The 56,920-nt window shown below is 47.8% G+C and carries 57 protein-coding genes and 7 tRNA genes (1 of these 64 cut by a window edge); 44 read left to right on the top strand and 20 right to left on the bottom strand.

Annotation, left to right across the window (positions count from 1 at the left end; genetic code table 11):
- Window positions 1–1,315: the 5' portion of a chromosomal replication initiator protein DnaA gene (dnaA, locus tag L4D06_RS22160; protein WP_274166385.1), read on the bottom strand. The gene continues 74 nt to the left of window position 1, outside the view; only the first 1,315 of its 1,389 coding nucleotides appear in the window; the start codon lies at window positions 1,313–1,315; the stop codon falls past the left edge of the window.
- A 544-nt stretch (window positions 1,316–1,859) separates the two neighbouring features.
- On the opposite strand from dnaA, the gene rpmH reads away from it, so the two are divergent.
- The 32 genes from rpmH to L4D06_RS22000 all read left to right on the top strand — a co-directional run bounded on the left by rpmH (window position 1,860) and on the right by L4D06_RS22000 (window position 25,784).
- Window positions 1,860–1,994 (top strand): 50S ribosomal protein L34, encoded by a 135-nt coding sequence (rpmH, locus tag L4D06_RS22155; protein WP_002540783.1) that lies wholly within the window; start codon window positions 1,860–1,862, stop codon window positions 1,992–1,994.
- Window positions 1,995–2,010: 16 nt separating this feature from the next.
- The gene (rnpA, locus tag L4D06_RS22150; protein WP_429741405.1) at window positions 2,011–2,370 is read left to right on the top strand and encodes a ribonuclease P protein component; all 360 of its coding nucleotides are present in this window, start codon (window positions 2,011–2,013) and stop codon (window positions 2,368–2,370) included.
- On the top strand, window positions 2,334–2,594 hold the full coding sequence (gene yidD, locus L4D06_RS22145) for a membrane protein insertion efficiency factor YidD (protein WP_274166384.1): 261 nt from the start codon (window positions 2,334–2,336) through the stop codon (window positions 2,592–2,594). Before rnpA ends, yidD begins: the two co-directional genes overlap by 37 nt.
- Before the next feature lie 2 nt (window positions 2,595–2,596).
- Window positions 2,597–4,216 carry a membrane protein insertase YidC gene (gene yidC, locus L4D06_RS22140; protein ID WP_274166383.1) on the top strand — a complete coding sequence of 540 codons (1,620 nt, stop codon included), beginning with the start codon at window positions 2,597–2,599 and terminating at the stop codon, window positions 4,214–4,216.
- Window positions 4,217–4,333: 117 nt separating this feature from the next.
- The gene (gene mnmE / locus L4D06_RS22135) at window positions 4,334–5,698 is read left to right on the top strand and encodes a tRNA uridine-5-carboxymethylaminomethyl(34) synthesis GTPase MnmE (protein ID WP_274166382.1); all 1,365 of its coding nucleotides are present in this window, start codon (window positions 4,334–4,336) and stop codon (window positions 5,696–5,698) included.
- A gap of 100 nt (window positions 5,699–5,798) precedes the next feature.
- On the top strand, window positions 5,799–6,926 hold the full coding sequence (locus tag L4D06_RS22130) for a GGDEF domain-containing protein (protein WP_274166381.1): 1,128 nt from the start codon (window positions 5,799–5,801) through the stop codon (window positions 6,924–6,926).
- 67 nt (window positions 6,927–6,993) lie between these two features.
- Window positions 6,994–7,440 (top strand): FMN-binding protein MioC, encoded by a 447-nt coding sequence (mioC, locus tag L4D06_RS22125; protein WP_274166380.1) that lies wholly within the window; start codon window positions 6,994–6,996, stop codon window positions 7,438–7,440.
- Between the two features lie 416 nt (window positions 7,441–7,856).
- Window positions 7,857–9,746, top strand: a complete 1,890-nt coding sequence (gene mnmG, locus L4D06_RS22120; RefSeq protein ID WP_429741402.1) for a tRNA uridine-5-carboxymethylaminomethyl(34) synthesis enzyme MnmG — start codon at window positions 7,857–7,859, stop codon at window positions 9,744–9,746.
- 6 nt (window positions 9,747–9,752) lie between these two features.
- A complete protein-coding gene (gene rsmG, locus L4D06_RS22115; protein WP_429741400.1) occupies window positions 9,753–10,367 on the top strand; it encodes a 16S rRNA (guanine(527)-N(7))-methyltransferase RsmG in 615 nt (204 codons plus the stop codon).
- Window positions 10,368–10,389: 22 nt separating this feature from the next.
- Window positions 10,390–11,190 (top strand): ParA family protein, encoded by an 801-nt coding sequence (locus tag L4D06_RS22110; RefSeq protein ID WP_274166377.1) that lies wholly within the window; start codon window positions 10,390–10,392, stop codon window positions 11,188–11,190.
- 9 nt (window positions 11,191–11,199) lie between these two features.
- Window positions 11,200–12,093, top strand: a complete 894-nt coding sequence (locus tag L4D06_RS22105; protein WP_274166376.1) for a ParB/RepB/Spo0J family partition protein — start codon at window positions 11,200–11,202, stop codon at window positions 12,091–12,093.
- A 180-nt stretch (window positions 12,094–12,273) separates the two neighbouring features.
- The gene (locus tag L4D06_RS22100) at window positions 12,274–12,663 is read left to right on the top strand and encodes a F0F1 ATP synthase subunit I (RefSeq protein ID WP_017010589.1); all 390 of its coding nucleotides are present in this window, start codon (window positions 12,274–12,276) and stop codon (window positions 12,661–12,663) included.
- Between the two features lie 8 nt (window positions 12,664–12,671).
- Window positions 12,672–13,475 (top strand): F0F1 ATP synthase subunit A, encoded by an 804-nt coding sequence (atpB, locus tag L4D06_RS22095; protein ID WP_028024433.1) that lies wholly within the window; start codon window positions 12,672–12,674, stop codon window positions 13,473–13,475.
- A gap of 69 nt (window positions 13,476–13,544) precedes the next feature.
- Window positions 13,545–13,802, top strand: coding sequence for a F0F1 ATP synthase subunit C (atpE, locus tag L4D06_RS22090; protein ID WP_005372317.1), 258 nt, complete (start codon window positions 13,545–13,547; stop codon window positions 13,800–13,802).
- A 47-nt stretch (window positions 13,803–13,849) separates the two neighbouring features.
- Window positions 13,850–14,320 (top strand): F0F1 ATP synthase subunit B, encoded by a 471-nt coding sequence (gene atpF, locus L4D06_RS22085; RefSeq protein ID WP_028024432.1) that lies wholly within the window; start codon window positions 13,850–13,852, stop codon window positions 14,318–14,320.
- 15 nt (window positions 14,321–14,335) lie between these two features.
- Window positions 14,336–14,869 (top strand): F0F1 ATP synthase subunit delta, encoded by a 534-nt coding sequence (gene atpH, locus L4D06_RS22080; RefSeq protein WP_274166375.1) that lies wholly within the window; start codon window positions 14,336–14,338, stop codon window positions 14,867–14,869.
- Window positions 14,870–14,885: 16 nt separating this feature from the next.
- Window positions 14,886–16,427 carry a F0F1 ATP synthase subunit alpha gene (gene atpA, locus L4D06_RS22075; RefSeq protein ID WP_274166374.1) on the top strand — a complete coding sequence of 514 codons (1,542 nt, stop codon included), beginning with the start codon at window positions 14,886–14,888 and terminating at the stop codon, window positions 16,425–16,427.
- A 46-nt stretch (window positions 16,428–16,473) separates the two neighbouring features.
- On the top strand, window positions 16,474–17,340 hold the full coding sequence (gene atpG, locus L4D06_RS22070; protein ID WP_274166373.1) for a F0F1 ATP synthase subunit gamma: 867 nt from the start codon (window positions 16,474–16,476) through the stop codon (window positions 17,338–17,340).
- Between the two features lie 36 nt (window positions 17,341–17,376).
- Window positions 17,377–18,780, top strand: a complete 1,404-nt coding sequence (gene atpD, locus L4D06_RS22065) for a F0F1 ATP synthase subunit beta (protein WP_274166372.1) — start codon at window positions 17,377–17,379, stop codon at window positions 18,778–18,780.
- 18 nt (window positions 18,781–18,798) lie between these two features.
- On the top strand, window positions 18,799–19,221 hold the full coding sequence (locus tag L4D06_RS22060) for a F0F1 ATP synthase subunit epsilon (protein WP_028024427.1): 423 nt from the start codon (window positions 18,799–18,801) through the stop codon (window positions 19,219–19,221).
- Between the two features lie 203 nt (window positions 19,222–19,424).
- A complete protein-coding gene (gene glmU / locus L4D06_RS22055) occupies window positions 19,425–20,786 on the top strand; it encodes a bifunctional UDP-N-acetylglucosamine diphosphorylase/glucosamine-1-phosphate N-acetyltransferase GlmU (RefSeq protein WP_429741393.1) in 1,362 nt (453 codons plus the stop codon).
- 124 nt (window positions 20,787–20,910) lie between these two features.
- A tRNA-Gln gene (locus tag L4D06_RS22050) sits at window positions 20,911–20,985 on the top strand.
- 3 nt (window positions 20,986–20,988) lie between these two features.
- A tRNA-Arg gene (locus L4D06_RS22045) sits at window positions 20,989–21,065 on the top strand.
- 36 nt (window positions 21,066–21,101) lie between these two features.
- Window positions 21,102–21,186, top strand: a tRNA-Leu gene (locus tag L4D06_RS22040).
- A gap of 36 nt (window positions 21,187–21,222) precedes the next feature.
- Window positions 21,223–21,297, top strand: a tRNA-Gln gene (locus tag L4D06_RS22035).
- Between the two features lie 11 nt (window positions 21,298–21,308).
- Window positions 21,309–21,385, top strand: a tRNA-Met gene (locus L4D06_RS22030).
- Between the two features lie 83 nt (window positions 21,386–21,468).
- Window positions 21,469–21,555, top strand: a tRNA-Leu gene (locus L4D06_RS22025).
- A 43-nt stretch (window positions 21,556–21,598) separates the two neighbouring features.
- Window positions 21,599–21,683, top strand: a tRNA-Leu gene (locus L4D06_RS22020).
- 202 nt (window positions 21,684–21,885) lie between these two features.
- On the top strand, window positions 21,886–22,650 hold the full coding sequence (locus tag L4D06_RS22015) for a DeoR/GlpR family DNA-binding transcription regulator (RefSeq protein WP_429741391.1): 765 nt from the start codon (window positions 21,886–21,888) through the stop codon (window positions 22,648–22,650).
- Window positions 22,651–22,664: 14 nt separating this feature from the next.
- The gene (gene glmS / locus L4D06_RS22010; RefSeq protein ID WP_429741389.1) at window positions 22,665–24,500 is read left to right on the top strand and encodes a glutamine--fructose-6-phosphate transaminase (isomerizing); all 1,836 of its coding nucleotides are present in this window, start codon (window positions 22,665–22,667) and stop codon (window positions 24,498–24,500) included.
- A gap of 313 nt (window positions 24,501–24,813) precedes the next feature.
- The gene (locus L4D06_RS22005; RefSeq protein WP_016960921.1) at window positions 24,814–25,185 is read left to right on the top strand and encodes a helix-turn-helix transcriptional regulator; all 372 of its coding nucleotides are present in this window, start codon (window positions 24,814–24,816) and stop codon (window positions 25,183–25,185) included.
- Window positions 25,186–25,412: 227 nt separating this feature from the next.
- Entirely contained in the window at window positions 25,413–25,784 is a 372-nt protein-coding gene (locus L4D06_RS22000) for a helix-turn-helix domain-containing protein (protein WP_274166368.1), read from the top strand.
- A gap of 54 nt (window positions 25,785–25,838) precedes the next feature.
- Here the strand turns inward: L4D06_RS22000 and ilvA are convergent, their stop codons facing one another.
- The 5 genes from ilvA to ilvG are packed head-to-tail and all read right to left on the bottom strand — an operon-like array spanning window position 25,839 to window position 32,115.
- The gene (ilvA, locus tag L4D06_RS21995) at window positions 25,839–27,398 is read right to left on the bottom strand and encodes a threonine ammonia-lyase, biosynthetic (RefSeq protein ID WP_274166367.1); all 1,560 of its coding nucleotides are present in this window, start codon (window positions 27,396–27,398) and stop codon (window positions 25,839–25,841) included.
- Between the two features lie 2 nt (window positions 27,399–27,400).
- Window positions 27,401–29,242, bottom strand: a complete 1,842-nt coding sequence (ilvD, locus tag L4D06_RS21990) for a dihydroxy-acid dehydratase (RefSeq protein WP_274166366.1) — start codon at window positions 29,240–29,242, stop codon at window positions 27,401–27,403.
- 21 nt (window positions 29,243–29,263) lie between these two features.
- Window positions 29,264–30,199, bottom strand: coding sequence for a branched-chain amino acid transaminase (locus L4D06_RS21985; RefSeq protein ID WP_274166365.1), 936 nt, complete (start codon window positions 30,197–30,199; stop codon window positions 29,264–29,266).
- A gap of 30 nt (window positions 30,200–30,229) precedes the next feature.
- Window positions 30,230–30,472: an acetolactate synthase 2 small subunit gene (gene ilvM / locus L4D06_RS21980; RefSeq protein ID WP_274166364.1), complete on the bottom strand. Its 243-nt coding sequence runs from the start codon at window positions 30,470–30,472 to the stop codon at window positions 30,230–30,232.
- The gene (gene ilvG / locus L4D06_RS21975) at window positions 30,469–32,115 is read right to left on the bottom strand and encodes an acetolactate synthase 2 catalytic subunit (protein WP_429741385.1); all 1,647 of its coding nucleotides are present in this window, start codon (window positions 32,113–32,115) and stop codon (window positions 30,469–30,471) included. The genes ilvM and ilvG overlap by 4 nt, the downstream gene beginning before the upstream one ends.
- A gap of 457 nt (window positions 32,116–32,572) precedes the next feature.
- Here ilvG and L4D06_RS21970 point away from each other — a divergent pair, with 457 nt between their 5' ends.
- Together L4D06_RS21970 and yihG are read left to right on the top strand one after the other, a co-directional pair.
- The gene (locus tag L4D06_RS21970) at window positions 32,573–34,099 is read left to right on the top strand and encodes a YifB family Mg chelatase-like AAA ATPase (RefSeq protein ID WP_429741383.1); all 1,527 of its coding nucleotides are present in this window, start codon (window positions 32,573–32,575) and stop codon (window positions 34,097–34,099) included.
- Window positions 34,100–34,232: 133 nt separating this feature from the next.
- Entirely contained in the window at window positions 34,233–35,147 is a 915-nt protein-coding gene (gene yihG, locus L4D06_RS21965; RefSeq protein WP_429741381.1) for a 1-acylglycerol-3-phosphate O-acyltransferase, YihG family, read from the top strand.
- Window positions 35,148–35,203: 56 nt separating this feature from the next.
- On the opposite strand, the gene L4D06_RS21960 is transcribed toward yihG, so the two are convergent.
- The 6 genes from L4D06_RS21960 to L4D06_RS21935 form a co-directional block, all read right to left on the bottom strand.
- A complete protein-coding gene (locus L4D06_RS21960) occupies window positions 35,204–35,806 on the bottom strand; it encodes a thiol:disulfide interchange protein DsbA/DsbL (RefSeq protein ID WP_274166360.1) in 603 nt (200 codons plus the stop codon).
- A 36-nt stretch (window positions 35,807–35,842) separates the two neighbouring features.
- Window positions 35,843–36,829 (bottom strand): serine/threonine protein kinase, encoded by a 987-nt coding sequence (locus L4D06_RS21955; RefSeq protein WP_429741378.1) that lies wholly within the window; start codon window positions 36,827–36,829, stop codon window positions 35,843–35,845.
- A gap of 127 nt (window positions 36,830–36,956) precedes the next feature.
- Entirely contained in the window at window positions 36,957–38,384 is a 1,428-nt protein-coding gene (ccoG, locus tag L4D06_RS21950) for a cytochrome c oxidase accessory protein CcoG (RefSeq protein ID WP_274166358.1), read from the bottom strand.
- Window positions 38,385–38,634: 250 nt separating this feature from the next.
- The gene (locus L4D06_RS21945) at window positions 38,635–38,901 is read right to left on the bottom strand and encodes a YihD family protein (RefSeq protein ID WP_274166357.1); all 267 of its coding nucleotides are present in this window, start codon (window positions 38,899–38,901) and stop codon (window positions 38,635–38,637) included.
- Between the two features lie 105 nt (window positions 38,902–39,006).
- Window positions 39,007–39,180 (bottom strand): hypothetical protein, encoded by a 174-nt coding sequence (locus L4D06_RS21940; protein WP_429741376.1) that lies wholly within the window; start codon window positions 39,178–39,180, stop codon window positions 39,007–39,009.
- A gap of 204 nt (window positions 39,181–39,384) precedes the next feature.
- Window positions 39,385–40,410 carry a GGDEF domain-containing protein gene (locus L4D06_RS21935; protein WP_429741374.1) on the bottom strand — a complete coding sequence of 342 codons (1,026 nt, stop codon included), beginning with the start codon at window positions 40,408–40,410 and terminating at the stop codon, window positions 39,385–39,387.
- Window positions 40,411–40,579: 169 nt separating this feature from the next.
- On the opposite strand from L4D06_RS21935, the gene L4D06_RS21930 reads away from it, so the two are divergent.
- Window positions 40,580–41,374, top strand: a complete 795-nt coding sequence (locus L4D06_RS21930) for a sporulation protein (protein ID WP_274166354.1) — start codon at window positions 40,580–40,582, stop codon at window positions 41,372–41,374.
- Between the two features lie 97 nt (window positions 41,375–41,471).
- The gene (gene trhA / locus L4D06_RS21925) at window positions 41,472–42,122 is read left to right on the top strand and encodes a PAQR family membrane homeostasis protein TrhA (protein WP_274166353.1); all 651 of its coding nucleotides are present in this window, start codon (window positions 41,472–41,474) and stop codon (window positions 42,120–42,122) included.
- Window positions 42,123–42,212: 90 nt separating this feature from the next.
- Here trhA and L4D06_RS21920 read toward each other — a convergent pair whose 3' ends face one another.
- From L4D06_RS21920 to def, 5 genes are all read right to left on the bottom strand, one after another.
- Window positions 42,213–43,658, bottom strand: coding sequence for a TrkH family potassium uptake protein (locus tag L4D06_RS21920; RefSeq protein ID WP_274166352.1), 1,446 nt, complete (start codon window positions 43,656–43,658; stop codon window positions 42,213–42,215).
- A 15-nt stretch (window positions 43,659–43,673) separates the two neighbouring features.
- Window positions 43,674–45,050, bottom strand: a complete 1,377-nt coding sequence (gene trkA / locus L4D06_RS21915; RefSeq protein ID WP_429741371.1) for a Trk system potassium transporter TrkA — start codon at window positions 45,048–45,050, stop codon at window positions 43,674–43,676.
- Window positions 45,051–45,127: 77 nt separating this feature from the next.
- Window positions 45,128–46,405: a 16S rRNA (cytosine(967)-C(5))-methyltransferase RsmB gene (rsmB, locus tag L4D06_RS21910; RefSeq protein ID WP_429741369.1), complete on the bottom strand. Its 1,278-nt coding sequence runs from the start codon at window positions 46,403–46,405 to the stop codon at window positions 45,128–45,130.
- Between the two features lie 99 nt (window positions 46,406–46,504).
- Entirely contained in the window at window positions 46,505–47,461 is a 957-nt protein-coding gene (gene fmt, locus L4D06_RS21905; protein WP_429741366.1) for a methionyl-tRNA formyltransferase, read from the bottom strand.
- Window positions 47,462–47,468: 7 nt separating this feature from the next.
- Window positions 47,469–47,981 carry a peptide deformylase gene (gene def, locus L4D06_RS21900; RefSeq protein ID WP_274166348.1) on the bottom strand — a complete coding sequence of 171 codons (513 nt, stop codon included), beginning with the start codon at window positions 47,979–47,981 and terminating at the stop codon, window positions 47,469–47,471.
- Between the two features lie 119 nt (window positions 47,982–48,100).
- Between def and L4D06_RS21895 the strand changes: the two genes are divergently transcribed.
- Genes L4D06_RS21895 through L4D06_RS21880 form a run of 4 tightly spaced genes read left to right on the top strand, consistent with a single transcriptional unit; the run spans window position 48,101 to window position 51,310 of the window.
- The gene (locus L4D06_RS21895; RefSeq protein ID WP_429741364.1) at window positions 48,101–49,132 is read left to right on the top strand and encodes a LysM peptidoglycan-binding domain-containing protein; all 1,032 of its coding nucleotides are present in this window, start codon (window positions 48,101–48,103) and stop codon (window positions 49,130–49,132) included.
- A 2-nt stretch (window positions 49,133–49,134) separates the two neighbouring features.
- The gene (dprA, locus tag L4D06_RS21890) at window positions 49,135–50,232 is read left to right on the top strand and encodes a DNA-processing protein DprA (RefSeq protein ID WP_274166403.1); all 1,098 of its coding nucleotides are present in this window, start codon (window positions 49,135–49,137) and stop codon (window positions 50,230–50,232) included.
- Between the two features lie 2 nt (window positions 50,233–50,234).
- Window positions 50,235–50,711: a DUF494 family protein gene (locus L4D06_RS21885; RefSeq protein ID WP_429741362.1), complete on the top strand. Its 477-nt coding sequence runs from the start codon at window positions 50,235–50,237 to the stop codon at window positions 50,709–50,711.
- 35 nt (window positions 50,712–50,746) lie between these two features.
- Window positions 50,747–51,310 (top strand): DNA topoisomerase family protein, encoded by a 564-nt coding sequence (locus L4D06_RS21880; protein WP_429741360.1) that lies wholly within the window; start codon window positions 50,747–50,749, stop codon window positions 51,308–51,310.
- Window positions 51,311–51,382: 72 nt separating this feature from the next.
- Here L4D06_RS21880 and L4D06_RS21875 read toward each other — a convergent pair whose 3' ends face one another.
- Entirely contained in the window at window positions 51,383–52,528 is a 1,146-nt protein-coding gene (locus tag L4D06_RS21875; protein ID WP_429741358.1) for a 5-(carboxyamino)imidazole ribonucleotide synthase, read from the bottom strand.
- 2 nt (window positions 52,529–52,530) lie between these two features.
- On the bottom strand, window positions 52,531–53,016 hold the full coding sequence (gene purE / locus L4D06_RS21870; RefSeq protein ID WP_274166343.1) for a 5-(carboxyamino)imidazole ribonucleotide mutase: 486 nt from the start codon (window positions 53,014–53,016) through the stop codon (window positions 52,531–52,533).
- 242 nt (window positions 53,017–53,258) lie between these two features.
- Here purE and tsaC point away from each other — a divergent pair, with 242 nt between their 5' ends.
- The 4 genes from tsaC to L4D06_RS21850 are packed head-to-tail and all read left to right on the top strand — an operon-like array spanning window position 53,259 to window position 55,866.
- Window positions 53,259–53,816 (top strand): L-threonylcarbamoyladenylate synthase type 1 TsaC, encoded by a 558-nt coding sequence (gene tsaC / locus L4D06_RS21865; RefSeq protein ID WP_429741428.1) that lies wholly within the window; start codon window positions 53,259–53,261, stop codon window positions 53,814–53,816.
- Window positions 53,817–53,846: 30 nt separating this feature from the next.
- The gene (gene hemF / locus L4D06_RS21860; protein WP_274166342.1) at window positions 53,847–54,764 is read left to right on the top strand and encodes an oxygen-dependent coproporphyrinogen oxidase; all 918 of its coding nucleotides are present in this window, start codon (window positions 53,847–53,849) and stop codon (window positions 54,762–54,764) included.
- Window positions 54,765–54,778: 14 nt separating this feature from the next.
- Entirely contained in the window at window positions 54,779–55,600 is an 822-nt protein-coding gene (aroE, locus tag L4D06_RS21855) for a shikimate dehydrogenase (RefSeq protein ID WP_429741356.1), read from the top strand.
- 2 nt (window positions 55,601–55,602) lie between these two features.
- Window positions 55,603–55,866 carry a DUF1488 family protein gene (locus L4D06_RS21850; RefSeq protein WP_429741354.1) on the top strand — a complete coding sequence of 88 codons (264 nt, stop codon included), beginning with the start codon at window positions 55,603–55,605 and terminating at the stop codon, window positions 55,864–55,866.
- Here L4D06_RS21850 and L4D06_RS21845 read toward each other — a convergent pair.
- Window positions 55,863–56,402: a gamma carbonic anhydrase family protein gene (locus L4D06_RS21845; protein ID WP_429741352.1), complete on the bottom strand. Its 540-nt coding sequence runs from the start codon at window positions 56,400–56,402 to the stop codon at window positions 55,863–55,865. The genes L4D06_RS21850 and L4D06_RS21845 overlap by 4 nt on opposite strands.
- Window positions 56,403–56,920 lie beyond the last annotated feature (518 nt).

The following is a 56,920-nucleotide window of genomic DNA, read 5'->3' as shown; positions in this document are numbered from 1 at the left end:
TCTTTCGGCACGCATGAAGTACCGTAGTATGATCTCGACCACCAAATGCGTCGCCAATTTCTGGAAGACTGTGGTTAGTGAGCTCTTTTGACAGGGCCATCGCCACTTGGCGAGGACGCGCTACTGAGCGACTGCGTCGTTTCGACAACAAGTCAGCCATCTTAATTTTATAGTACTCAGCGACAGTCTTCTGAATATTATCGATCGTCACGAGTTTTTCTTGCAATGCGAGCAAGTCACGCAGGGCTTCACGAACGAAATCAATGGTAATCGCTCGGCCAGTGAAGTTAGCATTTGCTATCACTCGGTTAAGCGCACCTTCTAGCTCTCGTACATTCGAACGCAGACGTTTTGCGATGAAAAATGCCACTTCATCAGGCAGGCGAATATTATGTCCTTCCGCCTTTTTCATCAAAATCGCGACGCGAGTTTCAAGCTCTGGTGGCTCAATGGCAACCGTTAGGCCCCAGCCAAAGCGAGATTTCAACCTATCTTCTACACCACTGATCTCTTTTGGATAGCGATCAGAGGTCAAAATGATTTGCTGGTTACCTTCCAACAACGCATTAAAGGTATGAAAAAACTCTTCTTGGGAACGCTCTTTATTTGCGAAGAATTGGATATCATCGATCAGCAATGCATCAACACTTCTATAGTAGCGTTTAAACTCTTCAATCTGGTTATTCTGAAGCGCTTTTACCATGTCTTGAACGAAACGTTCAGAGTGCATATACACCACACGCGCATCGACTTTACGATCGCTAATGGCATTACCCACGGCATGAAGCAAGTGAGTTTTACCTAAACCCGTTCCGCCATAAAGAAATAGCGGGTTGTAAGCAGCGCCTGGGTTATCTGCAACCTGTCGGGCAGCGGCAAGCGCCAATTGGTTCGATTTACCCTCAACAAAGTTAGTGAACTTATGTTTAGGGTTAACATTCGATCGGTGATTAACATCAGATTGAACCGGTGATGGTGCTGGCTCCCAAGTGCGGCCCACATTAGGTCTTGCCACAGGCGCTGCCGGTACGGGCGCAACTGGCTGACTTGGCGGTGCGACAGCAGCAACAGGTTTACTGCCGACCTCAAAGCGCAGCATCGGCAAATCATTACCACAAAATTCGTTCAATAACTGATTAATACTATTCAGGTATTTATCGCGAACCCAATCCAAAACGAAACGGTTAGGCGCGAACAAAGTCAAAGTATTGTCATTTAACTCCGCCTGAAGCGGTCGAACCCACATGCTGAATTCTGTTGCAGGAAGATCTTCCTGAAGGCGCTGAAGGCACTGCAACCAAAGCGAAGATGACACGTCTGACTCCACACTTGATAAAGAAAAGGGAAGCAATTTTATACTTCTACGACAAGGATCGCTAGCGTGAAGATCTCTTTTGCAGTGAATAAGATCGAAGTTATACACACAGATCGCACATTTAACTGGCCGATCAACACAGTATTCCCCCTACTTACTCACAGAATCATGCGAAAAAAATGCAAATCAACGAAGATCCGATCCTTATCTATTGGACGTTCTTCCTTTAGTAGACTGGCTTGATCGCCCCTCATTTTGATCTCAAAAAATAAGTTATGCATGTGTTATACCCTAGCTACCCTTATGTCCCACACAACTAACACACAGAATAAAGTGGATAGATCGGTAAAGGATCCTTGCGATTGCCATTTGACCACGTATAATTGCGCGCCCTGAGGGTGGTATAAAAACCATTCGTGGTTTTAACATTGACTATAAGTCAGTCAGTGATTACAATCCGCCCTCTTTGTTGAGAGGCGTCGGACTTTGTCCCACGTCGGGTTAACAAACCTAAAAACTGATCAGTAATTTTAAGGTAGAAACCATGAAACGCACTTTTCAACCTTCAGTTCTAAAGCGTAAGCGCACTCACGGTTTCCGTGCGCGCATGGCAACTAAGAACGGTCGTAAGGTTATCGCCGCTCGCCGTGCGAAAGGCCGTAGCAAGCTTTCAAAATAATCCCTAGTGATTATTTGTGAATAAGCTAGCTTTTTCTCGGGAGTTACGTCTGTTAACTCCCGAACATTTCAACTCTGTCTTCCAGCAACCTCATCGCGCTGGCTCACCACACTTAACTATACTTGCCCGCAAAAACACTCTTGGCTGTCCACGTTTAGGTCAGGCTGTGCCAAAAAAACAAATCAAACTTGCCGTCGACCGTAATCGCTTTAAGCGACTCGTTCGTGAAAGTTTTCGTCTGCGTCAGCACTCGCTGCCAGCGAAGGATTTTGTTGTGATCGCAAAGAAAAGTGCAAATGAGCTCAGTAACGAAGAACTGAGAGTGCTGCTCGATAAGTTATGGCAACGTTTATCTCAACCACCGCGAAAAAAATAGTCATTGGGCTATTTCGCGGGTACCAACTCCTCATTAGCCCTCTGCTAGGGCCTCGCTGTCGATTCACACCGACATGCTCCCAATATGCCATAGAAGCGGTCACCCATCACGGTGTTGCAAAAGGGTGTTGGTTCGCGAGCAAACGTTTATTAAAATGCCATCCTCTTAATCATGGTGGGTACGATCCTGTGCCCCCGCGTCATCCTAATAATCGAGACAATTAGCAATGGATTCTCAACGTAATATTCTGTTGATTGCCCTTACGTTTGTTTCTTTCATGTTGTACCTCAACTGGAATGAAGCAACCAACCCTCAACCACAGGGTCAAGGCGTAACACAGCAAGCACAACACAGTGGTGATGTACCTGCCGGATCAGATGCGTCTCAGCCTCTGACGCAGGATTCCGTCTCTAATAAGCTGATCACTATCCACAGTGACGTGCTGACTCTGACCGTTGATACACAAGGCGGTGACGTTGTTCATGCCGAATTGAACAAGTACGACGCGGAATTCGACTCGGACAACAAGTTCGTTCTACTGAAAAATCAGCCAAATCATGTTTTCGTTGCACAAAGTGGTTTGATTGGCCCTGATGGTGTCGACACGGTTGATGGTCGTGCAGAGTTTTCGGTAAACGGCACTGAGTTTTCTCTGGCTGACGGTCAAGAAGAACTTCGTGTACCGATGACGCTAGTGAAAGATGGCATCACTTACACTAAGACATTCATCTTAAAACGTGGTGACTACGCGGTTGATGTTGACTACACCGTCGACAACGAAAGCGAAAAAGCTGCCACGGTTCAAATGTATGCACAGCTAAAACAAAACCTGATGGATGACGGTGGCAGCCTAACGATGCCGACATACACAGGTGGCGCTTATTCTGCTGATGACACCAAATACAAAAAATACAGCTTCGATGATATGCAGGATAAGAACCTTAACCTGACTATCGCAAAAGATGGCTGGGCAGCCATGATGCAGCACTACTTCGTTGCAGCGTGGATCCCACACGCTGAAGGCGAAGCGAATCTGTACACGCGTACTAGCAATGGCCAAGGCTTCATTGGTGTTCGTTACCCGACCATGACTGTTGCGGCTGGCACCTCTGCCACTATGGATGCAACTTTGTGGGTAGGTCCGAAACTTCAAGACCAAATGGAAGCCACTGCACCTAACCTAAATCTGACCGTTGACTACGGTTGGTTATGGTTTATTGCAAGCCCACTGCACTGGCTACTCGCTACCATCCATGGCTTCGTTGGTAACTGGGGTGTAGCAATTATCATCCTAACCTTCATCGTTCGTGGTGTGATGTACCCGCTAACTAAAGCGCAGTACACCTCGATGGCGAAAATGCGCATGCTACAGCCAAAACTGGCTGAAATGCGTGAGCGCATTGGTGATGACCGCCAGCGCATGAGCCAAGAAATGATGGAGCTGTATAAGAAAGAGAAAGTGAACCCGCTGGGTGGCTGTCTTCCTCTTATCCTTCAAATGCCAATTTTCATTGCACTTTACTGGGCATTGATGGAATCGGTTGAGCTGCGCCATGCGCCGTTCATGCTTTGGATTCAAGATTTGTCAGCGCCAGATCCATACTATGTGCTGCCACTTCTGATGGGTGCGTCTATGTTCCTTATCCAGAAGATGAGCCCAAGCACAGTGACCGATCCAATGCAGCAGAAGATCATGAACTTCATGCCAGTGATGTTTACCGTGTTCTTCCTATGGTTCCCAGCAGGTCTGGTACTGTACTGGTTGGTATCGAACATCGTGACACTGATTCAACAGACGCTGATTTACCGCGCATTGGAGAAAAAAGGTCTCCATACCCGCAAGTAATCGCTCTAACAGTGACTAAGGCGGCCAATGGCCGCCTTTCTTCTTTATGCATGCGACACTGCCAATTCGTATAATTGGTATACACTAAGCAACATTTTCCGCAGCAGGTTTAGCTTCATGACTCATTCAGACACTATTGTTGCGCAGGCAACCCCACCAGGACGCGGCGGCGTAGGTATCATTCGCGTATCTGGCCCAAAAGCCAAAGAAGTGGCCATCGCCGTCACTGGACGCGAACTTCCTGTTCGTCGAGCAGAATACCTTCCATTTAAAGATATCGAAGGTAACGCGCTGGATCAGGGAATTGCTCTATATTTTCAATCGCCAAATTCTTTTACTGGCGAGGATGTGCTGGAACTTCAAGGCCACGGTGGCCCTGTCATCATGGACATGCTGATCAAGCGTATCGTCGAGATTGAAGGCATTCGCACTGCACGCCCAGGAGAGTTCTCAGAACGTGCCTTTTTGAATGACAAACTCGACCTTGCGCAAGCTGAAGCCATTGCGGATTTGATTGATGCCAGTTCTGAACAGGCAGCAAAGAGTGCGCTTCAAAGCTTACAAGGTGCTTTCTCCACCAAAGTAAATTCATTGGTGGAAGCACTAATCCACCTGCGCATCTACGTTGAAGCAGCCATTGACTTCCCTGATGAAGAAATCGATTTTCTTTCTGACGGAAAGGTCGCCAACGATCTGAATGGCATTATTGATACACTCAGCGGCGTTCGCAAAGAAGCCAATCAAGGCGCTATCATTCGTGAAGGGATGAAAGTCGTCATTGCAGGTCGCCCAAATGCTGGGAAATCTAGTCTGTTGAATGCACTTTCAGGCAAAGAAAGCGCGATTGTCACCGACATTGCCGGTACGACCCGTGACGTGCTTCGTGAACATATCCACATCGACGGCATGCCGTTACATATCATCGATACTGCTGGCCTTCGCGACGCCTCTGATGAAGTGGAACGCATTGGTATTGAGCGCGCGTGGGATGAAATAGCCCAAGCTGACCGCGTGCTGTTCATGGTAGATGGCACGACCACCGATGCCACATCACCAGAAGAAATTTGGCCTGAATTTATTGACCGACTGCCTCCAAATATGGGAATGACGGTGATACGCAATAAAGCTGACGTCACCGAAGAGTCGCTGGGCATTTGCCACGCGAGTCAGCCTACGTTAATTCGACTCAGCGCTAAATCAGGTGCTGGAGTAGATGCGCTTCGAGAGCATCTAAAAGCGTGTATGGGCTTCTCTGGCGCAACAGAAGGTGGCTTTATGGCCCGTCGTCGTCACTTAGAAGCACTTGATGCCGCGTCACGACATCTTGATATCGGAAGAGACCAACTCGAAGGTTATATGGCGGGAGAAATCCTCGCGGAAGAGTTACGTATCGCACAACAATATCTGAGTGAGATCACCGGCGAATTTAGTTCAGATGATCTACTCGGGCGAATATTTAGCTCGTTCTGTATCGGTAAATAATCCCCCTAAAAGCTGCCACTCGGCAGCTTTTTTTATGCCATCACGCTTCATTTTTCATTTGCTACACTTATGGCTATCCAACCTTTATTCAAGCCATTAGATGATTAATAGCCTAAATCCTATTCTCAATCTGGGGATAGCACGTTGCGATAAACTTCAAGTCCATCACTTGCGCATGGTTAACCTCTTGGCGGGTTTATGTGCGGGCGGTACTTTGTTGTTTTCAGCCTTGTTTGCTTTTGCATTCGGCAATGAAACGTCGGCATTACTTAATGGTCTTTACGCATTTCTCTACTTTATTACTTTTATGCTCACGCGCGAGGGAATGCTAAGGCTCGCCAAGTATTGGGTGTTCATTGTCTTTTTCCTTCAACAATTTACGCTGCCTCTTTTTGTGCTTTCTGACAATTTTGAAACTGAGCTTTTGTTGCTGGTGGTACCTACCGCTGTTGTTTTGGTGTTCGATCCGAGCGATAGGCTTCCACGCTACGGTTTATCATTAATCGCTATTATTTTGCTGTTTTTGGCAAAAACAGTACCGTCAACCGACCCTATCCTATCCATGACTGATGCGGATGCTCGTGCTGCCTATCTGTGTGTGATATTGGTACTTGTCATGGCTTCAGTGGCATTAACAGACTTCTATCTTATTGATTTACACAAGATAGATGAGTCTTCCCGCAAGTTGGTTCATGAGGATCTCCTCACTGAAACCGCCAATAGCCAAAATATTTACAAACAAGCAGACGACATATTTTTTCGAGAACAAAGAAAAAAAAACGCCCTTTCGGTTATCGCTCTAAACATAGATGGCTTTCGACAAATCAATGAGATGCATGGGCGAACGACCGGGGATCAGGTATTGATCCATATCGCGACACTATTAAGAGAAAATCTGTCAAAAACGGCGATATTGGGAAGAATGCATGCAGATACTTTTATCGTGCTGCTCGGAAATACCTCTTCCAGTGAAGCGCTTCACACTGCAGAACAACTCAAAACAGCAATAAGCCGCAGTGTCGTTCTACTCGATAATACGGCAGTAAAGCGCACAGCAAGCTTTGGTGTGACCACGTCAAATGAAAGCTGTTTAGCGGGCTATCAATTGATCGACACGGCACTGGTCGCTGTCAACAATGCCAAGAAACGCGGCAAAAACAAAATACATACACTCTCCCCGCAAGGTAACCATACCCTCTATAGAGACGAATTCTGTCAACCAAGCTGACTTGACTTGCCCAACCGCTCACTTCAATACTAACAGCCCGTATCTACACTGGTTTCGAGAATTGTATATGAGTGAAATAACCCTGATCACAGGAAGCACGCTCGGTGGCACTGAATATGTAGGCGATCATTTAGCCGATTTGCTTGAACAACAGGGCATCACCGTCAAGGTCATCAATGAAGCTGAACTTTCCGATGTTACTGGATGTAAGCGCTTGTTACTAATCACCTCCACGCATGGCGCTGGTGACTACCCAGACAATCTGCAAAGTCTAATGGATGCCTTAACCCTCCAAAAGCCCGATCTTTCAGGGTTAAAATATGCGGTTATTGGGATTGGTGATTCTAGTTATGACACTTTTTGTGGTGCAGGACGCAATGCAGATTCGCTACTTAAAGAGCTCGGTGCAGAGCAAATTATCGCACGACTTGAAATCGACATCCTGTCCAATCCACTGCCAGAAGAACCGGCAGAAACATGGTTATCCCAGAACAAAAACCAAATCTGTGAATAAAATGGCTAAATAAAGAGTAAATTTTATTCCGTTTTGTGACATTCGCATTGTGGATAACTATAGATCTAAACGGTGATCAACCTATAGTTATCCCAATAACAACTTTACCGCTCTGACCCCCCTGTGAATAACTAGCCATTTTGATCCCAGCTAGTACAGCACTTGATCCAAGCTCACGCACAACTAACGATCCTCCTTAACTGAATGATCATGTTGATCATTTATCAGTTATCCACAGAGATCGGCTTCCTTAATAATGATCAATACAAAGATCTATATAAAGATCTTTATATATATTTAAGAGCTTCCCACTCGATCAAAGATCACACTTTTGGTTCTCACTTTTCTTGAAAAGCGGTAGAATGATCCTCTTTTTCGAAATACCCCAATCAACCATTCCTTTTTGAGGTCACACCATGTTTTACCAGGATAACTTTGATGTCATCGTTGTTGGTGGTGGTCATGCAGGTACGGAAGCCGCATTGGCTGCTGCACGTATGGGTCAACAAACCCTTCTGCTGACACATAACATCGATACATTGGGGCAAATGTCATGCAACCCAGCTATTGGCGGGATCGGAAAAGGACATCTGGTGAAAGAAGTCGATGCACTTGGTGGCCTAATGGCACGTGCAATTGACAAAGGTGGGATCCAATTTAGAACGCTAAATGCATCCAAAGGCCCTGCCGTACGTGCAACACGTGCTCAGGCGGATCGAGCTTTGTACAAAGCCGCAGTGCGTGAAACTTTGGAAAACCAACCCAATCTGATGTTATTTCAACAAGCTGTGATTGATTTGATCGTGGATCAAGATCAAGTCACAGGTGTTGTGACAGAAATGGGCCTTAAATTTCGTGCAAAATCAGTGGTATTGACCGTAGGAACCTTCCTTGGCGGAAAAATCCATATTGGTTTAGAGAATTATTCAGGTGGGCGAGCTGGTGATCCACCGTCCATCGCATTGGCGGATCGTCTTCGTGAACTGCCGTTTCGAGTTGATCGCTTAAAAACGGGTACTCCGCCTCGCATTGATGCCCGCACTGTCGATTTTAGTGTGATGGAAACGCAGCATGGCGATACACCTCGACCAGTATTTTCCTACATGGGAAATTCCGCTGATCACCCGCGTCAGGTGCCATGCTATATCACCTACACCAATGAAAAAACGCATGATGTGATTCGCAATAACTTGGATCGCAGCCCTATGTACTCTGGTGTCATTGAGGGGATTGGTCCGCGTTATTGCCCATCGATTGAAGACAAAGTAATGCGCTTTGCGGACAAAGATAAACACCAAATCTTTGTAGAACCAGAAGGCTTAACCACACACGAGCTATACCCTAATGGGATCTCCACCAGCCTGCCTTTTGATGTGCAAATGGGGATCATTCATTCGATCAAGGGTTTTGAAAATGCGCGAGTGATCCGCCCTGGTTATGCGATCGAATATGATTTCTTCGATCCACGTGATCTCAAACAAACGTTCGAAACCAAATTTATCAAAGGCTTATTCTTTGCCGGCCAAATCAATGGCACAACAGGCTACGAAGAAGCTGCAGCGCAAGGCTTACTTGCTGGCGCTAATGCCGCGTTGTTTGCTCATGATAAGGAAGGTTGGTGTCCACGCCGTGATCAGGCTTACATGGGTGTTTTGATTGATGATTTGTCGACCATGGGAACCAAAGAACCTTACCGCATGTTCACTTCTCGTGCGGAATATCGTTTGCTACTGCGTGAAGACAATGCCGATTTACGCTTGACCGAAACCGGCCGTCAACTCGGTTTGGTGGATGATGAGCGTTGGGTACGTTTCAATCAGAAATTGGAAAACATGGAACAAGAAGCTCAACGTCTTCGTGGCACTTGGATCCATCCAACTTCTGAGCATGCGCAAGCGCTTAACCAGATCCTTAAAGCGCCGTTAGCGCGTGAAGCGAATGGTGAAGAGCTCTTACGTCGTCCTGAAGTTACGTACGACCAACTGGTGTTAAATCCAGTATTTGGCCCAGCACATGACGACCAACAAGCGCGTGAACAAGTAGAAACTCAAATTAAGTACGAAGGCTATATCAATCGTCAAAAAGACGAGATTGAAAAGTCTGTTCGTCATGAGAATACCTCTCTCCCTATTGATTTGAATTATAAACAAATCAAAGGGTTGTCTAACGAAGTGGTCGCTAAATTGCAGGACGCTCGTCCTGAAACTGTCGGCAAAGCGTCACGTATTTCAGGTATTACACCGGCGGCAATTTCTATCTTGCTGGTCCACCTGAAAAAACAAGGCATGCTCAAAAAGGGAGCCTGATTTTCTGTGAAACAACAACTTTCTAAACTGATTGAACAAGCAGGGATGGATATCCCTGCACACCAACAAGACCAGTTGATTGGTTATGTTGAGATGCTCCATAAGTGGAATAAAGCTTATAATCTGACCTCTGTGCGTGATCCTAAAGAGATGATCATTAAGCATATTATGGACAGCATTGTGGTTAGCCAGCACCTAGAAGGATCTACCTTCATTGATGTTGGAACTGGCCCTGGTTTGCCTGGTGTTCCTTTGGCTATCATCAACCCAGACAAATCGTTTACCTTGCTAGATAGTTTGGGCAAACGTATTCGTTTCATTCGTCAGGTTGTTCATGAGCTAAAAATTGATAACGTGACGGCGGTACAAAGCCGTGTCGAAGACTTTCAGCCAGAGGTGGGATTTGACGGTGTATTGAGCCGTGCATTTGCCTCTATGAGTGATATGGTGAACTGGTGTCATCACCTACCCGCAGAGCACGGACACTTCCTTGCACTCAAAGGGCAAGTTGATCAGGTCGAGATTGATCAACTTCCATCAGATTGTTCTGTGACCGGTATCAAACCTTTGACTGTTCCCGGATTGGAAGGACAACGTCATCTAGTAATCTTGGCTAGATAGGATCACTCGACGAGGTCTACTTGTGGGAAAAGTCATAGCAATAGCAAACCAAAAAGGGGGCGTTGGTAAAACAACGACCTGTATTAATTTGGCTGCGTCGTTAGCGGCGACACAGCGTAAGGTGCTTGTTATAGACCTTGATCCACAAGGTAATGCCACCATGGCCAGTGGTGTGGACAAATATGATGTCCACGCTACGGCATATGAGTTGTTGGTGGAAGAAACGCCGTTTAATGATGTCGTTGTCACGGAAACAACAGGTGGGTACCACCTTATCGCTGCGAATGGCGATGTGACTGCTGCTGAAATTAAACTCATGGAAGTGTTTGCCCGTGAAGTCAGGTTACGAAATGCACTCGCTGACGTTCGTGAAAACTATGATTTCATCTTCATTGATTGTCCCCCTTCTCTTAACCTTCTTACAATCAACGCCATGACGGCCGCAAACTCAGTGTTGGTTCCTATGCAGTGCGAGTATTTCGCATTGGAAGGGCTTACCGCATTGATGGACACCATCAGTAAGCTTGCCGGTGTTGTTAACGCAGACTTGCATGTAGAAGGATTACTTCGAACCATGTACGATCCTCGTAATCGACTTGCCACCGAAGTATCAGATCAGATTAAGAAACATTTTGGTGATAAGGTGTATCGCACTGTTATCCCTCGCAACGTTCGTCTTGCTGAAGCACCAAGCCATGGCAAGCCTGCTATGTACTACGACAAGTACTCCAGTGGAGCGAAGTCGTACTTAGCGTTGGCAGGAGAAATGTTACGCCGTGAAGAGCAAGCCAAGCAAGCTGCTGATATTGCCAATGCGTCTTAAGGAAATTTAATGAACGCGACGAAACGTGGATTGGGCAAAGGGCTCGATGCTCTTCTTGCGACCAGTGCAAAAGCACAGGCGCGTGTTGATCTCAATATTGATACCCGTGAAGCTGTTAATAACAGTGAGTTACAGCACTTGTCTCTCAGTGCGTTGCGTCCTGGGATTTATCAGCCACGTCAAGATATGGCGCCGGAAGCCCTTGACGAGCTTGCTGAGTCCATCAAAGCGCAAGGCATTATTCAGCCGCTGGTCGTGCGACAACTCGATAACCAGCAATATGAGATTATTGCGGGAGAGCGTCGTTTTCGTGCCGCTAAACTTGCAGGGCTTACTCATGTCCCTTGTTTGGTTCGTGAGCTTAACGACAAAGCAGCCAGTGCCATTGCATTGATTGAGAATATCCAGCGTGAAGATCTCAACGCGATGGAAGAAGCTGAAGCACTTAATCGGTTAATCCAAGATTTTACGTTAACGCATCAACAATTGGCTGAAGCGCTCGGTAAATCCCGTACAACGATCAGTAACCTACTGCGATTGAACGGATTGGAAGTCGGTGTAAAAAAATTGTTGCTGGGACGCCAACTCGAAATGGGGCATGCTCGTGCATTGCTGTCACTGGAAGGTGAAGCTCAAATCGAAGCGGCGTTAGTGTCTGTAAATAAAAAGCTCACAGTGCGACAAACCGAAGCGCTGGTGAAGAAATTACTGACCCCTGAGATAGAAAAGGCATCTGAGCCGTTATCTGATGATTTTGTCGCTTTGCAAGATAGGCTGTCAGATAGGCTTGGAACTAAGGTTTCTTTGTCTCAAGGAAAAAGTGGTAGCGGTAAACTCGTTATCAACTTTGATCAAAACGAAAAACTTATGCAAATCCTTGCAATTCTCGAAGAGAAATTGTGACGTAACGCGTTGGGTTTTTGTTACATATTTTTGCTTACTGTGATCAGGTTACCCTGTTGTAAAATTTAGCCTCTCTTTTTGCTGTCATGAGATTGCATTCAAAAGGGTGACCCGTATAATTTTCGCAGTTTTCCCAGCACGACGAAGGTGCTAAGAGGAAAGGAATCGAGGAACGAATACATGGTATCGACGCTCACGCGACCAGGTCGCAAGCTTGCGAAAAGGTTGCTGCTGTTACAGGTGTGCGTCGTGTTAGCAACGGCAATCTTGATGGTGACCACCATCAATGTCGACTGGGGAATTTCCGCACTCATAGGCGGTGGCATCTTTGTGGTAGCCAACGCAGCCTTTGCATTGTGTGCATTCCTATTTAGTGGAGCAAGAGCGGCCAAGCTGGTTGTAGCATCATTCTACAGCGGTGAAGTGCTCAAAATTCTACTGACCGTCGTTTTATTTTCCGTTGTTTACCTGTATGCCGAGGTGGAACTTGTTCCCCTCAAACTGACCTATTTGCTGGTACTTGGAATTAATATCCTTGCGCCAGTTTTATTCATTAACAACAACAAATAGGATGAGTTATGGCTGCGTCAGGTGAAGCGCTTACACCGTCAAGTTATATCTCTCACCACTTAACTAACTTGTCTACGGACAAATTGGGTTTGGTGGAAGAAGGTAGTTTTTGGGCGGTGCACATTGATAGCCTGTTTTTCTCTGTTTTGATCGGTGCAGGCTTTTTATGGCTGTTCCGTTCAGTAGCAAAGAAAGCAACAACCGGAGTACCAGGCAAGCTTCAGTGTTTTGTGGAAATGTTGGTAGAGTTCGTTGATGAAAACGTTCGCGAAACCTTCCATGGAAAGAATCCACTGATTGCACCTCTGGCTCTCACCATTTTCGTTTGGATATTCTTGATGAATACGATGGACTTAGTGCCTATCGATTTTATTCCTTATCCAGCGGAACAGCTCGGTATTCCTTACATGAAGGTAGTACCTACGGCTGATGTAAACATCACCTTGGCAATGGCGCTAGGCGTTTTCTTCTTGATGATTTATTACAGCATCAAGATCAAAGGCTTGGGCGGCTTCGCGAAAGAACTGGCACTTCACCCGTTCAATCACCCAATTATGATTCCATTCAACCTGCTTCTTGAAGTGGTATCGCTGCTAGCGAAACCAATTTCACTGGGTATGCGTTTGTTCGGTAACATGTTTGCAGGTGAGGTGGTATTTATCCTTATTGCGGCACTCCTGCCGTGGTGGGCGCAATGGTTGGGTTCATTACCGTGGGCAATCTTCCACATTTTGGTTATTACCATCCAAGCGTTCGTCTTTATGATGTTGACTATCGTGTACCTGTCTCAGGCGCATGAAGAATCACATTAATACGTTTTAGTAAGCAACTTTGTTCGACCTTCCGGCATATAAGCCGACAACAAGAAACTGGAGATAGTGATGGAAACTTTATTGAGCTTTTCTGCAATTGCCGTTGGCATCATTGTAGGTCTTGCTTCCCTAGGTACTGCGATTGGTTTCGCACTGCTTGGTGGTAAATTCCTTGAGGGTGCTGCGCGTCAACCAGAAATGGCACCAATGCTGCAAGTTAAGATGTTCATCATCGCTGGTCTGCTTGATGCTGTACCTATGATCGGTATCGTAATTGCTTTGCTGTTCACTTTCGCAAACCCATTTGTAGGTCAACTGGCTGGCTAATTTAGCTGAACGGATCCTGTATAGCTAACTAGTGAGGAGTCGCTGTTGTGAATATAAACGCAACTCTGTTTGGTCAGGCAATCGCGTTTTTTATGTTTGTTGTGTTCTGCATGAAATATGTATGGCCACCAATCATGCAAGCGATTGAAGAGCGTCAGAAGAAAATTGCTGACGGTCTAGCAGCAGCTGAACGTGCTGCAAAAGACCTGAACTTGGCCCAGGCGAATGCTTCCGATCAATTGAAAGAAGCAAAGCGCTCTGCAACTGAGATCATCGAACAGGCAAACAAGCGTAAAGCACAAATTATCGACCAAGCCCGCGAAGAAGCAACTGCTGAACGCGCAAATATCCTTAACCAAGGACAGGCTGAACTCGAAGCTGAACGTAACCGTGCCCGTGATGAACTGCGTAAACAAGTTGCAACTCTGGCCGTGATCGGTGCCGAGAAGATCCTGGAGCGCTCTATTGATGAGTCTGCTCATAGAGATATTCTCGATAAAATCACTGCAGAACTTTAAGAAGGAGGGGCCGCAATGTCTGAATTGACAACTATCGCACGCCCCTACGCTAAAGCAGCCTTCGATTTAGCAGTAGAGAAAGGCGAATTAGACCAATGGTCTGAGATGCTGACATTTGCTGCAGAAGTTGCCCGCAATGAAACCATCGTTGATTACATCGGTGGTATGCATTCAGCTGAGAAGCTGACAGAGATATTTGTCTCAGTGTGTGGTGAACAGCTCAATGAACTTGGCCAAAACCTGATTAAGGTGATGGCTGAGAATGGTCGCCTCAAAGCGTTACCAGATGTATGTACCCAGTTTTTGGCACTTCGCCAAGAATATGAGAAGCAGATAGATGTTGATGTCTTTTCTGCTGTCGCGCTTGATCAAGCGCAACTGGATACTATCGCCGGTAAACTTGAAGCCCGCCTTGAGCGCAAAGTGAAGCTGAACTGTAGTGTAGACGAGACCCTGGTTGCCGGGGTTGTGATTCGAGCTGGAGACTTGGTCATCGATAACTCAGTAAGCGGTCGTATCCGCCGTCTGAGCGATGCATTGCAGTCTTGATTTGGGGAATTGGAGCATGCAACTTAATTCCACGGAAATTAGCGATCTGATCAAACAACGTATTGAAAAATTCAACGTTGTAAGTGAAGCACGCAACGAAGGTACCATCGTGTCAGTCAGTGACGGTATCATTCGCATCCATGGCCTTGCTGATGCTATGCAAGGGGAAATGATTGAACTACCTGGCAACCGCTTTGCACTCGCGCTTAACCTTGAGCGTGATTCTGTAGGTGCGGTTGTTATGGGTCCTTATGCCGACCTTCAGGAAGGTATGAAAGTGACCGGTACTGGCCGCATTCTTGAAGTGCCAGTAGGTCCTGAACTATTAGGTCGTGTCGTGAATACTCTCGGCGAGCCTATTGATGGTAAAGGTCCAATCGACGCGAAATTGACTTCTCCTGTAGAAGTGATTGCACCGGGTGTAATCGCTCGTCAATCAGTCGACCAACCGGTACAAACTGGTTATAAAGCAGTCGATGCTATGATCCCAATCGGCCGTGGCCAGCGTGAGCTGATCATCGGTGACCGCCAGACAGGTAAAACTGCGATGGCTATCGATGCGATCATCAACCAGAAGAACTCTGGTATCTACTCTATCTACGTGGCTATCGGCCAGAAAGCGTCAACCATTGCTAACGTGGTTCGCAAACTGGAAGAGCACGATGCACTGAAAAACACCATCGTTGTTGTGGCATCAGCGTCTGAAGCTGCTGCACTTCAATACCTTGCTCCTTATGCAGGTTGTGCGATGGGTGAGTACTTCCGTGACCGTGGTGAAGATGCACTAATCGTATATGATGATTTGTCTAAGCAAGCTGTTGCTTACCGTCAGATTTCTCTATTGTTGCGTCGTCCACCAGGCCGTGAAGCATTCCCAGGTGATGTTTTCTATCTTCACTCGCGTTTGCTAGAACGTGCAGCACGTGTAAATGCTGTCTACGTTGAAAAGTTCACCAATGGTGAAGTGACAGGTAAAACCGGTTCTTTGACTGCGTTACCTATCATCGAAACCCAAGCGGGTGACGTATCTGCGTTCGTACCTACCAACGTTATCTCGATCACTGATGGTCAGATCTTCCTGCAATCTGAACTGTTCAACTCTGGTATTCGTCCAGCGGTTGACCCAGGTATTTCAGTATCGCGTGTAGGTGGTTCTGCTCAGACTAAGATCATTAAGAAATTGTCTGGTGGTATCCGTACGGCATTGGCTCAGTACCGTGAACTGGCGGCATTCGCACAGTTCTCTTCTGACCTTGATGAAGCTACTAAGAAGCAGCTAGATCATGGCCAGAAAGTGACTGAGCTAATGAAGCAGAAGCAGTACGCACCAATGTCTGTTTTTGAACAAGGCGTGGTGATTTTTGCAGCAGAAAAAGGCTATTTGACAGACGTTACTCTGGAAAAGCTGGCTGATTTCGAAGCTGCTCTGCTTGCATATGCTAAGGCACAGTATGCCGAGCTGGTTGCTCTGATCGAAGAGAAGGGCGATTACAACAGCGATATTGAAGCGCAACTAACTAAGTTGGTTGAAGACTTCAAGGCAACTCAAACCTGGTAATGCGTAGAAGGCCGCCTTTGCGGCCTTCTTACAACGGAGAGTAACGATGGCCGGCGCAAAAGAAATTCGTAACAAGATCGGAAGTGTGAAAAGCACACAGAAGATCACCAAAGCGATGGAAATGGTTGCCGCTTCTAAAATGCGTCGTTCGCAAGACGCCATGGAAGCCTCCCGTCCATACGCGACTACTATGCGCAAAGTGATCGGTCATGTCGCCCTTGGTAAATTAGAGTATCGCCATCCATATCTGGAAGAGCGAGAAGCCAAGCGCGTCGGTTACATCATCGTATCTTCAGATCGTGGTCTGTGTGGTGGCCTGAACATTAACTTGTTCAAACGTGCTATCAATGGGATGCAGGAGTGGACGCAAAACGGTGCAGAAGTTGATACTGCCCTGATTGGTTCTAAAGCTTCGGCATTCTTTAGCAGCTACGGTGCGCAAGTATCAGCACAAGCTTCAGGCCTGGGTGATAACCCTGCTCTTGAAGATTTGATTGGTACTGTTGGCGTCATGCTGAAGAAATATGATGAAGGCCAACTGGATCGTTTGTATCTGGTGTACAACAAGTTTGTAAACACCATGACGCAGGAACCAGTGATCGATCAATTGCTGCCTTTGCCTAAGTCAGAAGACGAAGAAATGAAACGCAGCCACTCTTGGGATTATATCTATGAGCCCGAGCCAAAACCGCTGCTAGATACCTTGTTGGTTCGCTATGTCGAATCGCAAGTTTATCAAGGTGTGGTTGAGAACTTAGCGTGCGAACAAGCGGCGCGAATGGTTGCGATGAAGGCTGCAACAGATAATGCAGGTGACATCATTGATGATCTGCAACTGGTGTATAACAAAGCCCGTCAGACTGCAATTACACAAGAGCTCTCGGAGATTGTCTCCGGTGCAGCTGCGGTGTAAGGCAAGGGCCAACGAAATATTTTTAGAGGAATAACGATGGCTACAGGTAAGATCGTTCAGATCATCGGTGCGGTAGTCGACGTAGAGTTTCCACAGGAGTCGGTACCTCAGGTATATGACGCCCTGGACGTGAAACGTGAAGGCGAGCGTCTGGTGCTGGAAGTTCAGCAGCAGCTGGGTGGTGGTATCGTCCGTACCATCGCAATGGGTTCGTCAGATGGTCTGCGTCGTGGACTGGAAGTAGAGAACACAGGCAAGCCAATTGAAGTACCAGTAGGTACTGCAACCCTAGGTCGTATCATGAACGTTCTAGGTGACTCAATCGACGAGCGTGGCGAGATTGGTGAAGAAGAGCGTTACTCTATTCACCGTGAAGCGCCAAGCTACGAAGAGCAATCAAACGCGACTGAACTGCTGGAAACTGGCGTTAAAGTTATCGATTTGATGTGTCCGTTCGCCAAAGGCGGTAAAATCGGTCTGTTCGGTGGTGCGGGTGTAGGTAAGACCGTTAACATGATGGAGCTTATCAACAACATTGCACTGCAACACTCTGGTTTATCAGTATTTGCAGGCGTAGGTGAGCGTACTCGTGAGGGTAACGATTTCTACTTTGAAATGCAGGAAGCGGGTGTTGTAAACATCGAAAATCCAGCAGAATCAAAAGTAGCCATGGTTTACGGTCAGATGAACGAGCCACCAGGTAACCGTTTACGCGTAGCGTTGACTGGCCTGACGATGGCAGAGAAGTTCCGTGACGAAGGCCGTGACGTACTTCTGTTCGTTGATAACATCTATCGTTACACCTTGGCAGGTACTGAAGTATCAGCACTGCTAGGTCGTATGCCTTCTGCGGTAGGCTACCAGCCTACGTTGGCAGAAGAAATGGGTGTACTTCAAGAGCGTATCACGTCAACGAAGAGTGGTTCTATCACATCTGTACAGGCCGTTTACGTTCCTGCGGATGACTTGACTGACCCATCTCCAGCGACCACGTTTGCGCACTTGGATGCAACCGTTGTTCTTTCACGTAACATCGCCTCTATGGGTATGTATCCAGCGATCGACCCATTGGATTCAACATCTCGTATGTTGGACCCACTCGTTGTTGGTCAAGAGCACTATGATGTTGCCCGTGGCGTGCAGTCAATTCTGCAGCGCTATAAAGAGCTGAAAGACATCATCGCTATCTTGGGTATGGATGAGTTGTCAGAAGATGACAAACTCGCTGTATCTCGTGCACGTAAGATTGAACGTTTCTTGACTCAGCCTTACCACGTAGCGGAAGTCTTTACTGGTCAACCAGGTGTTTATGTTTCGCTAAAAGACACCATCTCTGGCTTTAAAGGCATGATGAGTGGCGAGTATGACGATATCCCAGAGCAGGCATTCCTGTACTGTGGCGCTATCGAAGAAGTCCTCGAAAAAGCGAAGAACCTGTAACGGTTGTTAGGAGGCGATATGGCAGCGATGACCTTCCATCTGGATGTGGTAAGCGCGGAAAAGCAAATGTTTTCTGGTCGAGCTGAAGCTATTCAGGTGACTGGTAGCGAAGGTGAGTTGGGTATTTACCCAAGCCACACCCCGCTGCTGACCGCCATTACGCCAGGCATGATCCGTATCACTAAGCAACATGGCCACGAAGAGGTGATTTACCTTTCAGGCGGTATGTTGGAAGTGCAGCCAAACACAGTGACTGTGTTGGCCGACACCGCGATTCGCGGTGACGATTTGGATCAAGCAAAGGCAGAAGAAGCGAAGCGCCGTGCTGAGGATCGTATCCTCAATAAGCACGGTGATATGGACTTTGCTCAGGCGGCCAGTGATCTGGCCAAAGCGATTGCCCAGCTTCGAGTGATCGAGCTGACCAAAAAGGCACGCTAATAGTCAGATGACATAGCAAGCTGAAAAGGCGACCAGACGGTCGCCTTTTTTATTTGCAAAAGGCAATATTGAATCAATTTTTTGCGACAAAATAACAGGAAATTTGGCATCTTCCATCAATTTACATGCCGTTTCCCGTCACTAATCGCTACAATACGTGCCATTATTTTAAAGTAATGCTTTCTATTAAGGACTATTTCCCCATGAATTTCAGTGCTGTGATTCTTGCGGCGGGTAAAGGAACCCGCATGTACTCAAATTTGCCTAAAGTGTTGCACACACTGGCAGGCAAGCCGATGGTCAAACATGTTATCGATACATGTTGTTCACTCGGTGCTCAAGATTTGCATCTGGTTTATGGTCATGGTGGTGATGCAATGAAAGCAGCTTTGTCAGAGGAGCCAGTCAATTGGGTACTTCAGGCTGAGCAACTGGGTACTGGGCATGCAGTGAACCAAGCCGCATCAGAATTTAAAGATGATGAGCAAATTCTCATTCTTTATGGGGATGTCCCGCTAATTTCAGAGCAAACGATAGAAAACTTGCTGGATGCGCAACCTAATGGTGGCATTGCGCTTCTTACCGTAGTGCTTGATGACCCATCAGGCTACGGACGTATCGTTCGCCGTAATGGTCCTGTGGTTGCGATTGTTGAAGACAAAGACGCTTCTCAAGAACAGAAGCTAATCAAGGAAATTAACACTGGCGTGATGGTCGCAACAGGCCGTGATTTACGCCGTTGGTTATCAGAGCTTAAAAATGAAAATGTGCAAGGTGAATATTACCTCACTGACGTGATTGCCATTGCACATGGTGAAGGACGTGCAGTAGAAGCTGTTCACCCTGAAAGTGCCATTGAAGTTGAAGGTGTAAATAACCGTATTCAATTGGCGCGTCTTGAGCGTGCTTTCCAAGCAGCACAAGCCGAAAAGTTATTAGAAAGTGGTGTGATGCTGCGTGATCCTGCTCGTTTTGATCTTCGTGGTCAGCTTCAGTGCGGTACGGATGTTGAAATTGATGTAAACGTGGTGATTGAAGGCACAGTGACCTTGGGCGATAACGTGGTCATTGGCGCGGGTTGTGTACTGAAAGACTGCGAAATCGATGATAACACCGTGGTTCGACCGTACAGCGTGATTGAGGGAGCCTCTGTTGGCGAAGCCTGTACGGTAGGTCCGTTTGCTCGCTTACGTCCTGGTGCAGAACTGGTGGGCGATTCTCACGTAGGTAACTTTGTTGAAGTGAAGAATACGCGTATTGGTAAAGGCTCAAAAGCAAATCACCTCACATATTTGGGTGATGCAGAGCTTGGCGATCGAGTGAATATTGGCGCAGGCACGATTACTTGTAACTATGATGGTGCTAACAAGTTCAAAACTATCATTGAAGATGACGTGTTTGTTGGCTCTGATAGTCAATTGGTTGCGCCTGTGACCATTAAAAAAGGTGCAACGATTGGCGCTGGTACGACATTGACCACAAGTGTTAATGAAGGTCAGTTGGTGATCACTCGTGCTAAATCGCGAATGATTGATGGTTGGAAGCGTCCAACAAAGCAAAAATAAGCTGACGAATCGCATAAAAACACCGCATTTGCGGTGTTTTTTTATTTGGTTGCTCAAAACATCAGCAAACGAAAAATAGGGGGTTGACGACTTTCCTATTCCGCAATACTATACGCGCCTCAGTTGGGATATCGCCAAGCGGTAAGGCAGCGGCTTTTGATGCCGCCATTCCCTGGTTCGAATCCAGGTATCCCAGCCAAATGCGCGCGTAGCTCAGCTGGATAGAGTACCTGGCTACGAACCAGGCGGTCGGAGGTTCGAATCCTCCCGCGCGCACCATCTTTTCTCTTTTGAGGAAGATGAGAGAAACAAAATGCGGAAGTGGCGAAATTGGTAGACGCACCAGATTTAGGTTCTGGCGCCGCAAGGTGTGAGAGTTCAAGTCTCTCCTTCCGCACCATATTAAAGACATCATGCTTAATTGCGTGATAGTCATTGGGATATCGCCAAGCGGTAAGGCAGCGGCTTTTGATGCCGCCATTCCCTGGTTCGAATCCAGGTATCCCAGCCATATTTTGGCATGGCTACGTAGCTCAGTTGGTTAGAGCACATCACTCATAATGATGGGGTCACAGGTTCGAATCCCGTCGTAGCCACCATTAATTCGAAAGCTTTAGCTTTCAAACAGACTGACGCACTACCAAGTGTCTAGAGTGACAAACTCAAAGTCTGAGCAAAACATGCGGTGGTGGCGGAATTGGTAGACGCGCTAGCTTCAGGTGCTAGTGTCCTAACGGATGTGAGGGTTCAAGTCCCTCCCTCCGCACCAGATTTACTGTCCTTTTAGAGAAAGGATAGACAAAAAGAAATACGCGGAAGTGGCGAAATTGGTAGACGCACCAGATTTAGGTTCTGGCGCCGCAAGGTGTGAGAGTTCAAGTCTCTCCTTCCGCACCATATTAAAGAGCAGACTCATAGTCTGCTCTTTTTTTTTGCCTATTATTTTTGCGTTTAAATTCCTGCCTTCATGATGTAATCCCTCGGTATAATTATATTTTTTGTGGAACCGATCATCATTGCGGTGATTTGTCTCGCATTTCTCTCTTGAAAAATTTTCTATTACGCATATTATCTTTCGAAACGAAAGTTTGGTGGTTACATGTCGAAACGTAATACTCAACAGCGTCGCCATATGATTGTCGCCAAGTTGAGTGAGCAGGGAAAAGTGAGTGTTGATGAACTCTCATCACTGTTTGAAACTTCTGAAGTCACGATACGCAAAGATCTTGCTGAGCTTGAGAAAAATGGAATTTTACTTCGTCGCTATGGTGGTGCAGTTCCTATTCCTCATGAAATGGTTTCGGAAAGTTCTATAAAAGTTTCGGATCAAAAGCTCGCTATCGCAAAAATGGCGGCAAGTCGGATCCGCGACCATAATCGAATAGTGGTGGATAGTGGTTCAACAACCGCAGCATTGATCCCGTTGTTAAATCAAAAACGTGGATTGGTGGTGATGACTAACTCCTTGAATGTGGCACAAGCTATCAAGGAGTTGGAAAACGAACCAACACTGTTGATGACGGGAGGGACTTGGGACCCGCATTCAGAGGCATTTCAAGGACAAGTCGCTGAGCAAGCATTGCGTGCCTATGATTTTGACCAGCTGTTTATTGGTGCTGATGGTATTGATGTGAGTCGTGGTACAACGACATTCAATGAAATTGTTGGACTGAGCCGAGTCATGTCAGAAGTGTCTAGAGAAGTGGTGGTGTTGATCGAATCCGATAAGATCGGACGAAAAATTCCTAACCTTGAACTTCCTTGGGGCGTTATCACAACGGTTATTACCGACAGCAGCATCGACCCCACCACCAAACTCGCCATTGAGAAAATGGGCACAGAGGTGATCTGCGCCCCTAATTGAATACGGGGAAAGCTATGTGTGGAATTGTTGGCGCAGTGGCGCAAAGGGACGTGGCGGAAATTCTGATAGAAGGATTACGTCGATTAGAATATCGCGGATATGACTCCGCAGGTTTAGCGGTGATCGATGCTGATCATCAACTGAACCGTCTCCGCCGATTAGGCAAAGTGAAAATGCTGTCTGATGCGCTAGATGCCAACCCTATTGCTGGTGGGACAGGTATCGCACACACCCGCTGGGCGACACATGGCCAACCGAGTGAAGAAAATGCCCACCCACATATGTCGGGTGAAAATATTGCTGTTGTACATAATGGCATTATTGAAAATCATGAATCTCTCAGAGAAATGCTCCAAGGTCGCGGTTATATCTTCAGTTCGCAAACGGATACCGAAGTGATTGCTCACTTAGTGCATTGGGAGCTTGAACAAGGTGGCTATTTGCTAGAGGCATTTCAACGCACTGTCGCTCAATTGGAAGGTGCCTATGGCACCGTAGTGATGGACAAGCGCGACTCTGAAAGATTGATTGCTGCACGTTCTGGAAGCCCATTGGTGATTGGTTTGGGAATAGGTGAGAACTTCCTTGCTTCAGACCAGTTAGCGCTGCTTAACGTGACACGTCGTTTCCTCTTTCTCGAAGAAGGTGACGTTGCCGAAATTACGCGCCGTCATGTCGATATCTATGATGTTGAAGGCAACGCCGTTGAGCGTAGCATCAATGAGTCGTCTGCAGAGCACGATGCTGCAGATAAAGGCATTTATCGCCACTACATGCAGAAAGAGACCTTTGAGCAACCCTCGGCCGTTATCAGTACCCTTGAAGGCCGTATTGATGCTAACTCGGTATTGGTTGATAGCTTAGGTCATGGTGCGAAAGACATTCTTCAAAAAGCCGAACATATTCAAATTATTGCCTGTGGTACGTCTTACAACGCAGGCATGGTGGCGCGCTATTGGATTGAGTCCATTGCAGGTGTGAGCTGCGATGTTGAAATTGCCTCTGAATTTCGTTATCGCAACTTTGTCACGCGTCCAAATAGTGTGCTTATTACACTTTCACAATCTGGAGAAACAGCAGATACGCTCGCGGCATTACGTTTGGCAAAAGAACGCGGCTTTATGGCGGCAATGACGGTATGCAACGTGGCGGGCTCATCCTTGGTTCGTGAATCTGACATCGCCATCATGACGCGAGCGGGTACTGAAATCGGTGTGGCATCAACCAAAGCATTCACCACACAGCTTACTGCTCTTCTGATGATAGTCACGGCGCTGGGTAAGCAAAAAGGCATAGTGAGTGCTGACAAAGAAGCTGAGATTGTTAAAGCCTTGCAGCGTTTGCCTTCGCATATTGAAAAAGCGCTGATGTTTGATAAGCAAATTGAAGCGCTTGCAGAAGATTTTGCAGATAAACATCACGCACTGTTTCTTGGTCGAGGTGAGTTTTACCCTATTGCGGTGGAAGCGTCTTTAAAGCTAAAAGAGATTTCTTATATTCACGCAGAAGCGTATGCCGCTGGCGAGCTGAAACACGGCCCTCTGGCGTTGATTGATGCGGACATGCCAGTCATTGTCATTGCACCAAACAATGAGTTGTTAGAAAAGCTTAAATCCAACATCGAAGAAGTCCGTGCGCGCGGTGGTCAATTGTATGTGTTTGCGGATGAATCTGCTGGGTTTCAAGAAAGTGATGGCATGACAATTATTCCTATGCCGCCAGTTGACGAAGTGTGCGCACCCATCTTTTATACGGTGCCAATGCAGCTACTTTCATATCATGTTGCCCTTATTAAAGGGACGGATGTTGATCAGCCACGTAACTTGGCAAAAGCGGTCACTGTCGAGTAATCCGCTGAATAGATACCCCAGAGCTGTACAAAAAAAGGAGCCTTGGCTCCTTTTTTTGTCACATTATGCATGGAGTTTTACATTCGTTGCTATTTGCAACTTGGAAACCTGTCACGACATTTGCATTTTGCAAATCATTTCGCATCTATAACAAGACACCTCGCCTAGAAAGATAAGCAACAACATTCGACATCATCATAACTCTATGAATTATATTGCTATTTATTTTGTCTAAATAGTTGGCGCACATTGTGCATATTGTCGATAAAGCAGCACAACAACAACCAAAGCTGTAAGTCGTAGGGAGTGAAGTATGATCGACTCGAAATCACAAGTAGCAAAACGCATTAAAGAAGCCCGTGAGTGGAAAGGGATCACTCAGGTGAAAATGGCAAAACTACTGGATGTAGCGCGCCAAACGTATTTAGACATTGAAACAGGCAAAACAGAACCTCGTGTTCGTATGTTGTCTGAAATCGCCGAAATTACCGAACGCCCATTGGTTTGGTTTGTGTATGGTGACGCGGACGTTGAACTGCATGATGTGCAGTACAAGCAAGACGTTAACCGCCTCCTAGAGCACTTTTCTAAATTGCCTCACGAAGCGCGTACAGCGATTCTTAATCAGAGCGTTAACATGGCATCGTTCTTGGTCAATTATTCCAAATCGGCCCAAAGAGGTTAAGCACTCACTTACTTGGTAGGCTTCGCCCAGCCTTGCCTGCCAAAATAGGTTTTGCATTAAAGCCTTGTCATTTGGCTTAGGCAACGACAGCCTAGATTCACAATTCAACAATGCTTTACATGTGAACATGACTGCGCTGTGCATAATGCAGGATCTAGCAGTAGAGAGTGTGACAGTGAAACGGTGTAAACCTGACACTGTGACGAAGAGTTGTGGGGCAAGATACGATGTTGATTGTCAAATCTCACGTTGCACAGCGCATCAGAGAAGCGCGAGAGTATCGAGAGATCACGCAAGTGGAAATGGCGCAACATCTTGATGTTGCGCGGCAGACTTATTTAGATATTGAGTCAGGCAAGACGGAACCTAAAGTCTCTTCACTTGTTACTATAGCCGACGTAACTGGTCGTCCGTTAAATTGGTTTTTATACGGTGAAAGTACGCGAAGTGATATCGCGTTTACACACAGAGATGATTTGAATAACTTATTATTTTTATTCAATCAACTCCCGCTTTCGGCGCGTAATCTCGTGATGGATCAGGCTTTGTTATTGGCAGAGTACATGGTGATCATGAAGTCATCGGATAACGATGCTTAAAAATAAAAAGCCCAGCTTTCGCTGGGCTTTTTGCTAACAACGCGTTTATTTAGGCTATTGCTTGGCAAGAAAGAATCGATATGACGGGTTTTCCGATTCATCTTTCCACGAATAACCAAGCTCACGTAGATGCGTGGTAAATGACAGCAGATCGGCTTCTTCAAGCTCAAAACCACACAATACGCGCCCATAGTCGGCACCGTGGTTGCGGTAGTTAAAGATGCTGATGTTCCAATGTGTGCCCAGTGTGTTGAGAAAACGCAGCAGTGCACCAGGGTATTCTGGAAACTCGAAGCTATACAAACGCTCCTTCATGACTTTGGTTGGTCGCCCGCCAATCATGTAGCGAACGTGAACCTTCGCCATTTCGTCGTCTGAGAGGTCTTCGACCGCATACCCACCTTTCCGCAGATCAGCGATGATACTATCAAGCTCTTCCTGGCCATTGAGCAAACGCACGCCAACAAAGATATTTGCTTCGGCATCATCACTGTGGCGATAGTTAAACTCGGTAACTGCTCGACCCCCAAGCACTTTGCAGAAGTCCAGAAACGCACCCGTACGTTCAGGAATAGTCACTGCTAACAAACCTTCACGCTTTTCACCCAGCTCCGCGCGTTCAGACACGTAACGAAGACTGTGGAAATTTGTGTTAGCGCCTGACAGGATAGCTGCAAGGTTCTTGTCTTTAAGTTGATGCTGCTCGACATAACGTTTCAGGCCAGCCAGTGACAGTGCACCTGCAGGCTCTGAGATAGCGCGTGTGTCTTCGAAAATATCTTTTACCGCTGCGCATATCTCATCGCTAGAGACAGTAATGATGTCATCAAGGTGTTCTTGGCAAACACGGAACGATTCATCACCAATGCGTTTTACGGCAACACCGTCAGCGAACGTACCCACATTCTCTAGCGTGACGGGCTCGCCCGCTTCTAATGCCGCTTTGAGGCATGCGGAGTCTTCCGCTTCCACGGCAATGAGTTTTACGTGTGGCATGAGCTGTTTGATGATGACAGCGACACCTGCGGCGATACCACCGCCGCCTACGGGCAGGAAGATGTAATCAAGGTGACCATTTTGCTGCAGCATTTCCATGCCAATGGTACCTTGCCCCGCAATGATAGACGGGTGATCAAAAGGTGGCACAAAGGTGTAGCCGTATTCTTCTGAAAGTTCTACGGCCTTGGCTTTGGCTTCATCAAAGTTATTGCCATGCAACACCACATTGCCACCAAAGCTGCGCACTGCGGCGACTTTGATGTCTGGGGTAGTTCTTGGCATCACGATCGTGGCTTTCACGCCCAGTTTGCTGCTAGACATCGCAACGCCCTGAGCGTGATTTCCTGCAGAAGCGGCAATTACGCCTGCTTTTTTCTGCGTGTCAGTCAGTTGAGACATCATGTTGTAAGCACCACGCAACTTAAACGAATGCACCGGTTGGCGGTCTTCACGCTTCAGTTGAATGGTATTACCCAATCGCTGGGAAATTCGTGGCATGTCCTGCAAAGGACTAACAATCGCCACTTCATACACAGGTGCGCGTAAAATATCGCGCAGGTAATCGGCATTACTGAGCGGTGCAACGTCTTGAGTTTTTTGGTGGGCCTGCGTCATGATTACCCCTCCAGTTTGCTTTTATCGCGAACAGCACCTTTATCGGCACTGGTTGCAAGGCTTGCATAGGCTTTAAGGGCCAATGAGACAACGCGTTCACGTGAAACGGGTTTCCAACCACGCGCATCCGTTTCTGCGCGACGGGTAGCCAGTTCGGCGTCATCCACTTCCAGCACAATTGAACGGTTAGGGATATCAATGGCAATGATGTCGCCTTGCTTCACCAAACCGATCGTACCGCCACTCGCTGCTTCTGGAGAAACGTGACCGATAGACAAACCACTGGTACCGCCAGAGAAGCGACCATCGGTGATTAACGCACACGCTTTACCTAAGCCCATCGATTTCAAGTAGGTGGTTGGGTAGAGCATTTCTTGCATACCTGGGCCGCCTTTCGGACCTTCGTAACGAATAACAACCACTTCACCTGCTTTTACTGCGCCAGACAGAATGCCGTTAACCGCATCTTCTTGCGCTTCGAAGACATGAGCAGGGCCTCGGAAAACGAGGTTCTCTTCGTCTACACCCGCGGTTTTAACGATACAGCCATCTGCGGCGAGGTTGCCACTCAGCACGGCAAGACCGCCTTCTTGGCTGAACGCATTTTCACGAGTACGGATACAACCGTTAACGCGGTCGTCGTCGACGGTATCCCAGCGACAATCTTGCGAGAAGGCTTTGGTGGTGCGAATGCCCGCAGGGCCAGCACGGAAGAAGGTTTTCACATCTTCGTCTTCGGTCACCATGATGTCGTATTGCGCAATGGTGTCAGCCATGGTTTGACCCAAGACGGTCGGTACGTCGGTATTGAGCAGATTGGCACGTGCCAATTCGCCCAAGATGGCGATAACGCCGCCCGCACGGTGAACGTCTTCCATGTGGTATTGCTGGGTAGACGGAGCCACTTTACAAAGATGAGGAACACGACGAGACATGCGGTCGATATCATCCATGTCGAAATCAATCTCACCTTCTTGCGCAGCAGCGATAAGGTGAAGCACGGTGTTACTTGAACCACCCATCGCGATGTCGAGCGCGGTGGCGTTCTCAAAGGCGGCACGACTTGCGATATTACGTGGCAATACCGATGCATCGTCTTGTTCGTAGTAGCGCTTGGTTAAATCAACAATGCGCTGACCCGCTTTTAGGAACAACTGTTCGCGATCAGCGTGGGTTGCCAGCATTGAACCGTTACCGGGTTGGCTAAGGCCCAGCGCTTCAGTCAAGCAGTTCATGGAGTTAGCGGTGAACATGCCTGAGCATGAACCACACGTTGGGCAGGCTGATCGTTCGATCTGCTCGCTTTGCTCGTCTGAGACTTTTGGATCGGCGCCTTGGATCATGGCATCCACCAGATCTAATTTTAAGATCTGATCAGAAAGCTTGGTTTTACCCGCTTCCATTGGGCCGCCAGAAACAAAGATCACGGGGATGTTGATGCGCATGGCAGCCATCAACATTCCGGGGGTGATTTTGTCACAGTTCGAAATACAGACCATGGCATCCGCACAGTGTGCATTGACCATGTATTCCACGGAATCAGCAATCAGTTCACGTGATGGCAGGCTATAAAGCATGCCGCCGTGACCCATTGCGATACCATCATCGACGGCGATAGTATTGAATTCTTTGGCGATACCGCCAGCTTCTTCAATCTCACGTGCAACGAGTTGGCCCATGTCTTTTAGGTGAACGTGTCCCGGTACGAACTGGGTAAAAGAGTTCACGACGGCAATGATGGGTTTTCCGAAATCTTCATCTTTCACGCCAGTGGCACGCCAAAGGGCGCGTGCGCCGGCCATGTTGCGACCGTGTGTGGTGGTGGCTGAACGATACTTAGGCATTTCCTTGTCCTCTTTTACTGCTTATTTGGCTTCCGGAGAGACCGGATCGAGCCATCCCCATTTGTCTTCTGTTTGGCCGTTGAACAGGCCAAAGAATGCGGATTGCACTTTTTCTGTAATTGGGCCACGCGCGCCTTCACCCACGGTGATTTGGTCAACGCTGCGAACCGGTACTATTTCAGCGGCTGTGCCTGTCATGAACACTTCATCGGCAAGGTACAGCGCTTCACGTGCGATATTTTCTTCGCGCACTTCATAACCCATGTCACGAGCAAGGATCATGATGGAATCACGCGTGATGCCAGGCAAAATTGCGCTGGTGGCAGGTGGCGTAGAAATAACGCCATTTCGTACCACAAACAAGTTTTCGCCAGCACCTTCTGAGAGGTAACCATCAACACTCAATGCAATACCTTCAGCATAGCCGTGGCGACGTGCTTCACCACCAACGAGCAAGCTAGATAGGTAGTTACCCCCTGCTTTTGCGGCGGTTGGAATGGTGTTTGGTGCTGCGCGGTTCCAGCTTGAAATCATCGCATCCACACCGTTTGCTAGCGCTTCTTCGCCGAGGTAAGACCCCCAGCCGAAAGCGGCAATGATCAGATCCATTTCAGTTTCTGGCGGTGGGCAAACACCTAAACCCACATTGCCGACAAAGCCCAATGGACGAATGTAGGCGGAGTTGAGTTTGTTGGCGCGAAGGGTTTCACGACAGGCTTCCATCAGCTCATCGACGCTGTATGGGATCGGGAAACGGTAGATTTTTGCACTGTCTTTCAGACGCTGCATGTGCTCACGATGGCGGAAAACGATAGGGCCGTTCGGGGTGTCATAGCAACGAATGCCTTCGAACACCGAGGTACCATAATGCATCGCGTGAGTCAGAACGTGAACCGTGGCATCTTGCCAAGGAATGAGTTCACCGTTAGACCAAATATAATCCGCTGTGTTTGCCATGTATTCATCCTTTTTAGTAACGCACTACAGTTATTCTTGCGGGAGCAGACGTACGTGTGAGACATCCCATAATTTGTCTAATTGGCTATGAAGGTTGGTAACAGGGCGAGTGCTTTCCACCTTCAGGGTAATTTCAACCACATCATTACTGTCTGTATGATGCATGTCTAAGCGGGTAAGGCGAAAGCCACGGTGACGTACGATGCGAAGCAATCGCTCCAACAATTCAGGCTTATCGTCCGCTTCAATAATGAGGGTATGTGATTGGCTCATGTTCTCTCCAACATATCCTGGTTGGCGGCGCCGGGTGGAACCAGCGGCCATACGTTCTCTTCCTCTGAGATAGCAACATGCAGCAGGTAGGCTGTGTCACTGGCCATCATCTCTTGTAGAGCAGGGATGACCTCTTCTTTACAGGTGATGGTCTTACCAGGAATGTTGAACGCGCTTGCGAGCGTGACAAAATCCGGGTTGTCAGACAAATTGGTTTCGCTAAAGCGTTTGTCGAAAAACAGCTCCTGCCACTGACGAACCATCCCTAAGCGCTGATTATCCAACAGCACCATTTTGACGGGTATATTACGTCGTTTTAAAGTTCCTAGCTCTTGAACGTTCATCATAAATGAACCATCTCCCGAAACTAATACAACCTGATCTTTTGGCCTTGCCATTTTTGCGCCCATGGCGGCGGGTAAGCCAAAGCCCATGGTGCCGAGCCCTGCTGATGTCAGTAAGTTTTCAGGGCGACGTGGTTGTACGTGCTGAGCAACCCACATTTGGTGTTGCCCTACATCGGTCGCGACCACGGTTGAATCTGGCATCATGTCAGAAAGTTGCTTTAACAGCAGCGGCGCATAGATGGCGTCGCCCGGATGATCATATCGCCAACCGAAATCTTTCATCATGGTGTCGATGCTCTCTTGCCACTCGGAGATATCAGCGGGCTCACCAAGCTGTGGTAAGACGACATTCAGATCGCCGCGAAGAGGGACGTTTGCACGGCGAAGCTTATTAAACTCTGCGGCATCAATATCGATGTGCACCACGGTCGCATTCGGTGCGAAGGTATCGAGCTTTCCGGTCACGCGGTCATCAAAGCGAGCACCAATTGCAATCAAGAGATCGGATTGTTGAACCGCGAGGTTAGCGGCTTTTGTGCCATGCATACCTAACATACCTAAGTAGTACGGGTAATCGCGATGTACCGACCCTAACCCTTTTAATGTGCAGGTTGCAGGGATTTGGCTGTGATTCAGAAATTGGCGCAGCGTGTCTGTTGCGTGTGCCAATTGAACACCCCCGCCGACATACACGATAGGCTGCTTGCTTGCGGCAATCAGCGCGTTGGCTTCTTGCAGTGATGTGATTGACACGTTTGGTGCGGAAGGCAAAGGAATGTTCGGCGCGGTTGTCTCGTCGATTTGTCCGAGTTGAACATCTTTAGCGATATCCACCAGCACAGGGCCGGGACGGCCTTCTTTAGCAACCACAAAGGCTTCTGCCAGGGTTTTGGCTAAATCACGTTGATCAGTCACCAGAAAACTGTGTTTAGTACACGCAAGGGAAAGGCCGAGTACGTCGACTTCTTGAAAGGCATCGGTACCGATAAGGGGGCTGGCGACTTGACCTGTGATAGCGACAATAGGCACGGAGTCCATCATGGCATCAGCGAGGCCGGTGATCAGGTTGGTCGCACCAGGGCCGGAGGTGGCAAGGCAGACGCCCACACCGCCAGTTGAACGTGCATAACCGATAGCAGCCATCGCAGCACCTTGTTCATGGCGACAAAGTACGTGATCAAGGCCACCGTCATAAAGGGCATCGTAAACGGGCATGATAGCGCCGCCTGGGTAACCGAAGATGGTTTCTACGCCTTGCTCGCGCAATGCGCTTACTACTAACTGTGCACCTGTCATTTGAGCTTCCCCTCTGTTGAATTGAGAGAGAAGCGCTGTTGCCCTGCTTCCTGTGGTGTTTCCATACCGCGTTTTCCTTATGCGTTTACAACCGGACTTCCAATGTTAAAAAGCCCCCGAACCTTTCGATGCGGGGGCTGGTTGCGATGTTTTTGTTACTTTCTAAACGTCGCTGCCCCTCGCGGTAGTACCACCACGATAATTGAAATAATAATGACGAGGGCGCGAGTTGATAAATTCATTTTTTCTCTTACGTTAACCACCGAATGTTAGGTGATGAGCGTTTATGTCAATGTTTGTTTGCATACTTGTTGTCTGCCCCTAGTGGTATCACAGACGTTCGTCGCATGACAAGTAAAAACTGACCAGTTTTTACTTTTTTAGCATCGTAATGCAGTAATACTATCTCTTTATGCACTTAACTAGTTGATAGTTAAATAGATAGCTACGGGGCGTTATGAATCTTGCCATTATTCAAAGCCGGGCTTGTGTCGGTGTCGGCGCACCACAAGTGACCGTTGAAGTTCATATCAGTAATGGTCTTCCTGCCTTCAACTTGGTTGGATTGGCTGAGACGACGGTAAAAGAAGCGCGAGATCGCGTGCGTAGTGCCATCGTGAATTCCGGCTTCGAATTTCCTGCCCGGCGTATCACTGTCAACCTTGCGCCTGCTGACTTGCCCAAAGATGGCGGGCGATTTGACTTACCTATCGCGCTTGGCGTGTTGGCGGCTTCTGGTCAAATTCCAATGACGACACTCAATCAACACGAGTTTGTTGGAGAACTTGCACTCTCAGGACAGCTTCGTGCCGTGAAAGGCACATTGCCCGCTGCGGTTGTTTGTCGCGAGGCAGGGCGACGTTTAGTGGTGCCGGATGATAACGGAGGCCAAGTTGCGCTGGTGGGGCGAGATACGCATTTATCCGCGCCTGATCTCAATGCTGTGTGTCGACATCTCAGTGGTCAAGGTCACTTATCGTTAAAAGAGCCAGACAACATGGAGACCGTCACGCACGAAAACCATCGTTGTCTGCAAGACATTATTGGTCAGCAACAAGGCAAACGCGCGCTAGAGATCTCAGCCGCTGGATCCCATAATTTGCTATTTTTGGGCCCACCAGGGACGGGTAAAACCATGTTGGCGTCGAGAATGGCGGATTTGCTTCCGCCCATGAGTGATACCGAGGCACTTCAAACCGCAGCCATTACTTCTCTGACAGAGCGTCCGCTTCATGAGGGGAATTGGCGTCAGCGACCGTTTCGTTCGCCTCACCATTCTAGCTCCATGGCAGCGTTGGTGGGCGGAGGTACTGTGCCGAAACCGGGCGAAATCTCTTTGGCGCATAATGGCATTCTTTTTCTTGATGAGATGCCTGAGTTCGAACGCAAAGTCTTAGATTCGTTGAGAGAGCCATTAGAGTCAGGCGAAGTCATGATCTCTCGAGCCAACAGTAAAACCCTTTTCCCTTCTCGCTTTCAGTTAGTCGGGGCGCTAAACCCAAGTCCAACGGGTCACTATGAAGGACAGTTGGCACGATCTAACCCGCAGGCCACGTTGCGTTACTTGAATCGTTTGTCTGGCCCATTTTTAGATCGTTTTGATTTATCCATTGAGATACCTGCTTTGCCTCGAGGCACCTTGGCGGAAGGGGGGGATCGCGGCGAACCGACCAGCGTGGTTAAAGCGCGGATAGAACGCGCACGTGCCTTGATGCTCGCGCGTGCAGGTAAGGTCAATTGTTTGCTGTCGAGTCGTGAAATTGAAACCTATTGTCCGCTATCAAAAGCGGATGCGGATTTTCTTGAGACCGCGCTACATCGCTTAGGGCTGTCAATTCGGGCGTATCATCGCATCATCAAAGTGGCGCGTACCATTGCCGATCTTTCCGGCGAGCAAGACATCCAACGTGGACACCTTGCAGAAGCTTTAGGCTATCGAGCCATGGACCGATTACTCAAACAGTTGACCTCATTGGCAAGTTAGGAAAGCGAACGGGTGATTGACGGTGAAACCTTTGACCTTGAGTCACTGCGTGTAACTGAATGGTGTTTTCTATTTCAGCGTCGTATCATACGGCTTCGATGAATTCTGCATTTTCCGCTTAGGGATAATTGATTTGGTTTTGCTCCTGAACCTGCTTTTTGTCAGCCTCAATACGGCAGTGAGCGCTTTGTTTCTCTGTCTATTGGCGCTCATCAAACTGATATTGCCTTTTACTGCGGCGCAAAGAGCAATTACGCGGATCAGTAACGGGGTCATGTGGGTCTGGGCAACGCTTAATCACAAAATGTTGAATCTGACCTCCTCGGTAGAATGGGACGTGCAAGGCGGGGAATCACTCAGTAAAGAAGGCTGGTACTTGCTGATTTGCAATCACCTAAGCTGGACGGATATTGTGGTTGTTTTCTCCGTGTTTCGTAACCGTATTCCAATGGCGAAGTTTTTCCTTAAGCAGGAGCTTTTGTATGTCCCGTTTTTAGGGGTAGCCTGTTGGGCGGTGGATATGCCTTTTATGAAGCGTTACTCACGTCAGTATTTACTTAAGCATCCACACAAGCGCGGGCGTGATTTAGTCACAACGCGAAAATCGTGTGAGCGCTTTCGTCAAACCCCCACAACTGTCGTCAATTTTGTGGAAGGAACGCGTTTTACGCCTGAAAAACACCGCCAAACTCGTTCGCCATTTACTCATCTCCTTGCGCCAAAAACGGGTGGTATTGCCTACACCTTGGGTGCAATGGGCGATCAATTTGATGCCATTATTAATGTCACCGTCGCCTATCCGGAAAACCGAGTGTTGCCTTTTAAAGCGCTGTTATCTGGGAAGATGAAAAAGATTGTCGTTCGGATTGATTCCTTGCCAGTTGATGCTCAGGTCACGGGGGATTACTTTAATGATAAAGACTTTAAGCGTGATTTTCAGCAGTGGCTTTATCAACGTTGGCAAGAGAAAGACAGTGAGCTAAGTGCTATCTATGGTGAAGGCGTTCACCAATACGCAGACTCATCGCGAGAATCGAATGCAGCGTAATTGCTGGGCGAGAAACAAAAAAAGGGCCAATAGGCCCTTTTTTATATCTGAATTTCTTATTGCGTAAGCAGGAAGTTCACCAGCGCAAAGTAATCATCAGTGGATTTGATGGTTTTCGGAGTCACGTGGTATCTACCGTTAACGATAACCGCAGGCACACCACGAAGGCCTGATGCTTGGAATGCTTTATCAAAGCGGTTTGCCATTGCGTTTGCAGCAAAGCTGTTGAAGGTGCCGTCATATTGCGCGGCGTCTACGCCTTCATCAATGAACATCTGACGTAGCTCTTCATCATCACGTGGTGGTTTTTGCAGAAGGTGAATACGGTTGAAAATTACCGGCATCATTTTGTCTTCCACGCCGAGCATAACCGCAGTTGCTTGCGCTTTGCTTAGCGATTTACCCATGTTGCCACCCATAAAAGAAACATGGTTCTTGTTAAAGGCGACATTCTCTGGGATCTGCTTCTTCAGTTCTGCCATCAAGCCTTGGCTTTTGTTGCAATGCGGACAGTAGAAAGAAAAGAATTCGGTCACGGTTGGTGACTCGGTTTTTGGCAAATCCAATACCTGATAATCTTCACCCGCATTAAAGCGTGCTGCATGTGCCGAAAATGCCAGCATAGTGACTGCTGCAAAGGCTAACAATTTTTTCAACATAACGTTCTTTCTCCCTGGGTATTGTTATTATTCGGCCTACCATTGAGGCGTTAGTGACAGCACGGGTTCCTCTAGTGCCGCTAATTGTTCTTTAAAGGCGAGGACCTGATTTTCCCAGTATTTTGCCTCAGCAAACCAAGGAAATGCACGAGGAAATGCAGGATCTTGCCAACGTTTTGCCAGCCACGCCATGTAGTGCACCATTCTGAGACCACGCAAAGGTTCAATAAGTTGCAACTGTTGATGCGGAAAATCGTGGAATTCCGAGTAGGCTTCCGCAATGGTATCGAGTTGTGCGAGTCGATCACCTCGATCGCCATTGAGTAACATCCAGATGTCCTGAATGGCGGGTCCGTTTCGCGCATCGTCGAGATCGACGAACATTGGCCCATCTCGCCACAGAATATTGCTTGGGTGGCAGTCGCCATGAAGACGAATACTCGGCCACTGATTGTTCCATTGCGATGTCAGTACGCCAATCAATCGATCGAGATCAGAAAAAAAGCTGTTTTCGAGATGCATTGGAATGAACGTACTGTTTTCGAGCTCGCGGCGAGGCTGCAGGACATATTCTTCAAGACCCAATGTTGGGCGATGAATAAATGGATTGCTTGTACCCACTTGATGAATACGCCCCAGAAAGCGCCCCACCATTTCAAGCTGATCCCAGTTGTCCACTTCAAACGAACGTCCACCAACACTGGGGAAAACCGCAAAACGATAGCCGTCGTAATTGAACAGGGTGGTTCCGTTGAGCTGCATAGGAGCTGCCACAGGAATGTCGGCGTCTTCTAAATCGAGCGCGAATTGATGCTCTTCGAGGATTTGCTCATCGCTCCAGCGTTGTGGGCGATAAAACTTGGTCACCAGACGGCGACGTTCTTCATCTTGAAACTGATAGACGCGGTTTTCATAGCTGTTTAGCGCCAGTAAACCAGACTCAGGACGAATGCCGACCGACTCGAGTGCATTGAGCAGCGTGTCGGGGGTCAGTTGTTGGTAGTTAAATTGCGCGTCGCTCATAGGATCACTTCGTGTGGGTGATGATACGCGATGGTATCAGAGAACATGGCGTGGGTGATGATTACGGTGAAAAATGTGCGGCAATGAAAAAGGGCGCAATGATGCGCCCTTTGAACAACGTTAATATTTACAGTTTGCTGATAAAACGACTTTCTGTTTGCACGGATTTCTGATCATCACCCGACTGTCGTTCAAGCACAAACATGATGTTAGTCACCGGTGTTGTAAGTTCATACGGGTCAATCGCTAGGCTCACGGGTAAGGTAAATATTTCGCCCGCCTTTAAAGATACCTGTTGTTTCCCATACCATTCGATGCCATCAATCCCTGATACAGAGAGGTTGTAAGTTTCTGGCTGCTGGGTTTTATTGAGAATTTTCAAGGTGTATGTATTCTCAATTAAGCCATCGCTATTGGTTTTAAACAGCTGTGCACGGTCTCTTATCACATCGAGGCGCATTGGCTGCACGGCGGACAATAGGTAGAAGAATAGGACACACATCGCTACCATAACTGCACCATAGCCTAAGAGTTTAGGGCGCATGATATCGACTTTATGTCCTTCGAGTTTGTGCTCAGTGGTATAGCTGATCAGGCCCTTGGCGTAGTTCATGCGCTCCATGGTTGCATCACACGCATCGACACAGGCACCGCAGTTGATGCACTCATACTGCAAACCATCGCGAATATCGATGCCCGTTGGGCACACTTGCACGCAAAGATTGCAGTCAATGCAGTCCCCTAATCCCAACTCTTTCGGGTCTTTCTTACGAGGCCTTGGACCGCGCGCTTCGCCTCGTTCTTTGTCGTAACCCACAATGAAAGTGTCTTTATCGAACATCGCGGACTGAAAACGGGCGTACGGACACATGTGAATACACATGATAGAGCGCATCCAGCCAGCGTTGCCGTAAGTACACACACTGAAGAATAAGACCCAGAAAACAATCCAGAAGCTACTTGAGAAGGTGAAAAATTCAATGAACAGGGTTTTGACGGGAACAAAGTAGCCGACAAAAGTTAAGCCTGTCAGCAGTGCCACAGCAAACCAACAAAGGTGCTTCACGGTTTTTCTGGCGAACAAGCCTGATGTCATTGGCTTTTGGTCTTGAGAGCGTCGTTTATTGGCGGGGCCTTCTAGCTTTTCTTCAAACCAAATATAGATGAAGGTCCACACCGTTTGAGGACAAAGGTATCCACACCAGACGCGGCCTAAAAAGGTGGTGATAAAGAAAAGGCCAAACGCAGCGATCATTAATACCGACGCGAGCAGTGTTAGATCTTGTGGCCACAAGGTTGTGCCGAAAAAATTGAATTGCTGTTTGCCAATATCAATCAAGATGGCTTGTCTGTCGCCATACTGAATCCACGGCGTGAGAACGAAAAGCAGCATGAAAAACCAGCCCATTTTTTGGCGGAGTTTCTGGTATATCCCTTTGGCTTCTCGCACATAAATACGATTGCTGGGGTTAAAGCGGTCGCCGCTGCCTTTGTGGGTTTTTGGGTTAAACTCTTTGGGAGTAACGTCTTTGACGTCTATTTTATCCTTGCTCATGACACTTGCATTCCTTGGGTCAAACCGGTTCTCCCGGTTAATTTGCTTGGGTACGTTGCCCACGCATCTTTTGATTAGAATTTACATCAATATTAGACCGTAGATTATACCGTAGTGGATGCAAAGAATTCTGTGCGTATGGTGGAAAATTGGTCGACGTAAGTGCTGATGACGTGTAACAGATGATTGTATTGTAATAAAAAAGCGAAGCTGTCTAGCTTCGCTTTCTGTCTGGAATTCTGTGGCGAGATTAGCTGATAATGCCACGTGCTCGCAATATTGCCGTTTTGAAGTCATTCTCACAATCTTTCGCGAGACCTGGGATCATTTCATCCTTGCTGCTGTTACGCATTTTCAGGTGATAGATCAGCACATCATCAGTGAGTGCATCCAGTTGACCTTCATAACCCGCTTCTTTGGCGAGTTTGCCGATCATTTGCATCAGATTCAGCTCGGGTTCTTTCTGCCATTCTGGGTGAAGCAGTTCTATCAGTTCGTTAACGCGATGACATTTCATTGATGACTCCAATTTGGGCTAACACAGTGTTAAAAAATAGCCTTGGTTTTTATATGGCTTATTCGCCCTACAGTACCAGAATCACTATGTGCAAGCTATGTCGTCTTATGCCGCTTCGCCAGTAGGCTCTTCGGGGTTTAACACTGGGGTTGGGCGGATCAATGTCAGATCAGGCGTCGATGTTTTTGATGATGCTTTAAACGTTGGAGCAAACGAAGTAGAGCGCATACGTGCAGGGGTACGAGTAACACGAACGGTGCGAACAGTAACAGGGCGCATTTAAGTTTCTCAGTTTTCGCGCATCCATGACGAGGTTGATAGCAGAGTGATTCAGGGGTTCCGATGGCTGATAGCCTTGCTGTAATTCCACTCTGAAATGAAATTTCGCGCGGAGCATATCAAAAACAGATTGTTTAAAAAAGCACCAAGTTAAAAAAAATTAAAAAGCCGTATTCACGGCTTTTTCTTGAACAGTTTACGGAGTTAAGGAATCGGCATGACCCGATTTCTTCCGAGGTTTTTTGCTTCGTACAACTGGGTATCAGCACGGGCAATCATGCTGCGAATGCTATCCCCTTTGTCAAATTGAGCAACGCCGATAGACACAGTGATGTTGTCGAGTTTTTTGCTGGTTTTTTTGTCTTTAATGACCAATTTATCGATGCTCGCCCGAATGGTTTCTGCCACACGGCAAGCGCCCTTCAATTGACGGTTTGGCACGAGCAAAGCGAACTCTTCACCACCATAGCGAAAGGCTTGAATGCCTTCACGGCAGTAATCCGACAATCGCTTTGCGGTGAGCTTGAGTACCTGATCACCCATTAAGTGACCATAGGTATCATTGAAGTTCTTAAAGTGGTCGAGATCGCAAAGTAGCAATGAAAAGCCTTTTGGTGGCGGGCTATTGGCGAGTGCGCCTAACTCTGAGTCAAAGGCTCGTCTGTTGAATATGCCTGTCAATGCATCATGCAACGCTTCTTCGTTAGCTTGTGCCAATGTCTCTTTAAGCCGTGCGATTTCTCTTTGCGCATCAGCCAATTGGTTTTTAAAGAAACTTGTCGATTGGCGAATTTGGTTTGACCCTTTAACGGCACTTCGAACAACGGCGATAGTTTCATCCATCGACAATGTTTCTTCGCCGACGCGCGAGAGTTGGGAGAAGGTTTTATCTAACGTGTTTTGAAATGTATCAGTGTCTTTGAGCGTATCTTCCATGGTGTTGCCCATTTCCAATGCTAAAGCCTGTAAGCTTTGCTGGAAATCATCCGCTTCCTTGACTTTTTTATCCGCAAAGTGAGATTGATATAGCTGCTCACACTGTGTTTCGCTGAGCGTACCTGTCGCTTGTATTGATTCATTAATGTGCCACGAGAGGTCGGTGTCTGAGTCCGCCACATAGGTATACCATAGGGCATAATTGGTCGGTGTCGCTGGCACTTGGTGTTTCATTAGTAAGGGAACAACTTTCTTTAAATATGTTGTAGATAGCGCAAAATTATCTTTTGACATAGCTGGCTTTTTCTCCGTTGTATCAAGTGAGATAAATACCTTCACTGACTACCAGTTTTATAATCTTAGTTGAATTTAAGAAGAAGATGTGACGGTAGCGTTGATGTTGTATGTCTCAATGGGTTGATGCGCATGAATACTGGGAAGTAAAAAAGCAGGAGTAATAACAATGGGATGGTTTAAAAAAGCGCTAGCGAAAGTCGGCGTTGGCAGTGCCGAGGTTGCACTCATCATGCCTAAAGAAACATTCATGCAAGGTGAAACCACGACCATCGAAGTGACAATAACGGGCGGGAGTACGCCACAACCGATTGATACGATTTCGTTTGAGCTTTGTTGTGATTACATGGGATGGGAGCAAATTCGCACAACGGGTGAACAAGGACGTAAACGTCAGAGACGACGAATGACATATTCCCTCGCCAAGTGGCAGCTGCCTGACACCTTCACGTTGCAGCCTGGAGAAGTGCGCCAATTTGATACGCAATGTCAGATCCCTCGTCATACACCGCTCACGATGGGGGATGGAAAAGTGTGGGTGGTCGCAAACCTAGATATTCCAATGGGTAAAGATGCCTCATCGAAGACTTTTTTTTCGATTGGCCCGAGTGCGTGTTTCAATGCTGTGCTGGAAGGTTTTGAAGCCGTGGGCTGCCGAATAGAGAAAGTCAGCAATCAAGATGTTGAACGGTCGTCATTGCCTTTTGAGCAACGTATTGAGCTGGCGCCGGTTTCGGGTCGCCTGGTGGAGCTGTTACAGCGCATAGAGTTAGTTTCGAGTTGTGATGATAAAGGATTGCACCTCGCGTTAACGCTATATCGACAAGGTGAAGGGCTTGGAGATGCGCTAGGGCGTTTGGTTGGCGCCAATAAAGTGGAGCGCTCGCTCACTATTTCGCCGGACGCAACGGCAGAGCTAGCTCGTCGAGAAATCGACATATTGTTGGATAAAATTGAAGAATAATTTAAGCGTACACGTGTAAGCTTAAATGTGTCATACTCGTTTTCAGTATCACTGACGCCGCGTTTGCGACGTATTTGCGAGAAGGACGATTGAATTCATGACGACCAGTGCTCCCGCTTCGCCTTCATATTCTGTGAAGGAAGAAATTGCTAGTAGCATCAGCCATGGGCTGGGTGTGGTGTTTGGTATTGTGGCATTGATTCTATTGCTAGCAAAAGCGATAGGAGAGCATGCAGATACGCTGACCTTTGTGAGCTACAGCGTTTATGGTGCCAGCATCATCACTTTGTATTTGGCATCGACCCTGTATCACGCCATTCCTTCAGAAAAAGCGAAACGTGCGTTAAAGACATTCGATCATTGTGCGATTTATTTATTGATCGCAGGGACTTACACACCGTTCATGCTGATCGGCTTGCACACACCACTAGCGATTGGCGTCATGGCATTGATTTGGGGTATTGCCTTTGTTGGCATCATTCTAAAGATAGCCTTTGTTTATCGTTTTAAATCACTCTCCCTCGCGACATATCTGGCAATGGGATGGTTGTCTGTCGTGGTGATTTATCAGCTTGCCTACGCAATCCCAACGGCAGGTTTGGTGTTACTCGCACTGGGTGGATTGGTCTATTCGCTTGGCGTTATCTTCTATGTTAAGCGCACTATCCCTTATAACCACGCGATTTGGCATTTGTTTGTATTGGGCGGCACGGTTTTGCATTTTCTGGCGATTTATTTCTACGTTTAGCGCTGTATATATCCAACGGCGCTTGGCTTATAAAAAAGCCAACAGGGAGGCTATCCACTGCTGGCTTTTTTAATGCCGTGAGGGGGAGGTTTAGTCACGCCAGAATACGGGGAATAACAACACCAAGACGGTGAGTATTTCCAACCTTCCCATCAACATGCCGATAGACAGCGCCCACTTAGCGGTATCTGAAAGGCTGGCGAAATTACCTGTTGGGCCAATCACCGTTCCCATTCCAGGGCCAACATTGGCCACCGCTGTCATCGCTCCACTTAGGCTGGTGATCCCATCTAACCCCGTTGCCGCCAAGATCATTGCTAACACAATAATGGTGAGCAGGTAGGTGATGGCGAAGGCAACCACGGAGCGCACGATGTCTTCATTCACAGGGCGACCGTTGTAGCGCTGAATAAACACGCCCGATGGATGAACCAGTTGCTGAATGTGTTTTTTCAACAGAGCTAATGCGACTTGGAATCGAAATATTTTTGCCCCGCCAGAGGTTGAGCCTGAGCAGCCACCCACTAACAACATAAACGCAAAAATGACTGACGCAAAAGGCCCCCATGCGGTGAAATCATCAAGGCCAAAGCCAGTGGTAGTGACAACAGAGACGATGTTGAACATGGACACGCGAATCGCATCAGCGGTGGTGTAGTCCTTGGTAAGCACTAACCAGATGGCAACCATCAAAGAGGTGATGATAACCAGAGTGGTAAACCCTCGTATTTGCGCATCTTTGAAGAGTAACGAAGGGCTACGGCGTCTGAGTGATTGGATCATCAGCAAAAATGGCAAGCCACCCGCAAACATAAATACCGTACCCACCCATTGCGCCGAATGAGAAAAACGATTCATTGACGAGTCGGAAGTGGAATACCCGCCAGTTGAAAGGGTGGTCATGGCGTGGTTCACCGCTTCAAAGGGCGTCATACCCGTGAGCCAGTAGCTGATAAAGCACAAGCCAGACAAGAAGACATATACCATCATGATGCTGATGGCGACGTTCTTGGTACGTGGGCTCGATTTTGCTGACCAATCAGAAGACTCGGTTTGGAAAAGCTTCATCCCGCCGACATTGAGAAAGGGCAAGATGGCCACGCCCATCACGATAAAGCCGACCCCACCTAACCATTGCAAAATGGATCGCCAGAGCAAAATCGCAGGGGCCATCTGGTCTAGCCCGCTAAGGACTGTGGAGCCTGTTGTGGTGATGCCGGACATGGTTTCAAAGTAGGCATCGGTGAAGCTGATGTGGTTGATAAACACAAAAGGCAATGCGGCAAAGGCACTGGCGATAAGCCAAACCAATGTGGTAATGAGGAACATATCGCGGGCGTTGAGTCGAAAATTGTCTGTTTTACCTAAGGACAGACATAGAAATGCGGCGACGTGAGTAATGATGACCGACAGGCCAAAATCGAGAAACCCTGCCGTACCTGTGAAAAATGCGGTCAGGGTGGGGACGTACATGAAAAGGGCGATCTTTGACAAGAGCAGCCCGATAACGAAAAGTACGGGTCTAAAATTTACCATTTTCCGTGATGCTAATTAGAGGAAGAATGGACTCGGCTGGAACAGCCTTTCCACATCCGGAATATATTTTTTATCCACCAAGAACATCACGACATGGTCATCTTGTTGGATAACCGTTTTGTCGTGAGCGATAAGTACTTCGTCTTCCCTAACGATGGCACCAATGGTGGTACCTGGGGGGAGTTTGATTTCCCCAATAGCGCGACCAACCACTTTTGAGGTGTTGGAATCGCCATGTGCAATGGCCTCTATGGCTTCTGCAGCGCCACGGCGAAGTGACGATACGTTAACGATATCTGCTTTACGTACATGTGTGAGCAGTGCCGAGATAGTGGCTTGTTGCGGTGATATCGCGATATCAATGGCGCCACCTTGAACCAAATCGACGTAAGCGCCGCGTTGGATAAGTACCATGACTTTCTTGGCACCTAGGCGTTTTGCTAACATGGCCGACATGATATTGGCTTCATCTTCGTTGGTGACCGCAATAAAGACATCAATCTGATCGATATGCTCTTCACTGAGCAATTCTTGATCTGATGCATCACCACAGAACACGATAGTGTTTTCGAGAATTTCCGATAGTTGTTCCGCGCGGCGAGGGTTTCGCTCTATCAATTTAACGCTATAGGCGCGTTCAAGGCTTTTTGCGAGCCCTGCACCGATGTTGCCGCCACCCACAATCATGATGCGCTTGTAAGGTTTTTCAAGACGCTGCAGTTCACTCATCACTGAGCGAATGTGGTTGCTCGCTGCCACGAAGAACACTTCATCATCGGCTTCGATAATCGTGGTGCCTTGTGGGCGGATTGGACGGTCGCGACGGAAAATGGCAGCGACGCGAGTATCTACGTGAGGCATGTGCTCGCGAAGGGCTGAGAGCGCGTTCCCGACCAGTGGCCCACCATAGTAAGCTTTAACGGCCACTAGACCCACTTTGTTGTCTGCAAAGTTAACCACCTGCAATGCACCCGGGTATTCAATCAATCGATGGATATAACGCGTGACCAATTCTTCAGGCGCTATCAGGTGATCAACCGGACAGGCATCGGTTTGGAACAATTGTTCTTTGGCGGCGAGATATTCAGGGCTTCTGATCCGTGCAACGCGGTTTGGGGTGTTGTAGAGCGTGAAGGCGACTTGGCAAGCGATCATGTTGGTTTCGTCTGAGTTGGTGACGGCCACCAGCATGTCCGCATCTTGTGCGCCCGCTTCAAGGAGTGTCGGTGGGTGACTGGCGTAACCTTGCACCACCCTTAAATCGTATTTGTCTTGTAGCTCTCTGAGGCGCTCGGGGTTTTTATCGACGATGGTGATGTCATTGTTTTCGCCAACCAGATTCTCGGCCAACGTACCGCCGACTTGACCAGCCCCCAAGATGATAATTTTCATAACGTCTGCCTGAACCTCAGTTCATTGTTATTAGTTTTATTAACGGGCAACCCTGCGGTTACCCGTTTTTGGTGCCATTACGCTTTTTTGAGTTCAGCGTAATAGAAACCATCCATGTTTTCTTCACCCGGTAGAATTTGGCGACCAGGGCGATCGGCGGTGCCTGTAATTAACGCGGCATCAGAGGTTCGCGCAAGGAACGCTTTCACTTGCTCGCTGTTTTCTTGTGGCGTGATTGAGCAGGTCGCGTAAACCATAGTGCCACCTGACTTTAGCTGCGCCCACATGGCATCAAGGATCTCTGATTGTAGTGAGACAAGCTGGTCAATATCGTCAGCGCGTCGCAGCCATTTTATATCAGGGTGGCGGCGAATAACGCCGGTTGCCGAGCAAGGCGCGTCCAGCAGAATACGATCAAACTCCTCACCCTGCCACCAATCTGCAGGATAACGTGCATCACCGCAAATCACTTGTGCATTTAGTTGTAAACGCTGAAGGTTTTCTTTCACGCGGAGTAAGCGTGTTGCGTCCACATCCATAGCGACCACGTTGGCATCGGCTTTGTGTTCAAGGATATGACAGGTCTTTCCTCCTGGCGCGGCGCAACAATCAAGGATCAGTTCGCCAGACTGTGGCTGAAGATAATTGATGGAAAGTTGCGCGGCAGCGTCTTGAACGGATACCCATCCGTCGGAAAAACCTGGTAATGCCGTTACATCACACGGTGAAGCAAGCTTAAGTGCGTCTTCTGCGTCAGAATGGATGTCGGTTTCGATGCCATTCTCCGTCAGCAGTGCGCGATAGCTGTCGCGGGTATGATGGGTGCGGTTAACACGCAACCACATTGGTGCTTTCTCGTGGTTGGCTTCAACCACTTGTTCCCATTGTTCAGGGTAGGCATTTTGCAGCAGCTTGAGCAGCCAGCTTGGATGACCGTATTTTCCTGCGTCATGGGCGACAGCAGCTGCGTCTAGTGTTTCTTGTTGACGTTGGTAGCTACGCAATACGGCATTAACAAGCCCGCGAAGTTGCGGTTTTTTCAGAACCTTGGTCGCATCAACCGTTTCAGCCACGGCAGCGTGGGCTGGAATGCGCATAAAGCTGATTTGGTACAGCCCCACCAAAATAAGGTGATGGAATACGCGTTGCTTTCCTTTTAACGGCTTGTCCATCAGGCTTTGGGTGATGGATTCAAGGCGAGGGAGCCAGCGTAATACGCCATAACAGATTTCTTGCAGCAGAGCGCCATCTCGTGGAGCAACTTTTTGCTGAGCAGGAGGGAGTGCCGCAGACAGAGACTGTCCTTGGTCTACCACCTGATAGATAACCTGTGCAGCCACAGCTCTTACATTCATGAAGGTACCTTCGTCAGGGTGTGATGCATGTTGTTAAAATCATGCACCACGAAAAGTGTTACTAACGACTAAAAAAGGCCAGCAAGCTGGCCTCTGACATTAAAGGGTATTGCCAGGTTCAAACCAGTCTCGGCGAGAGTTCAGCATATCTGCTGCGCTCATGGCTTTTTTGCCTGGTGGCTGCAGCGAGGTTAAGCGTAATACGCCATCGCCAGTTGCCACGCGAATGCCTGTTTTATCCGCAGATAGAATGGTGCCTGGTGCTTTGTCAGTTTGCTCAGTGTCTACGTCGGCATCCCACACTTTTATGTTGTGTTCGGTGTCATTCGCCGTCAGCGTGAAATAACTCATCGGCCAAGGGTTAAACGCGCGAACGCAGCGCTCAAGTTCAACGGCACTCAGGGTCCAATCTACCAATGCTTCTTCTTTGCTCAGCTTCTTCGCGTAGTTGGCTTGCTCATCATCTTGCTTTTCAGCGATGGTGCGACCTGCTGCGATATCATCTAGGCAATTCACTAATGCATCTGGGCCCAATTCAGCCAATCGCTCATAAAGCGTGGCACTGGTTTCGTTCGCATCAATGCTCAGGGTTGCGATTTTTAGCATATCGCCAGTATCTAGGCCTTCATCCATCTGCATGATGGTGACACCCGTTTCTTTATCACCCGCCCAAATGGCACGTTGGATCGGTGCAGCACCGCGCCAGCGAGGAAGAATAGAACCGTGAACGTTAATACAGCCTAAGCGTGGGGTTTCTAACACCGCTTTAGGTAGCAGCAGACCATAAGCCACAACGACCATGATATCTGCATCAATAGCGGCTAATTCTTGCTGCGCGTCTTCTGACTTCAAGCTAGCTGGCTGATAGACATGAATATCATGCTCAAGTGCTAGCATTTTCACTGGGCTTGCGGTCAATTTCTTGCCGCGCCCTGCTGGGCGGTCTGGCTGTGAATAAACAGCAACCACGTCATGGTGCGAAGACAACAACGCCGCCATGTGACGGGCGGCGAAGTCCGGCGTACCGGCAAATACAATACGTAGTGATTGGCTCAAGGAAACCTCAGCTGACTTTTTCGTTAGCGCGTTTGATTTTTTCGAGTTTTTGTTTGATGCGCTGTTGCTTGAGTGGCGACAGGTAATCAACAAACAGTTTGCCTTCAAGGTGGTCTAATTCGTGTTGAACACAAATCGCCAGCAGATCGTCAGCGTCGAATTGGAATTCTTTGCCATCGCGGTCTAGGGCTTTCACCGTGACCTCTGATGCGCGAGCAACAAGAGCACGTGCACCTGGGACAGACAAACAGCCCTCTTCGATACCGTCTTCACCACGTTTGTCCGTGATCTCTGGGTTGATCAGGACCATTGGTTCATCACGAGAATCAGAGATATCGATCACGACAATACGTTGATGAACATCAACTTGCGTCGCTGCTAGGCCAATGCCTTCTTCGTCGTACATGGTTTCTAACATGTCATCGACAATTTTTAGAATTTCTGGTGTGACGCTTTCAACCGGTTTCGCCACCGTGCGTAGGCGATCGTCCGGGAAGGTCAAAACCTGTAATACACTCATAAACGTCTCTTAAATTTATTGAACTGCGCCGTATCCGGCTTTGGTAATTGGGCTAATTCTAGACATTTTGCGTTTCAAATGACAGCATCCAAACGAAAGTATGCTTTTGGAGACAAGGGATGTTTAAAAAGCTAATCACATTCTGTATTGCCGGTTTGTTGTCAGCAACTGCGATGGCGGCAAGTATTGAGGTTGCGAAAGATGCGCCTTCATCTTATACCGTTCGCAAAGGAGATACCTTGTGGGATATTGCAGGTATCTATCTGTCTAACCCATGGCAATGGCCTAAGTTGTGGAAACAAAACCCAGATATTGAAAACCCTCATCTGATTTATCCTGGGGATGTTCTGCGTTTGAATTGGGCATCAGGCAAGCCCACGTTGTCGCTGAATTCGGGCTCTCGGCTTGTCGATCAGCTTCCCGTGAGTGCCACGTCACAGTCGGTCTTTAAGCAGTATTTGACGTTTGATACTTTAATTAGCGAGGCGGAACTTAGCTTGGCTCCCCGTGTTTTAGGCAGTCAGGAGGGCTGGAGCTACATTTCTAAGCGCACGCCGTTCTATATTGATGCGTCGGTTGAAACCGAAAATTGGTTTGTGTATCGCACCGTGACAAAGTTCGAGCGTCTCGATAACGAACAAATCATCAGAGTATTTAGCCTGAAGAAAGTTGCCGAAGCCAAGTTAGTTCGAGCGCTGGATGAGATGTCCGAGTTTAAATTGGTCAAGCAGTCTCAGGAAGTGAAGCCGAACGACATTCTGTTGCCTGCATTGGGTGAAAAAACCGGGAATGTGTTTCATCCACAAGCGGCTCCAGCTGCGTTAGAGGGCAACTTGGTTGGGCACCTTTATGGCAGTAAGTATGTGGGGTTGAAACAAATTGTTGTTGTAGATAGAGGAGCAGAAGACGGTGTCAATGCTGGTCATGCACTGTCTGTACAGCAGCCAGGCGCAACGTTAAAAGGTACAAAGGGAAAAATGCGTTATGACAGCGACATTGATAATGCTGTGATGGCAGAGACCACATTGCCTGATCAGCGTGTAGGCGTATTATTAGTGATAAAAAGCTATCCCTACTTTAGTTTGGCAATGGTCGTCGATGCCGCGCAGCCTCTTTCAGCGCCGATGCCAGTGATCTCTGTAGAAGGCTAATGGTGGATGCTTCGCTTGAGTCTTGGTTGCGGCTTGCTGCTGTACCAAGGCTTGGCGGCACTGCCGTCAGTAAGATAATCAGTAAATACCCGCCAGAAAAACTCATTGCACTTGATGACATGACGTTATCGACACTAGGGCTCAAGCCAGCACAAATACAGGCGCTTAGGTTCCCTGATAGGTCGGTTATCGACAAGTGTATGACGTGGTGTGAAGCCGAAGATAATCACATCATTAGCCTTACCGATAGTCGATATCCTTACCTTCTCAAGCAGATCCCTGGTTCACCGCCGCTCCTTTTTGTGCAAGGGAAACCAGAAGTCTTGTCATTACCGCAAATCGCAATTGTTGGTAGCCGAGATGCCAGCGCTGAGGGTTTGGCGATGGCGCATGACTTTGCTCTTTCGCTGGTCAAGCATGACGTGGTTGTCACCAGTGGTTTGGCATTGGGGATAGATGGTCGAGCCCATCGCGGCGCACTCGATGGCGGCGGTCGTACTATTGCGGTATTAGGCTCTGGGCTTGAAAGAGTGTACCCTGCTCGCCATCGTGATTTGGCTGAAGATGTCATATCGACTGGTGCGCTGGTGTCAGAGCTTTGGCCGTGGTCACCACCCAAACCTGCATTTTTTCCGAGAAGAAATCGAATTATCAGCGGTCTATCTACTGGCGTGCTGGTTGTCGAAGCCGCCATGAAAAGCGGCTCATTGATCACCGCGCGTCTAGCGTTAGAGCAGGGGCGTGACGTATTTGCTTTGCCAGGCTCCATTCATAACCCTTATGCTAAAGGCAGCAATGGCCTTATTAAGCAAGGTGCGTTTTTGGTCGAGTCTGTTGAGGAAATATTAGAGCAGGTGGGAACGCTGGCGGGTTGTGCAATAAACCACCAGTTAGACATAACGCCAGCTCAAGTTTCGCAAGAAGAATTGCCATTTCCTGAAGTGTTGGCTAACGTAGGAAATGAAGCAAGGTGTGTCGATGTGCTAGCAGAGATCTGCGATCAGCCCGTTCACGAAATCATGATGAAGTTGTTAGAACTAGAGTTACTGGGGCTTGTTTCGGCGGTACCCGGTGGCTATGTCAGAGCGAGGAGGGGATAGCCATGATGGACATCTTAATGTACCTGTTTGAAACTTACATCCATAGTGATGTGGAGTTGCTGGTAGATCAGGACGAATTGGCTGATGAACTCTCCAGAGCAGGGTTTCATCAGGAAGATATATATAAAGCGTTAAATTGGCTTGAGAAGCTGGCGCTACTTCAAGATGCCGACAAATCTCCTTACTTAACAGGGAGTGCGTTGACGTCCATGCGTATCTTTACGCCAAGTGAAATGGATCGTCTGGATACAGAGAGCCGAGGCTTCCTTATTTTCCTCGAACAAATCAGTGTGCTTAGCCCGGAAACACGTGAAATGGTTATTGATCGTGTCATGGAGTTGGAAACGCTAGAGTTTGTACTGGAAGATCTCAAGTGGGTGATCTTGATGGTGCTGTTTAATGTGCCTGGAAACGAGCGCGCGTACGACCAGATGGAAGACCTGCTCTACAGCACAGCAGAAGACGAGTACCTTCACTAAGGTGCTCACCCATAAGTTGTTGAGGCTAATCAGTTTTGGCTGGAAAAATTGACGAATCGCTATTTAGTGCGCACGAACATGCACTAGAACAACAAGAACGCTGTCCTCAATGTGGCAGCGTTCTTGTTATTAAACACAGCAAACGTGGCCCATTTAAGGCGTGTACGGGTTACCCAGCCTGTGATTTTGTTGAATCGCTGCATCACAATGATGGTCATGTGGTGAAAGAGTTGGGATTACCTTGCCCTGAATGCGGCAGTGAATTGGTGCTTCGCCAAGGGCGGTTTGGTATGTTCATTGGTTGTTCTGCGTATCCAGAGTGCCAACATATTGAAAAACGCGACCAAGAGCCTGTTAGCGAAGGTGTTGAAGTCTCTTGCCCTGAATGTGGCAAAGGCCAACTCCACGAGAAAAAATCGCGCTTTGGTAAAGCGTTTTACGCTTGTGATGCGTACCCTAAGTGTAAGTTTGCTGTGAACCTTAAGCCATTAAAAGGAAGCTGCGAAGCGTGTGGTTTTGCGTTGTTATTAGAGAAGCAAACCGCTGCAGGTATGGTGAAGGTGTGTGCGAGTAAGAAGTGTCAGCACAAACAAGGTTGATGGTTGGCACTCAGATAAAGTGCTCAGACAAAAAAAAGCCGCATTTGCGGCTTTTTTTGTATCGAAACGGGATTACAGTGGTTGATTGAGTTTATCAGCCGCTTCCAACAACGCTGGGAACTCATCACCAGACAAATGCGTAGAGAGTGTTGTTAAATGCTCTCCAAGTTCGCTTTGCGAACTGGCACAGACGTTGATGTGACCAATTTTTCGGCCAGGTCTTGGGGCTTTGTCATACCAATGCACGTGAGCTAAAGGCATGATGCTGTTTGGCACTGTCACTTCACCAATGATATTAATCATTGCTGTCGGACGAACGCGTTTTGCGCTGCCTAATGGCAACCCGCACACGGCGCGAAGGTGGTTTTCAAATTGGCAAACATCGGCGCCTTGTTGTGTCCAATGGCCTGAATTGTGAACGCGAGGTGCGATTTCATTCACCATTAGCGTGCCATTTACATCAAAGAACTCAATCGCCAATACACCAATGTAATCAAGCGCGGATGCGACTGCATCAAACATCGATTCAGCTTGTGCTTGTAAGGTAGCGTTCTCATTGGCTGAAACGGACACACTCAGAATGCCATCAGTGTGAATGTTATCTGTGAGGGGATAGATAGCAAGGCTGCCATCTTGTCCACGAGCGCCAATCAAGGATACTTCGCGATCAAAGCGAACAAACTCTTCTGCGATAACGCATTGACGGTCAGCTTGATGGGACGCGGCAAGGAAGGCTTCGATGTCTTGCCATATTTCATCTGTTTGCTCGGATGATTTAAGCCGCCACTGACCTTTACCGTCATACCCGTCCAGCGCACTTTTCAAAATCATCGGCAAACCAATGCGTTCAATGGCGTTATCAAAATCAGCGCGATTTTCGATGACTTGGTATCGCGCGTTGTTAACGCCAGCTTTGTCCAGCAGGGCTTTCTCTTTACGGCGATCGCCACCCGTTAATATGGCTTCTTCTCCCGGGTAGAATTTTCCGCTGTCTTGGCAAAGACGAAGCACGTCGGGGGCAATATGTTCAAATTCCGCGGTAATGACGTCAGCGTTCGCGATGCCATTCTCTAATCCATGACCAAGCACTTCCAGTGTCACAGGATGAACGACGTTGCCTGAGCGGACATCATAAGCGCTAATGGTGAGATTCAATGGTGCGCCCGCAAGCGCCATCATTCGCGCTAACTGGCCTGCGCCAAGTACCAATACATTCATGATTACTCTACCGATGGGTCTGGGTGTGCCAACACTGTGTCGGTTTGGTTCTGACGGAAGGTGTCGATTTTAGCTAGCAGGTCGTCATCACTCGTTGCAAGAATTTGTGCAGCGAGTAAGCCTGCATTTGCAGCGCCTGCATCGCCAATGGCAAGTGTGCCAACAGCAACGCCTTTTGGCATTTGTACAATAGACAATAAAGAATCCATGCCTTTGAGGGCTTTTGATTGCACAGGAACCCCCAAAACAGGAAGGCTAGTGAACGCTGCCGTCATACCAGGAAGGTGTGCTGCGCCACCCGCACCAGCGATGATGACTTTGATACCTTGAGAAGCAGCATTGCTGGCGTATTCTGCAAGCAATTGAGGGGTTCTGTGTGCGGAAACCACTTTTGTTTCATACGCGATGCCGAAATGCTCAAGCATGTCTGCTGCGTTTTTCATGGTTGGCCAATCTGATTTTGAACCCATGATGATGCCGACTTTCATAACTGCTCCTGTAACTGCCATGTACTCGCGAACGTCATTACGACGAGAAATTCGGCGTCATTATATCGGTTATAAATCACAAGGAAAACGTTTGCGTCGATGCATTTCATCGTAAAGAGGGTGTTTTTACCCGCAATACGAATTTCGAGAGTGTGTTTCGAAGTGTGACAAAAACGTTGAGTCTGCCATGCCTAATTGGTCATAGTATGCAAAAGCGTAAGAAGAAAATGCGGAGAAGAACATTGGCCAACGTGGAGCAATGTGTAAAAGCCTTATCTCAAGGCGATGTAATTGCCTATCCGACGGAAGGTGTGTTTGGTGTTGGGTGTGATCCCGATAGCGCTCAAGCAATTCAAACCTTATTGGATGTGAAAGAGCGTGATCGCGCCAAAGGTCTGATCTTAATTGCATCGGATCTTTTCCAGCTTGATGGGTATATCGATATGAGCCGATTAAGCGAAGAAACGAAAGTGGATGTTTTGGCGAGTTGGCCAGGGCCTGTTACTTGGGTGATGCCAGCGGGCGAGAAAATCACGGGTTGGGTTACGGGAGATTTTGATACCGTTGCGGTGCGTGTCTCTGACCATCCTGATGTGAAAGCGCTGTGTGCTGCCTATGGTAAGCCGATTACATCGACCAGTGCGAATTTGAGCGGTGAAGAGCCGTGTCGCTCAGTGGAAGAAGTCGAAGCACAACTTGGCGACCGTGTTGCTTGTATTTTAGAGGGAAAAACGGGTGGTCTTGAGAGGCCGACCGAGATCCGCGATGCACGTTCTGGTAAGGTGCTTCGACAAGGTTAAGTAAAAACATCGGATTAAGAAGGAACGCCAGTGCAAGACCACACCCAACCAGTCGATAAAGATGCCGTAAAACGCTTCCTCCTTTCGTTGCAAGACCGTATTTGTGATGCGTTATCGCATGAAGATGGCGGCGCTGCGTTTGTGGAAGATGCATGGGAGAGAGATGCTGGTGGCGGTGGTCGTAGTCGCGTCCTTCGTGACGGTACTGTTTTTGAGCAAGCGGGCGTGAATTTCTCTCATGTGTTTGGTGATAAAATGCCAGGCTCCGCGACAGCGCATCGACCAGAGCTTGCTGGGCGTAGCTTTGAAGCCATGGGCGTGTCTTTGGTGGTTCACCCTAAAAACCCACACATTCCGACGTCCCATGCCAATGTTCGTTTCTTCATTGCTGAGAAAGAAGGCGAAGCCCCTGTGTGGTGGTTTGGTGGAGGGTTTGACCTCACCCCTTTTTATCCTGTCGAAGAAGATTGCCTTCATTGGCACAATACCGCAAAAGCAATTTGTGCGCCGTTTGGTGATTCCGTTTATGCCGAGCACAAAGCGTGGTGTGATCGCTATTTCTTCCTTCCGCACAGAAATGAAACCCGTGGCGTTGGTGGTCTTTTCTTTGATGATCTCAATGCGTGGGGTTTTGATGCGTCTTTTGACTATATAAAAGCGGTGGGTGACGGTTTTATCGATGCTTATCTTCCAATTGTTCAAAAACGGAAGGACAAAGTGTTCTCAGAGCATGAGCGCCAGTTCCAGCTTTATCGTCGCGGTCGTTATGTCGAATTTAACCTAGTGTATGATCGCGGTACTCTGTTTGGCCTTCAAAGTGGCGGGCGAACAGAATCAATTTTAATGTCCATGCCTCCGCTTGTAAGGTGGGAGTATGGGTTTGAGCCTGAATCGGGTTCACCTGAAGCAATACTATATAAAGACTATTTAACGCCAAGGGATTGGTAAGGCTTAGTAGGTAGATGGATAAATACGTCGTTGTCGGTAATCCGATTTCACACAGCAAGTCCCCTTTTATACACACCTTGTTTGCACGTCAGACAGGGCAAACAATGTCATATGAAACCTTGCAAGCCCCTATTGGCGGCTTCAATGAAGCCATGGATGCGTTTTTTGCTGACGGTGGTCGTGGCTGCAATGTCACTGTTCCATTCAAAGAAGATGCGTATGCGATGGCGACGATGCTTACCGAGCGCGCTCGTTTAGCCGGCGCGGTTAATACGCTTAAAAAGCTGGACGATGGCGGCATTCTTGGTGATAACACGGATGGGGAAGGTCTCGTTCAGGATCTTCTAAACCATCATGTGCAGTTAGAGGGCGCTAACATCCTCTTGCTCGGCGCGGGAGGTGCTGCGCGCGGTGTGGTGCTTCCTTTACTTAAGCACACCCCCAATACGTTAGTGATTGCCAATCGAACGGTGAGCAAAGCTGAAACGCTGGCTTCTTTGTTTTCTGAATACGGAAATGTATCTGCTTCATCCTTTGATACTTTGGGTAACGTTGAGTTTGATATTGTCATTAATTCGACGTCTGCCAGCTTATCGGGTGATCATCCGAACATTCCGGCTACGGTTATTCACTCAGATAGCACTGTGTATGACATGGTGTATGGCTCTGGCCTCACTAGCAGTAATCAATGGGCGAAAGAGCAGGGTGCTATCCGTGTGATTGATGGCTTGGGTATGTTGGTAGGGCAAGCTGCGGAAAGTTTTACTATCTGGCGTGGCATCCGGCCGGGAACAGGTCAGGTGCTAAGGGAGCTTCGCCGTAACTTGGCTGAATAACTATGAATCAAACTATTATATTTCCTGATCATCAAGACATAGATAAAGACAAACATGCCGTTTGTTTTCATGCTCAGCAGTCAGGGGCGCTAATTGTTTGCTATGTATCGATAGATGATATTCGAAAGCGTCAACATGAAGCATTAGTAGTAGAAGAAGCGATACTGGCTGCTTTTGACCAGCACCGCTTTGACTTCGAAGATCTTGCAGAAGAAGCCATTGAGGATGAAAACTTCAATGACCAAGGTGAAATCTGGGTTCGTTAACCTTCGGCAAGGTAGTCGTTCTTAGTCGCAACATAGTTATCCGATGATTTCTGTAAAAATGCACGCTCGGCTTCTTTCAGCGGTCGAGCTTGCTTTACAGGGCTTCCCACATAGAGATATCCCGACTCTAGTCGTTTTCCCGGTGGAACGAGACTGCCTGCTCCAATCATTACTTCGTCTTCAATGATGGCACCGTCTAAAACGATGGCACCCATTCCAACCAATACACGATCGCCAATAACGCAGCCATGCAGCATGACCTTATGACCCACGGTAACGTCTTTACCGATAATTAGAGGATAACCGTCAGGGTTGTCCTTGTTTTTATGGGTGACATGCAAGACTGAACCATCTTGCACATTAGATCGGTCACCAATAATGATGTGGTTAACGTCACCGCGAGCAGCGACTAAAGGCCAAATACTCACATCATCACCTAAGGTAATGTCTCCAACCATCACAGATGATGGGTCTAGATATACACGCTCTCCAACATTAGGAAAGACACCCTTATAACTTCGAAGTACTGATTGCATTTGTTATGCCCTTAAGGATTATTTGAATTCAAGCCTATATGGATGAGAAAAATAGTGCAATTCATCACCAATGTTTCATGTAAGTAGCTCGGTTTGGTTAATTGCTGAACGAACGCGCTGTTTTTCGCAAAAAACCATGCAAAAAGCCTTGCCAAGATCTCAAGCCTCCCTATAATGCGACCTCACTGACACGGCGACCTGCTCCACACGGAACAAGCAGCCCACTCAGTACGGCGAAAACGGCTTCAAAATTGATTGAAAATAAACGCTTGACGTTAACGACTCAATCAGTAGAATGCCCGCCTGCTTCAACGGAAAAGCCTAGTGCTTATCGCGGTTGAAGGGAGTCAACAAGACGTTTTGAAGGTTGCGAAAGCAACGTTGAAAAATCTCAAAATTTCTTCTTGACTTCATCGCCTGGCAGCGTAGAATTCGCAGCCCTGACGATGAGAAGACGACTCGAAATGAGCCGCTTCTACAGTCAACGTTCTTTAACAATTTGACCTATACAATCTGTG

It is taken from the genome of Enterovibrio makurazakiensis (assembly GCF_050336585.1).
Taxonomy (GTDB): Bacteria; Pseudomonadota; Gammaproteobacteria; order Enterobacterales; family Vibrionaceae; genus Enterovibrio; species Enterovibrio gelatinilyticus.
Note: the sequence above shows the minus strand (reverse complement) of the source record. Positions and strands in the feature narration are given on the sequence as shown.

What these genes read in the sequence shown, in the direction of transcription:
- rpmH (WP_002540783.1), top strand. Translation starts at nt 1,860, where the DNA reads ATGAAACGCACTTTTCAACCTTCAGTTCTAAAGCGTAAGCGCACTCAC.
- yidD (WP_274166384.1), top strand. Translation starts at nt 2,334, where the DNA reads ATGGCAACGTTTATCTCAACCACCGCGAAAAAAATAGTCATTGGGCTA.
- yidC (WP_274166383.1), top strand. Translation starts at nt 2,597, where the DNA reads ATGGATTCTCAACGTAATATTCTGTTGATTGCCCTTACGTTTGTTTCT.
- mnmE (WP_274166382.1), top strand. Translation starts at nt 4,334, where the DNA reads ATGACTCATTCAGACACTATTGTTGCGCAGGCAACCCCACCAGGACGC.
- L4D06_RS22130 (WP_274166381.1), top strand. Translation starts at nt 5,799, where the DNA reads ATGATTAATAGCCTAAATCCTATTCTCAATCTGGGGATAGCACGTTGC.
- mioC (WP_274166380.1), top strand. Translation starts at nt 6,994, where the DNA reads ATGAGTGAAATAACCCTGATCACAGGAAGCACGCTCGGTGGCACTGAA.
- mnmG (WP_429741402.1), top strand. Translation starts at nt 7,857, where the DNA reads ATGTTTTACCAGGATAACTTTGATGTCATCGTTGTTGGTGGTGGTCAT.
- L4D06_RS22105 (WP_274166376.1), top strand. Translation starts at nt 11,200, where the DNA reads ATGAACGCGACGAAACGTGGATTGGGCAAAGGGCTCGATGCTCTTCTT.
- L4D06_RS22100 (WP_017010589.1), top strand. Translation starts at nt 12,274, where the DNA reads ATGGTATCGACGCTCACGCGACCAGGTCGCAAGCTTGCGAAAAGGTTG.
- atpB (WP_028024433.1), top strand. Translation starts at nt 12,672, where the DNA reads ATGGCTGCGTCAGGTGAAGCGCTTACACCGTCAAGTTATATCTCTCAC.
- atpE (WP_005372317.1), top strand. Translation starts at nt 13,545, where the DNA reads ATGGAAACTTTATTGAGCTTTTCTGCAATTGCCGTTGGCATCATTGTA.
- atpH (WP_274166375.1), top strand. Translation starts at nt 14,336, where the DNA reads ATGTCTGAATTGACAACTATCGCACGCCCCTACGCTAAAGCAGCCTTC.
- atpA (WP_274166374.1), top strand. Translation starts at nt 14,886, where the DNA reads ATGCAACTTAATTCCACGGAAATTAGCGATCTGATCAAACAACGTATT.
- atpG (WP_274166373.1), top strand. Translation starts at nt 16,474, where the DNA reads ATGGCCGGCGCAAAAGAAATTCGTAACAAGATCGGAAGTGTGAAAAGC.
- atpD (WP_274166372.1), top strand. Translation starts at nt 17,377, where the DNA reads ATGGCTACAGGTAAGATCGTTCAGATCATCGGTGCGGTAGTCGACGTA.
- L4D06_RS22060 (WP_028024427.1), top strand. Translation starts at nt 18,799, where the DNA reads ATGGCAGCGATGACCTTCCATCTGGATGTGGTAAGCGCGGAAAAGCAA.
- glmU (WP_429741393.1), top strand. Translation starts at nt 19,425, where the DNA reads ATGAATTTCAGTGCTGTGATTCTTGCGGCGGGTAAAGGAACCCGCATG.
- L4D06_RS22015 (WP_429741391.1), top strand. Translation starts at nt 21,886, where the DNA reads ATGTCGAAACGTAATACTCAACAGCGTCGCCATATGATTGTCGCCAAG.
- glmS (WP_429741389.1), top strand. Translation starts at nt 22,665, where the DNA reads ATGTGTGGAATTGTTGGCGCAGTGGCGCAAAGGGACGTGGCGGAAATT.
- L4D06_RS22005 (WP_016960921.1), top strand. Translation starts at nt 24,814, where the DNA reads ATGATCGACTCGAAATCACAAGTAGCAAAACGCATTAAAGAAGCCCGT.
- L4D06_RS22000 (WP_274166368.1), top strand. Translation starts at nt 25,413, where the DNA reads ATGTTGATTGTCAAATCTCACGTTGCACAGCGCATCAGAGAAGCGCGA.
- ilvA (WP_274166367.1), bottom strand. Translation starts at nt 27,398, where the DNA reads ATGACGCAGGCCCACCAAAAAACTCAAGACGTTGCACCGCTCAGTAAT.
- ilvD (WP_274166366.1), bottom strand. Translation starts at nt 29,242, where the DNA reads ATGCCTAAGTATCGTTCAGCCACCACCACACACGGTCGCAACATGGCC.
- L4D06_RS21985 (WP_274166365.1), bottom strand. Translation starts at nt 30,199, where the DNA reads ATGGCAAACACAGCGGATTATATTTGGTCTAACGGTGAACTCATTCCT.
- ilvM (WP_274166364.1), bottom strand. Translation starts at nt 30,472, where the DNA reads ATGAGCCAATCACATACCCTCATTATTGAAGCGGACGATAAGCCTGAA.
- ilvG (WP_429741385.1), bottom strand. Translation starts at nt 32,115, where the DNA reads ATGACAGGTGCACAGTTAGTAGTAAGCGCATTGCGCGAGCAAGGCGTA.
- L4D06_RS21970 (WP_429741383.1), top strand. Translation starts at nt 32,573, where the DNA reads ATGAATCTTGCCATTATTCAAAGCCGGGCTTGTGTCGGTGTCGGCGCA.
- L4D06_RS21960 (WP_274166360.1), bottom strand. Translation starts at nt 35,806, where the DNA reads ATGTTGAAAAAATTGTTAGCCTTTGCAGCAGTCACTATGCTGGCATTT.
- L4D06_RS21955 (WP_429741378.1), bottom strand. Translation starts at nt 36,829, where the DNA reads ATGAGCGACGCGCAATTTAACTACCAACAACTGACCCCCGACACGCTG.
- ccoG (WP_274166358.1), bottom strand. Translation starts at nt 38,384, where the DNA reads ATGAGCAAGGATAAAATAGACGTCAAAGACGTTACTCCCAAAGAGTTT.
- L4D06_RS21945 (WP_274166357.1), bottom strand. Translation starts at nt 38,901, where the DNA reads ATGAAATGTCATCGCGTTAACGAACTGATAGAACTGCTTCACCCAGAA.
- L4D06_RS21940 (WP_429741376.1), bottom strand. Translation starts at nt 39,180, where the DNA reads ATGCGCCCTGTTACTGTTCGCACCGTTCGTGTTACTCGTACCCCTGCA.
- L4D06_RS21935 (WP_429741374.1), bottom strand. Translation starts at nt 40,410, where the DNA reads ATGTCAAAAGATAATTTTGCGCTATCTACAACATATTTAAAGAAAGTT.
- L4D06_RS21930 (WP_274166354.1), top strand. Translation starts at nt 40,580, where the DNA reads ATGGGATGGTTTAAAAAAGCGCTAGCGAAAGTCGGCGTTGGCAGTGCC.
- trhA (WP_274166353.1), top strand. Translation starts at nt 41,472, where the DNA reads ATGACGACCAGTGCTCCCGCTTCGCCTTCATATTCTGTGAAGGAAGAA.
- L4D06_RS21920 (WP_274166352.1), bottom strand. Translation starts at nt 43,658, where the DNA reads ATGGTAAATTTTAGACCCGTACTTTTCGTTATCGGGCTGCTCTTGTCA.
- trkA (WP_429741371.1), bottom strand. Translation starts at nt 45,050, where the DNA reads ATGAAAATTATCATCTTGGGGGCTGGTCAAGTCGGCGGTACGTTGGCC.
- rsmB (WP_429741369.1), bottom strand. Translation starts at nt 46,405, where the DNA reads ATGAATGTAAGAGCTGTGGCTGCACAGGTTATCTATCAGGTGGTAGAC.
- def (WP_274166348.1), bottom strand. Translation starts at nt 47,981, where the DNA reads ATGAGTGTATTACAGGTTTTGACCTTCCCGGACGATCGCCTACGCACG.
- L4D06_RS21895 (WP_429741364.1), top strand. Translation starts at nt 48,101, where the DNA reads ATGTTTAAAAAGCTAATCACATTCTGTATTGCCGGTTTGTTGTCAGCA.
- L4D06_RS21885 (WP_429741362.1), top strand. Translation starts at nt 50,235, where the DNA reads ATGATGGACATCTTAATGTACCTGTTTGAAACTTACATCCATAGTGAT.
- L4D06_RS21875 (WP_429741358.1), bottom strand. Translation starts at nt 52,528, where the DNA reads ATGAATGTATTGGTACTTGGCGCAGGCCAGTTAGCGCGAATGATGGCG.
- purE (WP_274166343.1), bottom strand. Translation starts at nt 53,016, where the DNA reads ATGAAAGTCGGCATCATCATGGGTTCAAAATCAGATTGGCCAACCATG.
- aroE (WP_429741356.1), top strand. Translation starts at nt 54,779, where the DNA reads ATGGATAAATACGTCGTTGTCGGTAATCCGATTTCACACAGCAAGTCC.
- L4D06_RS21850 (WP_429741354.1), top strand. Translation starts at nt 55,603, where the DNA reads ATGAATCAAACTATTATATTTCCTGATCATCAAGACATAGATAAAGAC.
- L4D06_RS21845 (WP_429741352.1), bottom strand. Translation starts at nt 56,402, where the DNA reads ATGCAATCAGTACTTCGAAGTTATAAGGGTGTCTTTCCTAATGTTGGA.